Consider the following 57,671-nt stretch of genomic DNA (forward strand, 5'->3'; position numbering starts at 1 on the left):
CTCACAGGCTGCGGCAAACATCTTTGCGGAGGGTTTCAACTCGCCCACATCGCCGGAAATGATATGCGCCTCGAAACAATCCCACAGACCGTGGGCACCCAGGATGTTTTCAAAAGTCTGGCGTGGGCCATCCGCCACCAGCGCAAGCCGATAGCCGGAGGCAACGAGCCGGTGGACGGTCTCCGCCGCCCCGGGGATCAGCTCCGCCTTGGTGACGATCTCGGTGCCGGGGATCTTTTCCTCCGTCGCCTCGTCGGCGAGTGTGTCGCCACAATCGAGGAAAACGGCGGTCAGATGTGGAACGTCGCGCTGCAGATCGCGCACCAGCGAGGCCACCCTGAGCGGAATCCAGCTTTCCAGCACCGCCCAGGGAACGAGTGCAATCCCGCCCTCCCCGTCACTGTCGCGCGTGAAATCGAAGCTCGGCGCAAAGGCCATGCGCTTCATCTTCAGCCGTGCCAGCCGCTGTTCGAGGGGTGTGGCGGTGACCAGCCCACGATCGGAAAAGCGGTTGGAGAGATGAACGCCCTGGTCGCCGGCAAAGGCGCCGCACATCGCGGCAATCAGCGCACCGGCCTTCTGCTGCATTTCCGCGCCATCCGCCCAATGGGCGTGTTTTCCCGGCTCCAGGCAAAGGACAGGCCGACCGGCGCGCACCGGCAGACTGCCATCGGGGCGAAGCATCACCCGGCGCGATCCATGGCGCGAGGCTTCCACCTTCACCACGTTGCCCGCCACGTCCACATGCACCCAGACATGTTCGAGATCATAAAGATGCTGGATGTCCCAGTCGTACCAGATCGCATATTCGACAACGCTGGCGGCAACCGGGCGGATACGAAACTTCGAAGACTGCGACTGCGCCTCTTGCCGGTAGACGGCAAAGCCTGCCGCCAGAGGGCGGAAGGGTTCTGCCGCATCCAGCATCAGCAGCGGCCGATGTCGTTCCGCAAGCTGCGCATCCTCATCCTGCCCCTCGACGAGAAGCTCGCAAAGCGCACCTGTTCGAACATCCACCATCGTCATGCGGCCGCCACTCCGACGAGATCCAGCGTTTCCGCATAATGGCAGCGTACCTGCCGGCCGGACGGCAGCATACGCAACTCCGGCACCTCGCCGCGGCATTTGACATCGGCATAGGGGCAGCGCGGATGGAAGGGGCAGCCGGTTGGGATGTTCATCGCATCGGCGATTTCACCCTTCAGCGGCACGCGCTTGCGGGTGCGGTTGCCGCGCGGGTCCGGCTGTGGGACGGCGGCCAGCAGCGCCTCCGTATAGGGATGCTGCGGCTTGGCGAACATCTCGTCGGTCGGTCCGACCTCCATCAGGCGGCCGAGATACATCACGCCGATACGGTCTGAGATATGCTCCACCATGCCGAGGTCGTGGGTGATGAACAGATAGGTCAGCCCGAACTGTTCCTGCAGATCCTGCATCAGGTTGATGTTCTGCGCCGCGACCGACACGTCGAGGGCGGAGACCGCCTCATCGGCCGCAATAAAGCTCGGATTGAGCGCGAGCGCCCGGGCAATGCCGATGCGCTGACGCTGGCCGCCGGAAAAGGCGTGCGGATAGCGGTTGAGATATTCCGGGCGAAGACCGACCAGCCGCAGCAGGTCAGCCACGCGGTCGCGAATTTCCCCCTCGCTGCCGACGCCATGGATCACCATCGGCTCGCCGACCAGTTCCAGCAGGGTCATGCGCGGGTTGAGCGACGAATAAGGATCCTGGAAAATCATCTGCATTTCACGGCGGATCTCACGCAGGCTCCGGTCCGACAGTGTCGAGACGTCCACCACCTCGCCATTGGAACGACGAAACAGGATTTCGCCGCCCGTCAGGTCATAGGCCCGCAGGATCAGACGTGCAATCGAGGATTTTCCGGAACCGCTTTCTCCCACAAGCCCGAAGGTTTCACCCTTCTTGATGTCGAAGGTGATGTCATCAACGGCCTTCACATAACCTTTGATGGTGCGAAGCCAGCCTTCCTGGACGGGGAAATATTTGCGCGCACTGCGCACGGAGATGATCGTATCGTCCTGCATGGCAGCGGGTGCGTTCTTTGACGGTTGGGTCATTGCGCAGCCTCCGCAAGGGCGGTCTGACCCGCATAATGACAGCGGGCACGCTGGCCGCTCGGGAACAGGACATCGTCCGGCGTTTGCACGTCGCAGACGCCACCGACAGCCTTCATACAGCGCGGGTGGAAGGAACAGCCTGTCGGGACATTGAAGGGATCCGGCACCATGCCGGCGATCGTACGCAAACGACGCCCATGGCTTTGGCCTAAGCGCGGGATCGATTGCAACAGCGCCTGCGTATAGGGGTGCTTCGGTTCATAGAAGATTTCGTCGACGGTACCCGTCTCGACCACACGGCCGAGATACATGACCGCGACCCGGTCGGCGATATCGGCAACCACGCCGAAATTGTGCGTGATGAACACGATCGCCATGTTCATCTCGTCCTTCAACTGCTTCAGCAGTTCGAGGATCTGCGCCTCGGTCGTCACGTCGAGCGCGGTCGTCGGTTCGTCGGCGATCAGCAGAGCCGGATCGCAGGCGAGTGCCAAGGCGATCATCGCACGCTGGCGCATGCCGCCGGAGAGGTGATGCGGGTAACGGTCGACGATATCGTTCGGCCGCGGCATCTGCACCTTGCCGAGAAGTTCGATCGCCCGGGCGCGCGCCTCGGCCTTCGAGACCTTGCGATGCAGCATCACCGTGCGGGCAATCTGCGTGCCGATCGTGTGCACCGGCGAGAGCGCCGTCATCGGCTCCTGAAAGATCATGCCGATCTCATTGCCGCGCAAGTCACGCATCGTGCGGCTCAAACGGTCCTGCTCGTTGATCAGCAGTTCCTCGCCGCTTTTGCGGCGGAAGCGGATGGTGCCGCTGGCATTGATCGCATTCTTCGGCTGAAGCCGCATGATGGAACGCGCGGTCACCGATTTGCCGGAGCCGCTTTCGCCGACGATGCCCAGAACCTCGCCCTTGTTGACGTGGTAGGAGACACCGTTGACGGCTTTGACGAGCCCGTCGCGGGTGGGGAAATGCACGCCGACATCATCGAGCTGCAGCAGACGATCGGGCGGCATGGGCGGCTGGGAGGGATTAAAAGCAAGCGTCATGATGAAATTCCGTCATTGGCCATAGGGGTCTGCCGCATCACGCAGGCCATCGCCGATGAAGTTGAAGGCGAGAACCACGAGGATGACAGCGACACCCGGCGCCAGAAGCCAGGGGGCGAGCGAGATGGTGCGCAGGTTCTGCGCGTCCTGCAGAAGAACGCCCCAGCTGACGACCGGCGGGCGAAGACCGAGGCCAAGGAAGCTGAGCGCCGTTTCGCCGAGGATCATTTCCGGGATCGCCAGCGTGACCGCGGCGATGATGTAGCTCGTCATGGCCGGCAGCATATGGCGGGTGACGATGCGATATTCCGATGCACCGGCAAGACGCGCCGCGAGCACATAATCCTCGGATTTCAAGGACAGGAAGCGGCCACGCACCACACGCGCCAGATGCGTCCAACCGATCAGGGACAGGATGATCGTGATCAGCACGTAGACGAAGAGCGGATCCCAGGCGATCGGCAGTGCGGCCGCAAGCCCCATCCAGAGCGGAATGGTGGGGATCGAGCGGATGAACTCCATCAGCCGCTGGATCATCGAGTCGAGCCAGCCGCCGTAATAACCGGAGATGGCACCAAGCGCGAGGCCGAGCACGAAGGAGAAGGCAACGCCGATCAGGCCGGCCGACAGGGTGACACGGGCGCCATAAAGCAGACGGCTGAAGAGATCGCGGCCGAGCGACTCCGTGCCGAGCAGATTGATCTGCTGGCGTCGATCATCGATCCCGAAGAAATGGATGTTCGTTTCGACGAGCCCGAGCAGGTTGTAGGTCTCACCGGCGACGAAGAACCGGATGGGCAGAACCTTGCCGCGATCCTCCTGATAGATGACGCGGGCGGTTTCGATGTCGCGGGCGCGTTTCATCGGGTAGATGAACGGCCGGTGTAGCTGGCCCTCGTGGAAGATACGCACGACGTTGGGCGGCGCAAACGTGTTGAGCCGGCTGATCGTGTTTGGCGTATAGGGCGACATAAAATCCGCAAAAAGCGCCAGGAAGCCGAGAATTGCCATGAAGGCCAGCGAGACGACGGCGAGCTTATGCTTGCGGAAGCGCCACCAGATCAGTGTCCAGGGTTTGGCCGTATAGGTGGCGTCCGCATTGAACTGTTCCTTCGGCGCCAGCGGCGGGGCCTGCGGCGTGAAGGATTGCGGCGGAAGAATCTGAAGATCGGTCATGTGCGCCTCATGAGAACCGGATGCGCGGATCGGAGAGCGCAAGAAGGATGTCGGAGAGCACCGTCCCGATGACGGTGAAGACGCTGAGGATCAGGATGAAGCTGCCGGCCAGATACATGTCCTGCATCTTGAGCGCCTGCAAAAGCAGCGGACCCGTTGTCGGAAGGTTGAGGACGACGGCCGTGATGACGTCGCCGGAAAACAGCGCCGGCAGTGCCCAGCCGACCGTCGAGATGAATGGGTTGAGCGCAACGCGCACGGGATAACGCCAGACGACGGTGCGTTCGCCGAACCCTTGTGCATAGGCCGTTTCGACATAGGGCTTGCGCAACTCATCCAGCATGTTGGCGCGCATCACGCGGATGAGGCCCGCAGCGCCGCCGGTTGCCAGAACCAGGAGCGGGATCCAGATATGCGTCAGCATATTGCCGAACTTGGCGAGATCCCAGGGCTGGCCCTCGAATTGCGGAGACACCAGGCCGCCCACATCCATATTGAGCCAGACGAAGGTCATCCACATGAGGATCAGCGCCAGCAGGAAGTCCGGCACGCCCTTGCCGAGGAAACCGAAGACGGTGAAGACGTAGTCGAACACGGAATATTGCCGTGTGGCGGAATAAACGCCGACGGGAATGGCGATCAGCCAGGTGAAGACCATGCTGAGCGTCGAGATGGCGAGCGTCAGACCCAGCCTTTCCCAGATCAGGTCGCTGACCGCCGAGTTCCATTCGAGCGAGCGACCGAAATCACCATAGAAGATGATGTTGGAAATCCAGCGCCAGTACTGCACGAGAAGAGGGTCGTTGAGACCCCATTCTGCGCGCAAGGCAGCCTCCTGCGCTTCGGTGATGTAATCACCGCTGTTGCGCAGCTGTGCCGCATAGGCGGTGACGAAATCACCCGGCGGCAGCTGGATGATGACGAAGGAAATGAACGACACGAAGATCAGTGTGGGGATCGCCCACATCAGACGCCGGCCAATATAACTCAACATTTCGGACCCTCCGGCCCTGAACGAACGTCGCATCTTGTCTGGCAAGACCGATATTCGCCTGGAACCAGGAATGAATGTGCAGGAAAGAACCGGTGCCCGCCGTTCTGTTTCGCCAGGATGGCGGGCACCAGGTCATGCGACGGAGGAGCAGGCTATTTCTTCATCCACATCTGCTGCGTGGCACCGAGACCGATGCCGCGGGTGATGTCGTCTTCGATCAGATCGTCCGGGAAGTTCTTGAAGTCCGTCTTGACGATGGACAGCGCCGGAGATTCCCCGACGACGCCAATCACCCAGCCCTGGGTCACGAAGGTCTTGATGAGATCGTTTAGCGCCGTGTCCGCCTGCTCGCGGTTCGATGCCTTGGAGGCCTTGTCCCAATCGGTGAAGACGCGGCGGATGGGATGATCGGCCGGCGGCTCGATGCCGGACGTGCCCTTCGTCGAGTACCAGAGGTAATACTGGTGCGCGTAGGAATCATTGCCCATCATGATGCGAGGATCGGCCGCCACGACCGACAGACGGTCGAAGGGATACCATTGCATCTGGAAATTATTGTTGTCGCGGTTGGCATCCCACTGCGTGCGATCGATGATGCGCGGCAGGAGTTCGATGCCGATATCCTTGTAGTTGGCCGCAACGATTTCCATGGTCTTCGGGCCGTTCGCATGCTGCATTTCCACAACGATCTGCACACGCTTGCCATCGGGACGCAGACGGAAGCCTTCTCCGTCGCGCTTGTCGAGGCCGACCTTGTCCAGCAGGGCATTGGCCTTGTCCGGGTCATATTCGGCCCAATGCTTTTCCAGTTCCGGATCATAGTTCGGCGAACCGGTGACGGGCGAAGCCTGACGGGCTTCGGCAAGGCCGGAGAAGATCAGCTCGTTGATCGTCTCTCGATCGATCGCGATGCTGAGCGCCTGGCGGAAATCGCTCTTTTCGAAGAGCGCGCGCAGCCCCTCGTCCTTCATGTTCAGGTTCGGCACCAGCGACCAGGTCTGTGCCTGCGTCCAGCGATGAACCTTGTAGCCACCCTTGGATTCGTTCTCCTTGTAGAAGGTGAAGTCCTGCGGCTCGACATAACGCATCTGCATGTCGATCTGGCCCTGCACGATCATCAGGTTGAACGCTTCCTGGTCGCTGAACAGGCGGTGCGAGATGCGGTCGATATAGGGCAGCTGGTTGCCGGCCTGGTCCACTGCGTAATAATACGGGTTGCGCACCATGGTGACGACATCTGCCGGTGCCGGCTTCTCGATCTTCCAGGCGGTGATCACCGGAAGCTCAGGGTTCTGCCACCAGGCGGCCGCGGCGCCCTTCGAGCCCCAGAGATCGGTCCACTTGGCAACGCCGAACTTGGCCGCAGCTGCCTTCAACTCGTCTTCAGAGACGTATTTGTTGTTGAACTGCTTCATATAGTGCTTCGGAAAGATGAAGCTTGGGCGGTCAAGGCTCGGGTCGCCGGTCGAATCCTTCGCGAGAATTTCGAGGAAGTAGACATAGGGCTGCTCGAACTTCACTTTGAAGGTCTGTTCGTCGACGATCTCCAGCTTCATTGGCTTGCCGCCGGGCGCAAGCGTCTGGTCGATATTGGCAAGGATCGCCTTGTTGAGGAAGACATCCTCATACCAGAAGCGCACGTCCTCCGTCGTAACCGGATGGCCATCCGACCATTTCAGGCCCTTGAGCAGCGTGAAGGTGAATTCGCGGGAATCCTCGCTGACCGAATAGGAGGAGATATAACCCGGCGTCAGCTTCAGCGGACCACCCGGCTTCTGGGACCACTTGACCACGCGCTCTTCCATGAGCTTGGTCGGTCCCCAACGGTCACCGGGCCCCTTGTAGGCGCGACGCCAGTCGCCGCCATACTGGCCGACTTCCGGCACCTGGACCACTGTCGGTTTTTCAGGAAGCCGCTGTTCAACCGCCGGAAGTTTTCCTTCCTTGACCAGCGCGCTGAGCATCGGCGACTCCTGGAACGCGAAGGCCGAGGTCGCCATACAGGTTCCAAGCAGAACGCCGATTGATGTGATGAAAATATTTTCTCTTCTTTGCATGTTCATCCTCCCATTTATCGAGAACACGCGGATGTCCGCCTGAAATCTCTCCTCATCCGCCTCAAATAAGACGATTGGTCAGGTTGCTTGAAAAATCAAGATGAAAAAATATTTTCATTTTCGTGACGGAAAGTCGGATCAGGCGCCGCCGCTTTCCCGTTCGATCAACCGGCAGCCCAGTTCGATCCGGCAGGTCGGATTGTCGCTGGCGCCCACGGAGAGCCGCTTTTCCAGCGCCTGGATTGTCGCCGCCGCCAGCGCCTCGAGCGGGACCCGGACAGTGGTCAGCGAGGGAACCGTGAGATCCACCGGCGCCACGCCGTCAAAACCGACGACCGCCACGTCGTCCGGCACCTTCAACCCCTGGGCATGACATTCGGCGAGCGCACCTATGGCCAGATTGTCGGCCGCACAGAAGATGGCGGTGTAGCCATCCAGCCCCTGGTGCTCCTCGATGAATTGCCGCAGCGCGTCACGTCCGTGATTGGGCTCATAGCCGCGTGCATAGAGGACACCTGCCAGATCGCGCGACAGGTCGCGCTGCTCATAGGCATCGAAAAAGCCGTCCAGCCGTCGCTGGATGGTGCTGCGTCCACGCCAGGTGAGATGCAGGATCTTCTGGTGGCCGTGGCCGATCAGCCAGTCGGTCGCCAGCCGCGCTGCGTAGCGGTTGGCCGGCGCCACGGTGTCGATGCTCATGGTCGGATCTTCGCCATTCAGCAGAACGACGGCTATGTCCGAAGTACCGAGCGCCTTCAGTAGCTTGGGATTGTCATCGAACACGATAACGATACCCTCGGCACCCGCCGCACGCGCGCCGGCGATGATATCGGCGCCGTTGAGGTCCGGCGCGCCATTATGAGCGACGATCCGCACGCCCCGGCGCTCGCACTCGCGCGACAGCGCCGTCAAAAGCGTCCAGGAGACGAGGTTCAGATCATTATGCGGCAGGTTTGCCGGTGGCACGACGAGGTAAAGCGTCGTCAGCGAAGCGATAGCCCCCTTCTGTTGCCGTTTGGCGAGATAACCCAGACGTCTTGCTGCATCGAGCACCCGAACCCGCACCTCCTGCGAGATGGGCGCCGTGCCGTTCAGGACATGCGATACAGTGCTGAGGGCGACGCCCGCTTCCCGGGAGACATCCTTGATGCCGACCTTACGGTCCGACCGCTTGTCCACGCGCCACTCCTATTCGGCATAATACGGATTGGTGAAGAGCTTTGGACGATCACCGTACCAGACTTCGAAACGGACGAAACGTCCCTCGAACGGTCTTTCCAGAATGAGATTTGTGTCCGTTGCCCGCTCACGCGCAACCACACCGTTTTCCGTGACGGTGCGGATCTCGTCACCCGCCACAAGCCCGGAAAAACGCACCCCGATCGTCTCGCCCGCTGCCACGCTGTCGCCAAACATGGGAAGTTCGGCAGCAGCCGAAACGGCCATGGTTTCGTCGGGCTGGAACGTGATCACGTTGCGGCCCTTGCGCACCGCTTCCAGGATGCCCCGGATGGATCGTGTCTCCACATGAAGCCGGTTCGCGGGGCAGCCGTGACGCCGGCGGTTCTTCAGATGAAAATCGCTGCCGCCGGTCGCCGGGATCTTGCGCCCGGAACACAAAAGCTCCTGCCAGAAGGCAATCCCCTGCTCGTTCATCACCGACCAGTTGCCGTTCCAGATCTCGTAGGCGTCGAAATCGACCTCGAAGCCCGCCTGCCAGCGTCCACCATCGGAATTCTGGAACGGGTGATTGATGACGATCGTCGCGCCGTTTTCCCGCGCCTCCGCCATCTTGTCCGCCACGTCCTGCGGCGAGCGGCAACGCCAGTCCGCCACCGGCTTTTCCAGGCCGAAGAAATTGGTGTGGCCATAAAAGGAGGTCAGTTCCATCGCCGGGATCACCAGAATGCCAGGATCATCCGGGCGGATCGCATTTTGCGAGACGGTGTTATGGTCGGTGACCGCCACGAAATCGAGCCCCGCCGAACGTGCCCTGTAGATGGCATCCAGCACCGTCACACCGCCATCGGAATGTTCCGAATGGCTGTGCAGGTCACCCACCACCCAGCGCGGCGTGCGGGCAATCAGCCGGATGTCCAGATCGACCTTGCAGTTCGGGCCGATCTTGACGATGCCGAGCACCACATGCCACGCACCGGCAAGCGGTCCGGCATCGTAGCCCGGCGTCGCGCGATCCTCTTCGATCGTGATGTGGCCACGCTCGGAGCCGGTCCAGCCGCGCATGCGCCCGTTTTGGGCGACACCGAGATCAATCACGCTTCCGCCGCCACCGAACGGGAAGTGATAACTCACCTCGATGCGCTCGATATCCTCGCCCACCTGGAATGGAATTTCGACGAACGACTTTTCCCCCTCCGGGAACGCGTCGATGACATGGGCAAAGTGCTGGTTCCCGCCGCTCATCGGCTTCCCCTCAGTCTCAAGGTCACGATTTCAAATGGCTTGAAGGCAAGCGTCAGGTGGTTCTCCGCAAGCTCCAGCGGTTCCCCGCCCTCTTCCAGCAGATCGACAAGCTCCGCGCGCACAAAGCGTGGATGCAGCCGCAGCGAGGCCTGGCGACGGCGCCCGCAGGTCTCCCAAAGGCGAACGATGACACCGTCTGCATCTTCCGCCCGCTTGATCGCCTCCAGCGAGACACCTTCGGTCTCGATGGTGACAAGCGGAGCGTCGAAACCGGATGCCTCGCCGCGCCCATGCAACAGCCGGAGCGGCAGATTGAAGTCCTCTGCCGCCTCGTGCACGGCAAGTTTTTCGCCCCCATGCACCAACAGGGCATAACGGAACCGGTGTTCGCCCTGGTCTGCTTCAGTCCACGGATAGGTCGGCGAGCGCAACAGTGTCAGCCGCACCATGCTTCCCTTGGCGTCGTAGCCGTATTTGCAATCGTTCAGCAGCGCGACGCCAAAACCCGGTTCGCTCACATCGACCCAGCGCTGCATCGAACATTCGAAGCGGGCGCTATCCCAGGAGGTGTTGCGGTGGCTTGCCCGGCACACATGACCGAACTGGATTTCCGCATCGACTGAGGCCGCATTGACCGCCACCGGAAAGGCCGTCTTCAACAGGGTATTGTGTTCGTGCCAGTCGATGAAGCAGTCGATCTCCACCTGGGCAGCCCCGGCTGCAAGCGACACCACCTGGACGATGCGTGAGCGCTCGTAATGCCATTCGAAGCGGATGGCGGCGCGCAAGGGGCCGCGCTCGACCACCGTCGCGCTCGCCAGCCGATCGATGGCATAGGGCTGGTCCTCAAAATCCGCATCGATATCCCAAGCGTCATACTGGGCCGGCATGTCGCGGAAGGCCTGCAACTGGTTGCCGAGCCCGCCCTCCGGCAGGATTTCGCGGCTGGTCTGCCTGTCGATGATCGAGGTCATTCGGCCAAGCGCATCGAATCGGATCGACAGCCTGTCATTTTCCAAATGCGTCTCGGAGACCGACAGCTCATCCGGCTCAGAGCGGAGATGCGCGTCGAGGGGCGCAAGCGAGAGCGCCGGAACGTCGCTGACGGCAAGCAGATAGGCTGCGGAACCATCGGCCCGGACGATCGCCTGCGCATCGCCACCCGCAGGCGAAACCTCGCTCACCAGCAGACCGCTGCGGGCACGTCCCGCCGCATTCAACAGCATCGGTTCGCCACGTCCCGCAAGCGCATCCGCCAAGCGTTGCCGCAGCGTATCCGTCGCGGCAAAGAAGCGAGCATAGTCCTCGTCGCTGTCGTCAAAGACGGCGCCGATCGAAGAACCCGGCAGGATATCGTGGAACTGGTTCAGCATCACGATATCCCAGAGCTTTCGGATCTCGTCTGCCGGATAGGGCACGTTGCGGAACTGCTCGGCCATCACGGCGAGCGTCTCGATCTCGCGCAGAGCGATTTCCGCCAGGCGATTGTTGCGTTTGTTCTTGGCAACCGAGGTCAGGGTGCCGCGGTGAAATTCCGCGTAAAGCTCGCCGACCCAGGTGGGAAAACGCTCCGGCTGTGCCTGCATGCGCGACAGCAGCCGCTCGAAGAAGGGGCGCATCGGCGCGTGCTCCACCTTCGGGCAGCCCGGAATGCCGCGCTCCATGCGGCGAATGTTCTGCAGCATCTCGCGGGTCGGCCCGCCGCCGCCATCGCCATGGCCATAGACCAGAAAGAGTTCGGAATTCAGCGCCTGCTGCCCGTGCCGCCGCCAGGTGCCCATCACATGGGTCGGCTTCAGGTTCGGGCAGTAGGTGGTGCCGATGCTCTTTGAATCGTAGGGCTGGGTGGTGAGGAAATAGGCGACGACCTTCGTGCCGTCGATGCCCTGCCAGAACATCGTCTCGTTCGGCATGCGATTGGTATCGTTCCACGATAGCTTGTGCGTGACGAAGGTATCAAGGCCGGACTTTTCCATCAGTTGCGGCAGCGAGGCCGAATAACCGAAGGTGTCCGGCAACCAGATCATCCTCGGTCGGACACCGAAGGTCTGGCGGTGGTAAGCGACACCGTAGAGGATGTGGCGCACCAGAGCCTCGCCGCCGGCGATGTTGACGTCCGGCTCCAGCCAGAGCGCGCCTTCGATCTCAAAGCGTCCGCTTTTCACCTCGGTGGAAATCCGGTCGAAAAGTTCCGGATAATCCTCGGCCAGATAATCCAGCAGGACACACTGGTTGTACATGAAGCGGTAATCGGGAAAGTCCTGCATCAGAGACAGGGCGGTCGCCATGGAGCGCGCCATCTTCTGCCGGGTTTCGCGCACCCGCCACAGCCAGGCGACGTCGATATGCGTGTGGCCGGTCGCAACGACGGTTGGCTTGTCCTCGAAATCCTGCGCCGCATAAATGACGGCAGCTGCCGCCCTCGCCTTCTCCATCGAGGTACGAAAACGCGCATCATCGCCCGGCCGAAGATCGATCAGGTCGATTGCCGCCTCGATGGCATTCAGGATGAAGTGGCGGCGCGGATCGTCCTCGGCCAGAAGGCGCGCCACATCCAGCGGAACGCGGAGATCATAATAGAGGTCGTCGACCTCGAGGTCATGGATCTTCAGCTGGCAAGAGAATCCCAACTGCCGACGGTCCTCGATCGTGCCGGCCTCGATCAGGATGTCGAACTCCTGCCCCGCCTTCGCTGCGTTGGTCAGCAGGAATTCGCGGTGATTGCCATCGACTCCCTGGCGGATCGCGCCATCGACCCGCACCAGGCATTGCGGATCACTGCGGCCCATCACGTTGCCGAAGGCGGCTTCCACATGAACGACAATCCGTCGACCATCGACACCCTCCGGCAGCCGCACCCGTCCACCGAACCAGTAATAGCCGTCCGGCTCGCCCCAAATGAGGTCGCGGCTGACAGTTGCCCACCCGTTGCGGTCGGAGGCGACCATGCTGGCCCTCTCGCTTGCCGCCGCCGGCGCATAGACCAGCGGCACCTCGACGTGAAGCGGCACGAAGATGCGCTCCTGCAGGCGGGCCAGCAAGTTATCGAGTTTACGGATACGCTTCATCAGCCGGCCCCTCCTCCAGAGCCCAATTCTAGTCGTTAGGGCGCCGACCAGACCACCGGTTCGCCCTCAAGGATAACGGTTGCCTCGGCGTTCCACCCGTTCGGCAATGGCGAGGGGCGGGAAAACTGGACATCCTCGATCGACAGGTTTTCGATATTGGACGCAAAGAGCGCCGGCATTCCGTCCGGATAAGGGACGAGCCCAATCACCTTGCCGTTCTCATCCTTCACCCAGGCATTGGCACGGCCTGCGGCATCCGGAGACGGCGCCAGATCGAAATGGGTCGGACGGACATCATAGGTGTGGCCCCGGTAGGGACCGTCCACCTGCGCCAGGCCAATGCGGGTCAATCGAAGATTGGCAATGCCCGACCGGCTGTCAGCCACGAGATTGATCGCACCCTCCATGGCGCCCGAGATGTCCTCGAAGACGATATTTTCGATGCGTCCCGCCGGCCTGCCCGGCCGGCGGTCGACCACATTGACCGTGATCGCTTCGCCCGAACCCCAGAACCCGTCCGGCGTCTCATGCGTGTCGACTTCGATACGGGAGACCTCGATATTGCGGATCAGCCCGCCATCGCGCGAAAACAGACCGATGCCGCGGTTGGAGCGTGGAAGTCTGCAATCGCTGAAGCGGATATTCTCCACATCGCCATGGGTTTCGGTGCCGATCTTCAATGCGCAGCTGCGGCTTTCGATCTCGCAATGTTCCACGGTGATATTCCGGCAGGCTCCGACAGGCGAACCATCCGGCCCGGCACTCGTCTTCAGCACCACGCCATCATCGGCCGTCGCAATATCGCAGTGGCGGATGACAACCCCTTCGCAGGAATCAATGACGATCCCGTCGGTGTTCGGCATTTCCCGGTCATTGTCGATCGACAGGCGCTCTGTCATCACATCGCGGCAGGCAATCAGGTGGATCGTCCACATCGGCGAGGACTGGATCCTAAAATCCTCGAGCCTTACCCCCTGGCACCCCTTCAGAACCAGAACGCGCGGACGCAAGGCAGCCGGGACATGGGTTCCCATGTCCTCCAGCCGGCCAACGATGTAATCCGGGCCGGGGCCGAGGATCAGACCCTTGCCGCCGATCCTGATGTCTGACGCGTCCTCAGCCAGGATCATCGCCGTATCGGAGGATTCCGCGATCACGCCGACACGGTTGTCACGATAGGCATCGTAATCGGACACAAACTGGAGGACTGCCTCGTCCGACAGATGAAGATCGGTGCCAGACGGCAAGCGAAGCGCGCCAGAAAGATGAACGCCGGGGCCCAGCACAAGGCGAATGCTCTGCGCGGCGGTTTCGTTCAGAGCCTGCTGCAGCGACTGCGTATGAAGGCCATCTTGAGCAATGAATATTTTTTCACTTTTGGGCAAGGTTTATCCTCCACTCCTTGTCCGAAATGCGTTTCCGGGAAGTAGTAGCCCAATTTGTGTGCGATTCAAGACGGATACGAGCGTTTTCGGTTCTGTTGGGACCATAAAGCGAAAACAGTCACGATGAAAATTTTTCGTAAAAACGCTGCAATTGTCAGCGAGCGGTCAGCCCTTCCGCATCAGCGATCCACCGGGAAGATGCTGTGCGCGCTTGTGTTCGTACATCATCACGTCAGCGCGTTTTATTACCGCTTCGATCTTCTCCCCGTCCTCGCTCGTCGCAAGACCCATGGCAATGCTGAGCGGCGCGCTGGAATAGAACTGATTGTTGATCTTCAGCAGTTCGAGGATCGTGTCGGCCATGGCATGAGTCGCCTGGCGGTCCGCACCGGGCATCAGCACGGCGAATTCATCACCACCAATGCGGGCAGCATGGTTGGGCCGATGCACCGCGCCATTCAGCACTTCGCCCAGCCGGCGTAGAAGCGCGTCGCCGGCATCGTGGCCCAGGCTGTCATTGGTTTCCTTGAGCCCATTGAGGTCGATCATGATCGCGGAGACCGGACGCAGCGGCTTGCGCTCCAGCCGGTTCATCTCGTCGATATAGAAGGCGCGGTTGTGCAACTTGGTCAGCACGTCGTGTTTGCCGAGATATTCGAGATAGGCCTCCGCCTTCTTGCGGGCGGTGATATCGGTGAGCGCGACCTGGACAAGCGACCAGTCATGCTCATGCCCCGGCAGCACGGAAAATTGCAGCAGAACATAGCGCTCGGAACCATCGAGCGCATAATTGACCACTTCGCGCTGGTGGAAAAGATTACCGTTCCAGAGCTCGATCAGCTGTTCCTTGAAATGTTTCTCCATCTCGTCGCGGAAGATCTCGTTCTGGCGATGGAAAAGCGTCTGGCGGTCTTCGGCACAGAACAGATCAAGCGTCGCCTGATTGACGTCGATGACGCGGATCTCGCTCATACACTGGCGCACGAATTCCGGATGGACATCGGTGAAGACCCGGAAGTCGACGATGCCGCAGATCCTGAGTTCCTCCAGCATCTGCTTGATCCGGCTGAAATCCTCCACCCACAGGGAAACCGGCGAATGTTCGAAGATGCCCTCCGCGTAGCAGCGGTTTTTCGCTTCCGCACGGCATGCATCCTCGCGCTCCGTCACGTCTTCCGTGGTCAGGAGCACCCGCTCCAGAGTTGCCTCGAAACCCGGCATGACGGTTCCCCGCAGCTGGATGTCCATTCGCCGGCCCGACAGGGAATAGTTGACCGTATTGCTCTCGAACTCGGTCCGTTCGTCAAAAAGCGCCGAAAGCTCGTTGATGTGGCTCTCCAGCATCTCGCCGCGGAAAACCTGACCCAGGTTGTCGGTCAGATGCGCCAGGTCGCTCGCCTCGAAAACCTCGAGTGTCTTGCGATTGACGTCGATGACGCGGATGCGGCTCGCGCAGTCGGCAATGCGTTGCAGGTCGGCGCGCAGGAAACCGCGGATGTCAGTTACGCCTTGCGCGCGCCATTCTTCGAACTGCCGCTTCACTTCACTGAAGTCTTCGATCCACATCGGGATCGGCGCAAGATTGAATATATCGGAAGTTACATGCGTCTTCATCAATGAGCTCAATATCGCGAGTAATACCGCCACAAGGGAGGCGGACGAATCATGTATTGAGCCTACAGCACAAACAGGCAGACGACTTACATATTTATGACGATGTATTAGACTCCGACGTGTTTTGCAGCTGATCACGATCGGCGGGCGATCATCTCACCAATCAGCGTGGCAGTCCGACGAGCCCCATCGGCCGCGACGGGAATGCGCGGTCGCGCGTTCTTCTGATCAAGCCTGCGAATGGCCTGAGCCAGCTGCTCGCCGCCAAGCCCCTCTTCCGGCACCACTTCGGCAAAACCAAGCGCGGCCAGTTTTTGGGCTCTGACGGTTTGCTCGGTTTCTCCGCCGGAGGCGAAGGGAACGAGAACTGCTGCGCAATTTGCTCGCATGAGGTCGCCAACCGTATTGTAGCCGGCCTGCGAAATGGACAGCGTTGCATTCATCAGAAGATTGGGGAAATCCCGGCGGAAACGCACCAACGTCACATGCGCCGGCGTCAGGCCGGACAGGCGATCGAAATCCTCTTGCGGCAGGTTCGGGCCGGTGATCAGGCACCAGCTGCGCGGATCCTGCAGCAGCGCCTGTGCCTCAATTGCAGCGCCAATCAAAGCGGCGCCAACCGCACCACCGCCAGCCGACACGATGACATCGAAACGGTCTTGCGCCGGCTCGGGCGGCTCCGGAGCCACAAGGCCGGTGTAGTGCACTTTGTCGGCGATCCGTTGCGCCAACGGAAAGGTCTCCTCCAGCCGTACGAAATGGGGATCGCCATGCACCAGAACACCATCGAAATGGTCCTCGACAAGGCGAACCGTCTCTTCGTCCCGGCCAGGCTTTCGGTTTTCCTGCAGGATGTCGCGCACGCTGCTGAGCAGCAGCGGCCGGCGTGGCGCGGATTTGATCGCCTCGAGGAGCGGCAGAAGTTCGAACCGCATCTGGCGGCGCCCGAAGGGAAAGGCCTCGATCAGCACGACATCCGGATCACAGTCCCGGAAGGCCGACAGAAGGAGCTCAGTGCGTCTCGCCAGAAAGGCATCGTCCACCGGCACACCGTCGACATCCGCAAGCCCGGAAAAGCCGCTGTTCGAGGCGATCACCGGCGGCAGCTCGACATGGTTGAGCAAAGATCCGGGAAAGCCTTCGACCGGCTTTCCCCCGGTCACTATCGTCACTTCGAGACCGGTGGACTGCATGGCCGCGGCAATCCGGCTTGCCCGGACAATATGGCCGATCCCCAGCAGGTGCTGGACATAAAAGAAGACGCGTTTTTTCATCGGCACTCTATCCGCCATCAGCCCGCCCGCTCAGCTATCGCCCGACCAGCTTGCCTTGAACAGGCGGTCGAGGTCACGAATGCTGTTGTGATGATCGAAATCCCGGCGGACACGGTCTTCCGCGCTTGTCGCCAGCCGCCGGCGCAGATCCGGATCGCGGATCATCCGTTCCAGTGCAGCGGCAAGCGCATCGGGCTGCTCGGGCGCAACGAGAAGGCTGTTTTCCTCGGCCGCAAACAGTTCGATGATGCCGGAAACGGTGGTCGAGACGACGGGAAGCCCCTGGCTCGCCGCTTCGACCATCACGTTTGGCAGACCGTCGCGGTCGCCGTCGGCGGTGATGCGGCAGGCAAGCGCGAAAAGATCGCTGTCGCGGTAATGCTGCAGCACGTCCTTCTGGTCGAGCGCGCCCTTCCAGGTGATGCGCCCGGAGATATCCAGCGCTTCCGCCAACTGCTTCAGGCGGTGCAGCTCGTCACCGCCGCCGATATGGGTAAAGTGCCAGGCAAGCGCTTTCGGAAGCCGGGCGAGCGCCTGCAGAAGGACATCGTAGCCCTTCTTCTTCACCGCGCGTCCGACGCTCAAAATCCGGATTGGATCGGAAGCAGCGGAACCGTCGCGTGCCGGTCGCTCCCCCTCGAAATGCGGAAACCGATCAAGATCCAGGCCATGATAGCTGAGGTGAACATTGTTGCGGCCGCGCGACAGCTTGGTCAGCTGGTCAAACCCGACGCGGGTACAGGTCACCGCCCAGTCGGCGTCCTTGAGCTTCTCCCCCAGCTCCCAGTCCGGCGAGGTCCAGATATCCTTGGCATGGGCAGAGACCGTCCAGGACAGACCGCTCATCATCGCCGCATAACGTGCGACGGAGGCGGGTGTGTGGATGAAATGCACATGCAGCCAGCCGGCATCCTTCGGCCATTCGGCCACGAGGACGGCGGCCTGCCCGAACCGCCGGAAGCGGTTGCGCGAGACATCTCGCTTCAGGTCTTTCCAGAAGGCCTGAAGCGCAGCAGAAAATCCCGGCAGCTGTCGCACCTTTGCCAATGCCTTCAGCACCCGCAGCGGTTCTTCGTGCAGATATTCCGGCAGGTACCAGACGGGGGCCTGGATCTCATCATGGATGGGATGGCGCTTCTTGTCGGTCGGGCGACGCATCGCCACCAGTTCGAGGTCGAAGCCGGCACGCTCGAGACCGAGCAGTTCCTGCGCGATGAAGGTTTCCGACAGGCGCGGATAACCCTTCAGCAGAACCACGATCTTCTTCATCGAGGACATCCTCGATCAGCCCTGCGCCAGGAAGAGATGCGGACTGCCCTTTTCACGCAGCCAGCCCTCGACGATGCGGGAAATCGTCGGCAGCCCCTCCATCTGCAGACCCGGCGCGCTGACCGATGGCGGGTCACGCTGCAGCAGGTCCTTGATGGCCGCGGCAAAGCGGCTGCTGTCGGCCGAATCTTCAGCCGACAGCATGCTGATCAATCCGAGTTCCTGAGCCCGGGTCGCGCGGATCAACTGCTCCTCGCGCGGCTGCGTCCGTGGCACAATGAGCGCCGGCTTGTCGAAAGACAGGATCTCGCAATAGGTGTTGTAACCGCCCATGGCAATCACCGCCTTGGCCCCGGCGATGCGGTCCTCCAGGCGATTGTCGAATTCAAGAATTTCAAGATAAGGCTGACGCTGAGACGCCTCCCTGAAGTGGGCGCGCTGTTCTGCCGACATATAGGGGCCAAGAACGATTACCGCCTTCTGCGTCAGCGTCGGATCGGCTTCGTAGGCGGCAATTACGTCGCGCACCAGATCGGCGCCGTCACCGCCGCCACCGGTGGTGACGAGGATGTAATCCCCCTCTTCGGAACCGGGCACAACCGCCTCGGCATAGGATTTCCGCTGCAGGAAACCGACGAAATTCATCTTGTTGCGCACGCTCGCCGGCACATCGATGCCTGTCAGAGGGTCGTAGAAATCCGGCGGGCCGTAGATCCAGACATCGTCGTAGAGGTTGCCGATCTTCGGTAGCACATCATGACGTTTCCACTCCGCTTCGAGAAGGTGCGGTGCATCCATCACGTCACGTAGACCGAGCACCAGCGTCGTGCCGCGAGTCTTCAGATAGGCAAGCGTATCCTCCACCTCGCCACGCAGGCCAAGCGGTTCCTTGTCGATGATGAAAATGTCCGGCTCGAAGGTCTCGGCCGTGTGGCGGATGATCGACTGGCGCATCTTCAGGGTCTCCTGAAGATCGATGTGCTGATCCATGGAGGTATATTCGCCGTTACGTAGCTTGATGACGCTCGGGATCTTCACGAAATCGACGCGCGCGCGGTAATCGAAGGCGCCGGCAATCGTCGCGCCGGAGATGATCAGTACGTTCAACCCGCGAAAATCCTCGACCAACGAATGCGCAATCGTGCGACAGCGGCGAAGATGGCCGAGCCCGAATGTGTCGTGGCTGTACATCAGGATGCGGGCGTTTCGTCTCGGCATACTCTGTCTTCTCCTTCGAATTCCAAGTGCCGGACACGCCTCCCCGCGCAATCCGAGTATCTCATTTGTACGGGTCGGCCGCATCTCTAAGACCATCGCCAAGGAAATTGAAGGCGAGGATCACGAAAATGACCGGTATAACCGGGAACAGAAGCCACGGATAAAGTGCAAGCACACTCACCGACCGCGCCTCTGTCAGAAGCACGCCCCAGCTGGTGATCGGCGGCCTCAGGCCCAAACCTAGGAAGCTGAGGGTGGTTTCGCCAAGGATCATTCCCGGAATTGTGAGCGTGGCGCTCGCAATCAGATGCGACATGAAGCCGGGCACCAGATGCCGCCCGATGATCCGCGCACTGCCGGCCCCCATCAGCTGCGCGGCGAGCACATAATCCTCTTCGCGCAGCGCCAGAAGCTTGGAGCGGACGGCGCGTGCAAGCCCCGTCCAGTCGAGCAGACCCAGAATGAAGGTAATGCCGAGATAAACGAGCAGCGGGCTCCAGTCGACCGGCATGATGGCGGCGAGTGCCAGCCACAACGGGATCGTTGGAATGGATTGCAGCACTTCGATGACGCGCTGGACCACGAGGTCGAACCAGCCGCCCCAATAACCGGCAAGTCCGCCGATCACAATGCCGAGAACGAAGCTGGTCATGACGCCAAGCAGGCCGATGGTGAGCGAAATCCGCGCGCCATACAAAACGCGGGAAAAAATATCCCGTCCCAGGCGGTCGGTTCCCAACAGGAAGAAGTGGCCGTTTTCCGCCGGACAGACAAAATGCAGGTCCGCTTCGAACAGCCCCCAGAACCGGTAGGGCTCGCCCGAACAGAAGAAGCGCAGCTTCTGGATGTCGGTCTTGTCGTCGGTGTAGACGCGCCTGAGCGTCTGCATGTCGAGCGTCATCGCCTGGCCGTAGACGAAGGGACCGACGAACTCGCCATCATGGAAGAGATGCACCGATTGCGGCGGCGCAAAGATGAAGTCCATGTTGCGGGTATGGACCTTGTAGGGCGCCAGGAACTCGGCAATGGCGATCATCAGATAGGCGATGAGCAGTGCAATGCCTGATATCAGCGCCAGCCGGTGTCGCTTGAAGCGCCACCACATCAACTTCAATTGCGAGGCCTGATCGGCCACCGAGCCTGAGCTTGAGATATCGTCGGCATAGGGGTCGAAAGCGTCCTGCCGCACGAAATGCGGCAGGGTATCCGATGTCTCCGGCGCACGTGTCGTCACTTGGTGCTTCCTCCCTGCAGACGGATGCGCGGGTCAAGCAGCGCAAGGGCGATATCGGAGATCAGCACGCCGATCACGGTGAGGAAGGCCAGGAACATCAGGAAGGAACCCGCAAGATACATGTCCTGGCTTTGCAGGGCGCGGATCAGCATCGGGCCGGTGGTTTCGAGCGACAGCACGACCGCAGTAATTTCCGCACCGGAAATAACCGCCGGCAGGATGGAGCCGATGTCGGAGATGAAGAAGTTCAAGGACATGCGCAGCGGATATTTGACGAGGCGGCGGAACGGATGCAGGCCCTTCGCCTTGGCGGTCATCACATACTGTTTGTGCAGTTCGTCGAGCAGGTTGGCCCGCACACGGCGCACCATGGACGCTGTCCCTGCGGTACCGATGATGATCACCGGGATCCACAGGTGTTCAAGGATCGACTTGAACTTGTCCCAGCTCATCGGCTCGTTGAGATATTTCTGGTCCATCAAATGGCCGATGGAGGTGCCGAACCAGATGTTGGCGAGATACATCAGCACCAGCGCCAGCACGAAATTGGGCACGGCAAGGCCAATCAGCCCGAGAAGCGTCAAGCCATAGTCGCCCCAGCTGTATTGGTGGGTCGCGGAATAGATGCCGATCGGAAAGGCGATCAGCCAGGTGAGGATGATCGTCACGGTCGATACGAGGATCGTCAGCCATAACCGGTCGCCCACCACGTCGGAGACCGGCAGCCGGTATTCGAAGGAGTAACCGAAGTCGCCGACGAACATGCCGCCGACCCAGTTCAGGTAACGGATGGGAAGCGGCTGATCGAAACCGTATTGCGCCCGCAACTGCTCGATCTGCTCCATGTCGGCCTTTTCGCCGATGGCTTTCAGCTCTTCCACATAACTTTCGAAGTAATCACCCGGCGGCAATTCGATGATCGTGAAGATCAGCATCGAGATCAGCAACAGCGTCGGGATCATCACCAGCATGCGCCAGAGAATGTAACGGATAAACTCACGCATTGCTGTCGTACCAGAATGTGTCGGGCATATAGACCCCGAGATAGGAGAGCGGATCGTAACCGTAGAGCCCGTCCTTCGGCACGTTGCGTAGATGCTCGGCATGAACGATGGGCTGCAGCGTGGCGTTGACCGTGCCGATGGTAAAGACCTGATCGGTATAAAGCGCCAGCATCTGGTGCCAGATCCCGGCCCGTTCAGTAGCGTTCGGCGCCTTCTGCCACGCGGTCAGAAGCTCGAGCAGGCGTGCGGCTTCAGGCATGTCTGGCGCGCGCCCGTCGCTTCCGCCGGACATGCTGTGCAGGCCCCAGAGCGGCCAATGCTGATGATCATCGCTGGTCGGTGCCAGATCCTTCGGTGACATGTCGGCGGTCGGAATGCCGTTGTCGATGCCCTGGCCGACGGTCATGATGGTGTCGCCGCCCTTCAGGCGCCGGCGCAACAGTTCGCGTTGGGAGACGCGTACGAAAATCTTGATGCCGATCTCGGCCCAGTAGTCGCGGATCAGTTCGAGAACATCGGCCTCGACGCTGTTTTCGCCGGCAGATTCCACCGTCACTTTGGCCGGACGCCCATCGGACAGAATGCGCGTGCCATAACTGTCCCGTTCGGTGAGCCCCACCTCGTCCAGCAGACGACTGGCTTCGACCGGATTGAACGCGGCCCAGGCATCCCGATAGTCCGGCCGGAAGAGCGGGCTCGCCGGCAGGATCGTATTGGCGCTTTCCTTGGCAAGACCGAAGAACACCGCCTTGTTGATTTCCTTGCGGTTGATCGCGAGCGAAAGAGCCCGCCTCACCCGCACATCCCGCCACAGATTGCGCCAGACCTCGTCCTTGCAGTTGAGATTGGGAAACATGCAGACGCGCGACCCCTGGATGCGCTTCCACAGGTCCACCGTCAGCGGATACCGCTGCTCCGCATTCTTCAGAAAGGTGTAATCGGCGAAATCCAGGTTGGAAAACTGCAGATCGCTTTCGCCTGTGCCGGTCTTTGCCGCAATCAGATCCGGCGAGCCGACGTCCATCAGGATGCGATCGACATAGGGCAGTTGCTGCCCCTTTTCGTCGACACGGTGATAATAGGGGTTACGTTCGAAGATGAAACGGCCAGAGGGTGGCGTCGTCCTGTTGCACCAGGCATCGAGCGTCGGCAGATCCGGATTTTCGGGACGCACCGTGCGCGACATGCGCTGGAAGAGCGCCACCCAATCCTTGACCCGTTCACGAGCCACGAATTCGTCCAGCTTTTCCTTCGTCTGGTACCTCTTGTGGAACTGCCGCAGATAGGCCGCCGGCATCATCAGCCTCAACGGCGAGGCCGAGGCGACATCGGTCAGGAAATCCGGATTGGGTTCGTCCCAGGAATAGCGTACCGTCAGAGGATCGAGCACCTCGAAACGGGGACCTTTGCCGTGAACCTTCAGATTGGCGGGTATTCCCCCCTTGTAGAGGTCCTTGAAGTTGAACATGTCCTCCCAGACGAAACGGAAATCCTCCGCGGTGAAGGGAGAACCGTCCGACCAGCGATGGCCTTCGCGCAGTCTGAAGGTGAAGACACGTTCGTCCTGAACCTCGAAACTTTCAGCGAGATCCGGCTCGAATTCCAGCCGTTCGTTGAAGCCGACCAGGCGGGCATAGGAGATGACCGGCATATAGCGGATGTCGCGCTGGCCGCCGATCAGCATGCGGATCGATCCGCCATGGCGACCGGTCAGTTTGCCGCGTGCGGCAAGATCCACGACCCGCGGTGTCTTCGGCAGTCGTTCGGCGATGGGCGGCAAGGCCCCCGCCGCCTCCATCGTCTCGATGTAGTCGGATTCCAGATAGGCCGAAAACGCTTGTTTCGGAATGAACGTGCCAGCCAGAAGGGCAAGCGCCTGGCGTCGTGTTATCATGGCTGCAACTCCCGCGCATCGACATTGCGGCGTGCCAGCACAAGATGTCCGCCGCCCAGATCGGCATGGGTAAGATCACTTGCGTCTTCCGCGAGGAACTGGCGGGCCCATTCCTTTTTGGCAACCGAACTCGGCGTGCCGACCGCGGCGAAATCCAGCGGACGATCAAGGTTTGGCACGGGCACGGCCGCCAGCAGCTTTTTCGTGTAGGGATGCACCGGTTGGCGCATGATCACGTCGCAGGGGGCAATCTCGACGATCCGGCCGGCATACATCACAGCAACGCGGTCGGCCATGTAGTTCACCACGGCGAGGTTGTGGGAAATGAAGAGATAGGTCAGCCCGAGATCCCGCTTCAGATCCTTCATCAGGTTGAGGATCTGCGCCTGGATTGACACATCGAGCGCCGAGACGGGTTCGTCGCAGATCAGCAGGTTGGGGCTGAGCGCCAGCGCTCTGGCAATGCCGATCCTCTGGCGCTGGCCGCCGGAAAAGCTATGCGGGTAACGGGAAAGCGCGCTTTCCGGCAGACCGATCGCCCGCACCAGCCGGTTGACTGCATCCTGACGGGCCTTGTTATCGCCGCGCCGGTGGATCTCCAGGGGCTCGGCGACGATGTTGCGAATCGTCATGCGCGGGGACAGCGAAGAGACCGGGTCCTGGAACACCATCTGGATGCGCTTGCGCAGCGTCTCGAGTTCCTCACCCTCCGCTTTCAGCACGTCGATCGGCCGATCTTCGCCAAGATAAGCGATTTCGCCCGCGTCGGCCGTCACGCCGCGCATCAGGATCTTGCTGAGGGTCGTCTTGCCGCAGCCGCTTTCGCCAACAAGACCCAGCGTCTCGCCGCGCATGATGTCGAAGCTGACATCGTTGACCGCCAGCATCGGCGGGGGCGGCGCGAGACCGAAACCGCCGCCACGCTTGGAGTGGAAGGATTTCACCACGTTGCGAACGCTCAGAAGAACCGGGGACGCACCCGCGGTGACCTGGCATTTTTCCAGAAGCCCGGCGGTTTCGACACGGATTTCGCGAAGCGGCTTCAGCCGCTCGTCGCGTGCCATGCCGAAATCCGGGACGGCATTCATCAGGCCCTGCGTATAGGGATGGCTGGGATTGCGGAAAATCGCTTCGACCGGCCCGGCCTCCATCACCTCGCCGCGATAAACGACGACCACCTCGTCGGCCATGCTCGCCACCACGCCGAGATCATGGGTGATCAGCAGCATGGCCATGCCGAGTTTGGACTGCAGTTCGCGCAGAAGCTTCAGGATCTGCGCCTGGATGGTGACGTCGAGCGCGGTCGTCGGCTCGTCGGCGATCAGGAGCGACGGCTTGCAGATCAGCGCCATCGCGATCATCGCCCGCTGCCGCATGCCGCCGGAGAGTTCGAACGGATACATGTCGAAGGCGCGTGCCGGATCCGAAAAGCCGACGAGGCCAAGCATTTCCTCGCAGCGTTCTCTCCGTTCCTTCGGTGACAGCACCGAATGGATCTTCAGGCTTTCCTCGATCTGGTTGCCCACGGTGTGCATGGGCGAAAACGAGGTCATCGGCTCCTGGAAGATCATGCCGATACGGTTGCCGCGAATGGCGCGGATCTTGCGGCTGTCCTTCGGCAGTTTCAGAAGATCGATCTGCTCGCCCGTCTCCGGATCGGTAAAGACCGCGCTGCCCGCCACGCGGGCCACCTCGGATTCGATACCAATGACGGTGCGGCCAAGCACGGATTTTCCCGAACCGGATTCCCCCACCAGAGCCGTCACCTTGCCGGGGCGCAAACGCATGCTGATGCCCCGGACGGCCCTGATCTCTCCACCCATCACCGGAAAGGAGACCGCAAGATCATCAACACGGAGCAGATCCGAGCGTTCAGTCATCAAATTATGTTCCCGAAGCCGCCCGGCATCCCGCCCAGGCAAGCCTGTCCCCAGTGTTTCTTAAGACCGTATCGCAGCGTCTTGCTCATGTCTATGATCAACGACTACATCACCGACCGGTCCACCAACGCATTGATCTGATTCAAGAACCCTATCCGGAAGATGACAATTCCTCAAAAATACAGGCAAAGCTTGTCAATTCATGCGCAATTGCAACATCAATCGGTCCAACAACCTCAAGGACGATCAATGAGACGGGAAGGACGACGTCGATGAACCGCCGGCAGAGCCTGTTGGAGATCCGTGCGGCGATCGCGGTCGGTGACCATGCGCTGGCGCGAGCAAAACTCGATGCCCTTTCGGCCGAAAAGGATCCTGATGACGAGCTCGGGCACACAACGCTGCTCGGTCTTCCGCGCAAGCTGCATTCTGCCTACCTGAAACTCGCCAAGGCCGAGAAGCGGACGCTGGAGCGCATGGGTCTGCAGCAGACCCTGGTACCGCCGCCCGATCTTCTGGCGCCCTTCGTTGCCTTTTCAAGTGACGAACGCCGCGCCATGAACGCGGCGAATCGTACGCCGGTGCCGCCGGTCCTGCACCAGATCTGGATCGGTAGCCTGCCGCTGCCACCCGGCATCGAAGCCTGGCGGGATCATGCAGGGCGGCACGGGCTGGAATACCGGCTGTGGCGCGAGGACGATCTGGCGGCGATCGGCGTCAACGACCATCCGACCTTTGCCCATATGCTGGCGGCCGGCGACTATCCGGGTGCCGTCGATATCGCCCGATATGTGGTGCTGGCAAGTGTGGGCGGCATCTACCTCGATTGCGACTGGTACCCCGCCCGCGACGACCTGAGTTTTGCCGACCTCCTGCCCCTCACAGGGCTCTCGGCGCTTGCCGAGGACATCCCGCGCGAGACGGGAATGGGCAGCCTGCTGCTGACGAACTCCTTCATCGCGACGCCTGCGAACCATCCGGTTTTCGACAGGCTGCTAACAATCCTGCCTGACGTGACGCGGCTGCTGCCGGATGGACCGGCCTGGTGGTCAACCGGACCGCTGATCATGACGCTGCTTTTCCGCGGCACGACATTCCACGTTCCGGACGCCCGGTTTGTTGCCGCCAACCTTGGCCGCCGCGCGCCCTTCACCGAGGTCGAACAGTCCCGAAAGAACGCTCGCGATCAGGATCGCGGGCTGCTGATCGGCTGGAAGTCCTGGTAGCCGGCCTCAGGCGCCGAGCAGATCCGGTGCGCTTGCCCAGCGACAGGCGGGGTGAGCGGCCGTCAATGCAAAAAGCCGATCCAGAAAGGCCCAGGCCTGGTCGTCATGCACCAGATGGTGTGTCAACACGCCAATCGCGCGCACCGGCCGATCACTTTCGAGGTAGGACAAGATCTCGGCAAACAGATCCTCGGCGGGTCGCCCGCCGCGGGTCCCATGCCAGTCCATGATGTCGACATGGGTGTTGAGAACGCGAACCGCCGCCGGTTTCTCGCGCCCGAAGACGGACAGGCTGGTGAAACCAAGCGCCGGCAGCGCCTCAACGATCTCCGGCGCGATGCGGTTCCAGGGGGGCACCAGCATGGCAATGAACTGCGGCCCATACAGGGCTTGCAGCTTTGCAAAGCCTTGTCGCAACTCGCCGAGAACCTCCGCCATCGGTCGGTGAAGGCCGAGTTCCTGGTTCTTGGCGGGCGGTTCGGAATAGCTTCGATGCGACCAGCCATGCACGGCAATCGACACATGCGGCTCCGGTTGCAGATATTGCTTCAGAGGCTCGTCGGTGTTTTCCGGAATGACTGCGAGCGTCAGTGGCACGCCTGCATCCCGCGTCAGCGCCAGGAGGCGATCAAGCGCCGGCGTTGGGACAACGGCATCGTCGTCCCGCAACCAGAAGGTCGCCATCCTGCCCCCGTCCGCCCAGTGGTCAAGCAGAGCCATCAGCCGTGTTTCGCTCATCGTCATTCCTTCACAACCGAGCGCAATATCCGGTCGAGCGTTTCGCTCGCGCCATCCAGCGACCGCTCGAGCGTCACGAATTGCCGCGCCGCATTGGCATAGATCTGTCGCCGCGCCGGATCACGCAGCAGCTGGCGGATCGCGTCCGCATAGATCATCGGATCGCCGGGCGCCGTCAGAAGACCGGTCCGCTCATGCAGCACCACTTCCGGCACGCCGGCAACCGCCTCAGCGACGACGGGAAGCCGCGCCGCCTGGGCCTCAAGATAGGCAAGCCCATAGGCCTCGCCGTGGCCCGGCCAGACGTAGAGGCAGGCGGAGGATAGAACGGCGCCGATCTCCGCGGACTTCAATTCTCCGTGCCAACGCAGGCGTTCCGCGGGAATTGTTGCAAAGAGGCGTTCGACAGCGGTCCGCTCCGGCCCATCGCCGACAAGGCTCAAGGTCCAGTCTTCGTCAAGAAGATACGACAGTGCCGCCGCCAGCGCCGTGTAACTGCTGAACTTGTCTCCGGGCCGCATCATTGCGACCGTGACGAGATGTCCAGCTTCCGGCTGCGGTTTGGTGGCGAGGAACGGCGCTGCGTCGATGAATGGCGAAAGCCGCTCCAGGCGCGCCTCCGGCACGGCCTGTTGTAATCCGCGCCGATCCCGCTCGGTCAGGCAGAGATTGACCGCCGCCTGTTTTACGCCATCCCGCACCAGCGCCTGTGACTGGGCCCAGCCGCCGATGTTGCGCCGGTCGGAATAGGAGCATTCGGCCGTGACATAGGGAATGGCGAATGCGTTGCAGAGCAGCGGCCCCAGGCGATCCGGTGCCTTGTAATAGGGATGGTAACAGAACCAGAGATCCGGTGCGCCATTCCCCCGCCACTCCGCCGCAATCCGCTCCCGTTCCGCTGCCGCCTCCGTTTCCTGGTCGGCCGGCACGTCTGATGACGCGCTGTAGGCCCGCAACTGCGAGACGACCTCCACCACATGACCGGCCTGCCGCAAGGCGCGCAGCAGCTGCCGTGCCATCAACCGATCCCCGGAGGGAACCGGGTGGTCGGGCGATTTCAGAGGGGCGTAAAAGGCGATCTTCATGTCGCAGAGATAGGGCGAAGCGACGCACAGATTGCAAGAGCCACCCCTCGTTTTTCTTGCGGAGCAGGGTCGTCCTTCGCCCCGTTGGACTGCATCCGTCACGCCCTATCGAACAGCCGTGAAGCGGCGTGATCTTGACAGTCGGGCCTCGGCCACTCAACTGAGCAACCGGAACAGATCGATCAAAGGTGATGTGCGCGTGGACCAGGAACACAACAAGCAGACGGAACTTCTGGCCGCCATTCAGACCAAAACCGCAAAAGCGGGCGTGATCGGGCTGGGTTATGTCGGCCTGCCCCTGGCGATGAGCATGTCGCGCGCCGGTTTTTCCGTGCTCGGCTTCGATATCGACCCGGACAAGATCACCGAGATCGACCGCCACAAGAGCTATATCGACGCGGTGTCGGATGCCGTGCTCGCCAAGGAACATGGCGAAGGACGCTTTGCCGCGACCTGCGATTTCGACCGGCTTGCCGAATGTGACGTGATTGCCATCTGCGTGCCCACCCCGTTGACGCGCTACCGCGATCCGGACCTCACCTATGTGGAAAACACCTGCCGGGACATCGCGCGTCGCTTGAGACCCGGCCAGTTGATCGTGCTCGAATCAACCACCTATCCCGGCACGACCGAAGAGGTGATGAAGCCGATCCTCGAAAAGACCGGACTGAAGGCGGGCAGGGATTTTTATCTCGGTTATTCGCCCGAACGCGAAGATCCGGGCAATCGCGATTTCGAAACCTCGACCATTCCCAAGGTGGTTGCTGGCGATGGCGAATTTGCTGCAGAACTGATGCGGGCCTTTTACGGCGCCGTCGTCAAAACCATTGTTCCGGTGTCCTGCACCCGCACGGCGGAAGCCGTGAAGCTGACGGAGAACATTTTCCGGGCGGTCAACATCGCTCTCGTCAACGAGTTGAAGCTCGTCTACGACGCGATGGGCATCGACGTCTGGGAGGTGATCGACGCGGCCAAGACAAAACCCTTCGGCTACATGCCCTTTTATCCGGGGCCGGGCCTTGGCGGACACTGCATTCCGATCGATCCCTTTTACCTCACCTGGAAATCGCGCGAATTCGAGCAGCCGACCCGGTTCATCGAGCTTGCGGGCGAGATCAACACGGGCATGCCGCGCCATGTGGTGGAAAAGCTCGCCGAAGCGCTCGATCGGCGTCTTGGCCGGGCGCTCAGTCGATCGAAGGTGCTGATCATCGGGCTCGCCTACAAGAAAAACGTGCCGGACATCCGCGAAAGCCCGTCGCTCCGGCTGATGGAACTGCTTCTGGAGCGCGGCGCCGATGTCTCCTATCATGATCCCTTCATTGCCGAGGTTCCGCGCACCCGCGAATACGGCCACCTCAAGGGACGCCGCTCCGTTGAGCTTTCGCCGGAAGCGCTGGCCGGCTTTGATGCTGTGGTAATTGCCACCGACCATGACCGGATCGACTACGCGGCACTCGCCGAGGCATCGTCGCTGATCGTCGATACCCGCAACATATTTGCCCGTCGCGCCATCGTGTCGGACAAGGTCGTCAAGGCCTGAGAAAAAACGGCCACGGCCAGGAGACGGATGTGAGCAGACTGGACAGTTTTATCAACCGCATGAGCGCGCAGCGCGACATGCTGAACCACGTGCGCGACAATTGCGCCCTGCCCGATGGTGGCATGATCTTCGAGATCGGCCTCGGCAATGGCCGCACCTTCAGCCATCTGCGGGAGAACTTCCCGGACCGGCGCATCGTCGCCTTCGACCGCAAGCTTGCATCACATGCCGCCGGCACGCCGGATCCGCAGGATTTTGTGGAGGGCGAGATCCGCGAGACCGGTCAGGCCTTTGTCGGCTCCAATGCAGCGCTCGTCCATGCCGATATCGGCACGGGTTATGACGACAAGGATGCGATGACGCTGACCTGGCTGCCACAGATGGTGGCCGGCATGCTGGCCTCCGGCGGTTACGCCGTCAGCGGCCTGCCCCTCAGCCATCCGGATCTGGAAGAACTCCCGCGCCTGCCGACAGTGCAGGAAGGCCGCTATTTCCACTACCGTCGCCGGTAGTGGAACGACAGCAGACATTTGCGGTCACAAAACTGTGGATAACCGATCAGTGGGCCGGTTCGAGCAGGCCGACCGGCCGTTTTTCGACGCGGGCGGCCTGATCCCGCAGGGTTTCCGCCAGCGCACGGCTGACCTCGATTCCCATGCGCGGATTGTCGGCCATCACCTTCAGGAAACAGTCCTTGCCGATCCGCAGCGCTTCGACGTCGGTCACGGCTCGTGCATGGGCAAGCCGTGGCGCATCGCCCAGCAGGCACATCTCACCGATGATTGAATTGGAGGTCGCGGTTCCAACCACATTTTCGCCCGAAGGCGAGGTTACCGAGAGTTCCACGGTACCCTGGATGATCACATAGGCGCTGTCAGAGGCATCGCCACAGCGGAAGATGGTCTCGCCCGGATGATAACAGACCCTCGCGGAGGTAAACGCGAGGAGCTTCAGCTTGCACGGGTCGATCCTGCTGAAATAGGGGACCTGGCGAAGAAGCTGTACCTCGTCGTTCAGCAGCATGGCGTCTACCATTCTTGTTGCGCTGGACGTTATTCAATCACGCGACCAGCGATTTGAAAATACCACTTTCTTTGTCCAGCGCTTCGAACGTGCCGTCCTCGGCGATCTGGCCGCGGTCGAATACGATGACACGATGAAACAATCGTGACAGCGATGTGTTCGACAGAACCCACACGACTGACGCATTTGTGTTCTGCTCATGCAGGAACCGCAGGGTCGATGCGACGATCTCTTCCTGGGCACGACGATCAAGACCCGGCAGTGGCCGGTTCAAGATGTAGAAGTCCGAACGGCGCACAAGCGCACGCGCCAGAGCAAGCTTGTGGCGCTGCGCAAGGGTGAGCCGGCGTCCGCCCGAACCGACGTCAAAACTCATGCCAAGCGCGATGAAGCTCTCGTACAGGCCTTGCTGGTCCATGATGCGGGCTGCGACCGGCCGGATCTTTGCCGGTGCATCGGCCACACGGTAGGAGAGTTTACCGAACAGCACGTTTTCGCGCAGCGTCGCCGCGGCCATGTAACGGTGCGGATCGTAACGCTCCACCCGACCGCGGATGGCGGCGGGCAGGTTCTCGTAGAACCGGTCACGGGCCGAAACGATCGTCTCCATCACGTCCGGGGTCAGCACGCCGAGACGATAGCGGGGTTCGATATAGTGCAGGCTGAGACGGATGATCGCCCGTTTCTCCTCCTCGGAAACACCCTTCTCCGTCCGCGCCTGGAGGCGCTGCAGGAACTGCTGATAGAAGATGATGTCCTCGGCCGTGATGCGCTCCAGCTGCTGATAGAACGGATGGTCCGGCGGCAGTCCGGCAAAGATTTCAACCAGGTTGTCGGCAATGGTCAGTCCCATGCCGTACAGCATGTCGGACAGCTGGGTGCTGTCCAGCACATCAAAGACCTCCGGGCTTTCGGTGATGTCGGCATCGCCGTTTCCAGCACTTCGGGTTGCAGCAAAGAACAGGTTTTCGCCAACCGTCGCCTCGCTATTGTAGGCTGACGGATCGAAATGCGCGACGATATGCGCGAGCCCCTCCTCCTCCAGCGTCCGGCGCAAGGCGTGGCGCATGGCAACGACACGTTCGGCAAGCAGCGGGTTCTCTTCCGGATCGAGAAAGGAATGCAGCGCCAGTTCCATGACGTCTTCGGTCAATTGCACCGCGTCGAGCGCCCGCATGATCGACTGTTTCAGATCATCGTCGAAGCCGCGCAGGACGGAGGTCGAACGGCGGTCGATCCAGTCGGCATGCAGGTCGAGATCCGTATTGCCGGCAAGTTTTGCCTCGTTGATCTCCCAGCGCCGCGTCACCGCCTCGCGACCATTATAGCTCACCGTCGACGTGGGGGCGTGTTTCAACCCGTAGAGCAGATTGTCCTTCAATGTACCGTGGAAGAAATAACTGTCAGGCGACACGTAGGAAATCCGTCGGCCGGACACCGATTCCGGCAGCTCCAGAATGTCGGCATCGCCGAGCGTGATGCGGCCTGAAACCGGCCAGACCAGCCGCCCGAAAGCCTTCGCAATGCCCTCGGCGCCGCTGCCGGCATTGTCGATAATCGCAACTGTCTCCCCGCCATCGATCCGCAGCGTCGCATTTTCAACGATCTTGACGCCACTGCCATCGATGATCGTCACATTGTGGGCGCTGAGAGGGCCATCCGGATGCGCGGGCATGATGGCATCCGGCTCGTGCAGGGTGGCATCGATCAACTGACCGGGATCGAACTGTTCGAGGAGCTGCTCGTACTTGACCTGCACATCCTGACGCGCCTGGTCCCAGTCGATCAACTCCTTCAGCGGCCCGGGAAGATCCTTGTAGGCATTGATGACGGCAACCAGCTGGCCGACGTCGAGCGAACCGCGCAGCGCGAAATAACCGCCGATCGAATAGAACAGAAAGGGCGTCAGCTGCGACAGGAAGTTGTTGACGAACTTGACGAGGAACTTCCACTGGTAGAGATCGAAACGGATCTTGTAGATCTGCCCGAGGCGATGGGCGATGTCGGCCCGCTCGTAATTCGACGTATCGAAGGCATGGATCGTCTCGATCCCGTCGACGATCTCGCCAACCTTGCCTGCCAGGTGGCGTGCGGTGATCTGACGCTGACGTCCGAGATCGATCAGGCGTCGGCGCATCTTCGGAATGATGCCAACCTGGATCGCCACCATCACGGCCGCGATCATGCCCAGCCAGAAATTCTGCAGGAAGATGAAGAAGAGGGCCGCCGCCGCCTGTCCACCGAGCAAGGCGGGCTGGACGAAGGCATCCCCGGTGAAGCCGCCGAACGGCTCCACCTCGTCCTTCACCATCGTTGAAACCTCGGCGCCATGCGTTTGCTTGAGCGCACTTGGCGGAAAGCGCAGGACCCGGTCGACGAGTTCGTAACGGATGCGCCGCAGCAACCGCTCGCCCAGACGCCCCTTGTAGGTGTTGATGTAGAACTTGAAGAGACCATTGATGACGACGAGAAGCAGGAAAACCCCGCTCAGCGCCATCAGCATCGACAAACGGTCCAGTTCGATCCCCTCAAAGGAAATCGTCCAGCCGAGCAGCGGAAGGCGGAAATCGAAGGCCATAAACAACGCCGTGGCATCGGGCGTCTCAAACCCCTCCCCCTGAATCGGGCCGTTGATGATCTGCTTCGGCAGATCAAACGCCGCAAAATAGGGAATCATCGACAAGAGCACGATCGTGAGAATCCAGATCTGCTGCTTGCGGGTATGATTCCAGATGTATCGGAGAAGGTTAGGTTCCATCAGCAATCAGTCATCAGCGTTCCGCGAGGCCGCGGCAGACCCGCTGGGGAGGGCCGAGGTTCAGCGTGGAACGATATACGAAATCGGTGGTGCGTCGCAAACAAACCCAGGGATGCTGTGCGGCACCCGACATCAAAGTTTCAGGTGGTGTGTCACAAGTGCTTCATATTCAAGATGTCACCGGCGGATCGGCACCATCCCAGCGAAGGGGGATCGGCGAGATAGCGATTTCATCCCCACTTGCCAAGACCTGTTCGGACTGACGAGCGGATGGCGGATCGACGCGCAATGCATGATCAAAAAATGCGCATGCAATAAAAGTAAACATTTCCCGTTGACAGGCGACGCGTGGCTGGCTCTATTTGTATAGTCATAAGCGACCAGGAAATGGTCGATCACGGGAACAGCTGCGGGCAGATCGAAGGAACGGGAGTCCACAATGATGCACAAAAGACATTTCCTCAAGGCAGCGCTTGGCGCCGCCATGCTGTTGGGTGCCACGCTTTCCGCCCATGCGGAAGACGTTTTTGCCAAGGCCAAGGCGGCAGGCGTTCTGAAGGTCGGCACGGAAACCGCCTTCGCGCCTTTCGACTTCATCGACGCCGGCACGCATTCCGGCCTCAATGTCGATCTCTTCGCCGAAGTCGGCAAGGAGCTTGGCGTTAAGATCGAATGGGTCACGCTGCCGTGGGAAGGTGTGCTTCCGGGTCTCGAAGCCGGCAAGTTCGACGTGGTCGCCGGCCCGGCCACCATCACCAAGGCGCGCATGGAACGTTATCGTTTCTCCGCCCCGATCGCCGAAGCCACCGTTGCGATCCTCAAGAAGGCCGGCGCTCCGATCAGCAAACCGGAAGACATTGCCGGCAAGGCGGTCGGCGTCGGCAAGGCAACCGCCCAGCTGGCGCAGCTGACGGAATATTCGGCAACGCTTCCGACCAAGGTCGATATCCGTGAATATCCGGCCTTCAACGACGCCTATGCCGACATGGCCGCCGGCCGCATCGTCGCCGTCGCCAATTCACTGCCGAACATCGCCTTTGTCGCCAAGCAGCGCGCCGGCATGTTCGAAGTGGTCCAGCCGCCCTTCGGCAAAAAGACCTATTTCGGTTATGTCGGCCGCAAGGACGCCGATTACGCCTCGCTGATGGATGCGATCGATGCCGCGCTCATCAAGATGAAGGGCGACGGTCGCATGGCCAAGCTGCAGGAAAAGTGGTTCGGCACGAAGTTCGACACGCCGGACGCCGTCAAGGAACCGGCGATCTGACCCCGCATGTCAGGCCGGCCCTCTTGGCCGGCCTGATCCCGCCGCCCGGCCGAACTTCGATGTCCGGTCACCTTCGCTGCGACGGATCACTCCATGTCGTTCAAGCTTTTCTCCCTGCTGGTTCAGGCATCGGTCTGGACGATCGGCATCAGCGCCATCTCGATCGCGCTGGGTTTCCTGATCGCCATCGGCCTGTCGGCCGCGCTTTTGTCCCGCAAGCCTCTCTACCGGAAGCCGGCGGAATTTTTCATCAGCTTCTTCCGCGGCGTGCCGCTGCTGGTGCAACTGCTGCTCATCTATAATCTTCTGCCGTTCATCGGCCTCAACGTGCCAAGCATCGTCGCGGCCATCGTCGGTATGTCGCTCTGCACCGCCGCCTATCAGGCTGAAAACCTGCGCGGCGGTTTCGAAAGCGTGCCGAAGGGGCTGACTGAGGCCGCCGACATGGTGGGCTTCTCCCCGCGGCAGGTCTTCCTGCGGATCAAGGTGCCGATCGCGCTGCGCCTGACTTTCCCGGCGCTGGTTAATGAGGCGATCATGATCCTGAAATCCTCTTCGCTTGTCTCGGTGGTGGGCATCGTCGAGATCACCCGCATGGCGCAGGACCTCGCCTCCTCCACCTATATGCCGATCGAAATCTTCTCCTCGGCGGCGCTCATCTATCTCGTCATCTGCTGGGCCGTCGCCCTCGCCGGACGGTATGGCGAACGTTCCCTGCCGGGGGTTGCCAAATGATCTTCGATCCGAACGTCATCCTCAAACACCTGCCGGAGATCATCAGCGGGACCGGCGTGACGCTGGCGCTCTGGCTCGCCGGCATGGCGCTCGGCATCCTCATCGGTTTCCTCGTGGCCACCCTGCGCCGTTATGGCGGCCGGTTGATCGACCTGCCGCTTGGCCTTGCCGTGGAAGTGCTGCGCGGCACGCCGTTCCTGATCCAGATTTTTCTCGTCTATTACGGCGGCCCCTTCATCGGCATCTCGCTCGATCCGATCCCCTGCGGCCTGCTCGGGCTCAGCATCTATGCGGCGGCCTATTATTCGGAAATCTTCCGCGCCGGTTATGCCTCCGTGCCACACGGCCATGTGGAGGCGGGCGAGTGCCTCGGCCTCACGCAATTCCAGATCATCCGCCGCATCCTTTTGCCGGAAATGGCGCTGATCGTGTTGCCGCCCTCCGTCAACCTCGCGGTGATCCTCCTAAAGGAATCGGCCGTGCTGTCGATCATCACCGTGCCGGAACTGACAACCACGGTCAGCGCCATCGGGTCGCAGGAATATGCCTTCCTGGAAGCGATCTTCCTGCTCGCCATCATCTACTGGGTGATCGTCGAGTGCGCCGCCCGTCTCGGACGCCTCGCCGAAACCCGTCTCTCCACCTTCAGGTTTGCCGCATCATGACGCTTCCCGCCATTTCCGTTCGCAGCCTCGTCAAACGTTTCGGCACATCCACCGTCCTGCAGGAGATCGATCTCGATGTGCCGGAAGGCAAGGTCTCCTGCCTCATCGGCCCCTCCGGCTCCGGCAAGAGCACGCTTTTGCGCTGCCTCGCTTTCCTGGAAGAGGCCAGCGAGGGCATGATCACCGTCAATGGCGAAGCACTGGGCTTCTTCGAAAACTCCAAAGGCGAGCGCGAAAGGCTGCCAGCCGCGCAGATCCGCGCGGTTCGTTCGCAGATCGGCATGGTGTTTCAGCAGTTCAATCTCTGGCCGCACATGACGGCACTCGGCAATGTCTCCGAAGCGCTGAAAACCGTGCACAAGGTGCCGAAGGCGGAAGCCGAAGAGCGGGCCATGGTGCAACTGACCAAGGTCGGCCTTGCCAACCGCGCCGGGCATTACCCCTCGCAATTGTCCGGCGGCCAGCAGCAGCGGGTTGCCATTGCCCGGGCGCTGGCACTTTCGCCAAAAATCATGCTGTTCGACGAGCCGACCTCGGCGCTCGACCCGGAACTCACCGGTGAAGTGCTGAACGTCATGCGCGAACTTGCCGCCGAGGGCATGACCATGGTCGTCGTCAGTCACGAGATCGGTTTCGCCGCGACCGTCGGCCACCAGATCAGCTTCCTCGACCAGGGCCGCTTGCTCTTCACCGGTCCGCCGTCGGAAATCTTTGCCAAGCCGCGCCATCCGCGTCTCGAACAGTTCCTCGATACCTATCTGGATCGAGGCGCCTCCATGCTGGCCTGAAAGCATGGACAGCACGCCGCAGATCCCGGTCCCCCGTCATTCCGCCAGCGGTTCGGCCGCGCCGGTGTCGCTGCATCGGCGTATCCTGCAGGATATCGAGGGCAATATTCTCTCCGGGCGCTGGCCGGCGGGTCATCGCATTCCCTCCGAACAGGCGCTGACCGAAACCTATGGCTGCTCGCGCATGACGGTCAACAAGGTGCTGACGGAGCTTGCGCGCGCTGGCCTGCTGCTGCGCCGGCGCAAGACCGGCAGCGTGGTGATGCCGCAGGAATCCCACAGCGCGATCCTCGAAATCTACGATATCGGCGACGAGGTGCGCGCCCAGAACCTTTCTTATCGCCACCGGGTGATCGAACGAAGGCTGCGTGCGCCGACCAAGGCCGAGCGGCAGCTGGTCAGCCTTGCACCGCGCAGCACGGTTCTGGCGCTTACCGTGCTGCATCTCGGCGATGAGGCTCCCTTCTGCCTGGAAGAGCGGATCATCAATCTCTCCGTCGCGCCACAGGCGAAAGAGCAGAGCTTCGAGGAGCTTGCGCCCGGCCGCTGGCTGGTGATCCATGTGCCATGGAATGCGGCGGAACATCATATTTCCGCGGATGCGGCCTCCGAAAGGCAGGCGGAACTTCTGGGAATGGCGCCCGGCGCGCCGATCCTGGTGGTAGAGCGCCAGACCTGGCGACTGGAGGAGACGGTGACCCGTGTCCATCTGAGCTATCCGGGCCGAAGCCACGCTCTCACGGCCCGCTTCAAGCCGCTCCATCCCCTGAATTCAAGACCATCGCCCTGAAAGGAAGCCGCCATGGCGCGCCCCGACAAGCTCAAGCTTGGCACCTTCGTTTATACCTTCGGCTTTAACCCGGCCGCCTGGCGCCATCCGGATGTGGACGTTCACGGCGCCAACAGGATCGACCACCTGCTGAACGTGGCGAAGATCTCCGAGGCGGCGAAATTCGACTTCATGTTCCTGGCCGATTCACCGGCGGCCGCTATCGGCGACCCGGAAGCCCTGTCGCGTTCGCCGACCAAGATGAACCGCTTCGAGCCGCTATCGCTGATATCGGCACTGTCCGTGCTGACCGAAAAGATCGGTTTTGTCGCCACCGCCTCGACCAGTTTCTACGAACCGTTCAACATCGCCCGCATCTTTGCCTCCATCGATCACCTGAGCGGCGGCCGCGCCTGCTGGAACGTCGTGACCTCGGATCATGACGAAACGGGCTACAACTACAATTTTGATGGGCTGCCGCCGCACAGTTGGCGTTACGAACGCGGCGCGGAATTTGTCGATGTCGTCTTCGGCCTTTGGGACAGTTTCGAACCGGATGCGCTGGTGCTCGATAAGGCCTCCGGTCTCTATTACGACAAGGACAAGCTGCACACGCTGAACCACAAGGGCAAACATTTTCAGGTGCGCGGGCCGCTGAATATCGCGGCCTCGCCCCAAGGGCGCCCGGTGATCGCCCAGGCCGGGGGATCGGAACCCGGCATGGAACTTGCCGCCCGCACGGCAGAAATCGTCTTCAGCCTTGCCTCAAACCTGGAGCGCAACAAGGCGTTTGCCGAAAACGTCAAGGGCCGCATGGCCAAATATGGTCGGCAGACAAGCGACCTGAAGATGATGCCCGGCGTCGTCATCAATGTCGGGCAAACGAAAGCGGAAGCCCAGGCGAAGGTGGATTTCCTGATCGATAATCTCCACCCGGATGTCGGCCGCTGGATGCTCGGCGAATTCCTGGAGACCGATCTCTCGGGTGCCGCACTCGATGAACCCTTCCCGATGGAACGGCTTCCCGCCGAACCGAAGGGCTCGAAGGCGCTCTTCGTGGAACTGACCGATTACATCCGGAAAGGCCACACGCTCGGTCACCTGATCCGCCATTACGCGGAAAAGAGCACCGGCAACGGCATCACCGGCACCCCGACGGAAATCGCCGATTTCATGGAGGAATGGTTCGAGGCGGGCGCTGCCGATGGCTTTATCCTGATGTGCCCGACGCTGCCGGCGAGCCTCACCGATTTCGTCGAGCTTGTCCTGCCGGAACTGCGCCGCCGCGGCCTCTTCCGCGACGACTACGAAGGCTCCACCTTGCGCGAGAACCTCGGCCTGTCGCTGCCGGTCAACCGTTACGTGGCAGCGCGCAAGGGGTGAGTAATCCGGTCCCTGCCCACTGAGCAAAAAAGGCAGTGATGATGGGGCGGGACCGCGCGTCATGCTCCGTCTCCCCGCCTGCGGGGAGAAGATGGCGGCAGCCGGTTGAGGGGCCAATCGCCAACCTCTTCGGAGACTTAGCCCCTCACCCAACCCTCTCCCCGCAAGCGGGGCGAGGGAGAGAGCGACTGCCTGAGGATCAGTCCTCGCTCTGCGAGCCGCCGCCCTTGCCGGAAATGATCTCGCGCTTGCCGACATGGTTGGCGGGGCCGACGAGTCCCTCCTGTTCCATCCGTTCCACCAGCGAGGCGGCGCGGTTGTAACCGATCGACAGCCGCCGCTGGATGTAGGAGGTCGAGCACTTACGATCCTTCATCACCACCTTGACGGCCTTTTCGTAGAGATCGTCGCCATCTTCCGCGCCCATGCCGGTCTTGTCGAAGACGGCGGCATCGCCCTCGTCCTCGTCAGCGACCTCGTTTTCGTCTTCCGTGACGGTGCCGAGATAATCCGGGCGACCTTGCGCCTTCAGGTGGGTCACGACATGTTCGACCTCGGCATCCGAGACGAAGGGGCCATGCACGCGGCTGATGCGTCCGCCACCGGCCATGTGCAGCATGTCACCCTGGCCGAGCAGGTGTTCGGCGCCCTGTTCGCCAAGAATCGTGCGGCTGTCGATCTTCGACGTCACCTGGAAGGAGATGCGCGTCGGGAAATTCGCCTTGATCGTGCCGGTGATGACATCGACGGACGGACGCTGCGTCGCCATGATCAGGTGGATGCCGGCGGCACGCGCCATCTGGGCGAGACGCTGGATCGCGCCTTCGATCTCCTTGCCGGCGACCATCATCAGGTCGGCCATCTCATCGACGACGACGACGATATAGGGCATCGGCGAGAGATCGAGTTCCTGATCCTCGTAGACGATCTCGCCGGTGTTGCGATCGAAACCGGTCTGGACGCTGACAGTGATCGTCTCGCCCTTTTCGCGCGCCTGGGCGGCCCGCGCATTGTAGCCGTCGATATTGCGTACGCCGAGCCGCGACATCTTGCGATAACGGTCCTCCATCTCGCGCACGGCCCATTTCAGCGCCAGAACCGCCTTTTTCGGGTCCGTCACGACGGGGGTCAGGAGATGCGGGATGCCGTCATAAACGGAGAGTTCCAGCATCTTCGGATCGATCATGATCAGGCGGCATTCTTCCGGGCGCAGCCGGTAGAGCAACGACAGGATCATCGTGTTGATGGCGACCGACTTGCCGGACCCGGTGGTACCGGCAACGAGCAGGTGCGGCATCTTCGCGAGTTCGGCGATGACCGGTTCTCCGCCGATCGTCTTGCCGAGGCAGAGCGGCAGGCGATGTTTCGTCTCCCAGTAATCCTCGCATTCGATGAGTTCGCGGAAGAACACCATTTCACGGACCGCATTCGGCAGTTCAATGCCGATGACGTTGCGGCCGGGCACGACGGCCACGCGGGCCGACAGCGCCGACATCGAGCGGGCAATGTCGTCGGCGAGACCGATGACACGCGAGGATTTGACGCCTGGGGCCGGCTCGAATTCGTAGAGCGTGACGACCGGGCCTGGGCGGACATCGATGATCTCGCCCTTGACGCCAAAGTCTTCCAGAATGCTTTCGAGCAGGCCCGCGCTCTGCTGCAGCGTGTCCGGCTGCATGGCTTCCGTCTGCTGGCCATAGGGCTCCTGCAGCAGCGAAATTGGCGGAAATTCGTAAGCGTCGTCGCTCTGACGGACGGTCATGGCGCCACCGAGACCAAGCAGGCCTTCCGCCTTGCGGCGCGAGACCGGAACCGTGCCGCGGACAGCCGGCTGGGCAGGCGCAGCAGTTTGGGCTGCAACGGTGACAGGCGCCGCTTCGGCAACAATAGCCGCCTGCGGCGCAACCGGTTCGGCAGCCGCAACCACCGGGGCGGCGGCGTGCGTAACCTGCCGTGCCAGCGCCGCCTTCGGTGCCGGGGCTGCAGGCGCGACAGGCGCGCGCATGGCATTGGCAACAATTGCCTCGATCGTTTCCATCTCACCAGGCGCAAAGCAGAGCGGCGCCGTGGCCGGCGCGGGCGCTTGCGGTTGCGCGACCGGTTGCGGCGGTGCTACGGCGACAGCCGGACGCGTGATCGTGCGGACTTCCCGGTAAAGAGACGTGACCGAGGAGGCGTTTTGCGGCACCTGCTGGCGGACGATCTCCGCCGGGCGACCAGCCATCAGTTGCGGAGCCGGACGAGACGCAGACGCGACTGTCTGCGTGGGTGCCGCCATGGGCGGGACCTGCGCCGGCAGATCGAGCGCAATGCCCCCTTCAAAAAAGGCGAAGTCGGACAGCCACACGGGCATGGCCGACGGACCGGTAGCGGGTGCCGCAGCGGGCGCCTGCATGGTCGCGCCGTGAAGTGGCGCGGGTGCCGGCTGAACCGGTGCAGCCATCGGGGCAATCGGCGCAGTCATCGCGACCACGGAAACAGCGGCTTCGACCGGGACCAGGGCCGTGTCCGGCTTGGTTTCTTCCTGCGGGCGGGCGCGCTTGAAGATCAGCGCCCGCGGTGACGGCTGCGGTTTCACCTTCGGCTGGGCGACAAGCGGCGCGGGCTGTGGCGCGTTCATGGCGGATGCAGCACCCTGCAGCGCCTGCACGAGGATTTCCGGTGCGAGCGCCGGGTTGGCATCCGCTGGGGTTACCATATCCACCGGCTCGACCAGTCGACCGGCCGCAGCAGGCACCCGCTCTGCCGGCGCGACGGGGGCAACCTGATCGCGCGGGCGGGGACGGGCAATCACTGCTTCCGGTGTACGTGTGAACCGGACATTCGGCGCGAGCTTGAAGGCCGCCTGCCAGGGCGCCTGTTCGATGGTTGCGGCATTCGGATCGACCGTTGGTCGCGGTGAGGCCGGACCTGTGTTTCCCGTGGCCTCCGGCGCATCCTCGGACGGGTTTTGGGAGGCTTGATGAAAGTTCGTTCTGGGAAACTGCATGATACCGACCACATACTCATTTGGCAGGTCTATGAAATAGAAAATAAAGGTTAATGGCTCCTTTCGGCCGACCCTCCGGCCCTTCATATTTTAGGGGACACGCCTCTTCACTCACATAGCTTGTCTTTGGCTAAATATATGATATCGCGCGTTTTCCTCGCATTATTCAATGGTTCGAGGCATGCACGCGACCGTCAATCGACGTCGTTGCGCCGGCGCCACTGTCAGAACTGCAGCCGGGCGCGAAACCGCTTCAATTTCTCGTACTGACTTGCCCCGAGCGAGGCCTTGAGCGCCTGTTTCACCTGCCGTGCGAGCGGTGGGCGATAGGGGGCGGCCTGCAGGTTACGCGCCACCTGCAGCCCTTCGTCAAACGCGTTCGACCGGTCGAACAGCGTATGCGTCTCAAGGCACAGGACCGGCTTTTTCGACATCTGGGCGATCTTGCGCGCCTGCGGTAACTCGCTTTCGATGAAGAGGATGGCATCAGAGCGGCGGTAATACTCCGCCTTGAAGCTGCCATGCGCGCCCTGCCGGCGGCGTTCCTCCGCACTCGGCAGGTCCAGCATCACCAGTTTTTCATAGGCGATGCCCTGATCTGCCAGCCATCGTTCGGTTTGCGGCCGGTATTTTTCCAAACGGCTGGTCACCAGCGTGCCGAGCGGTTTTGTCGGACGGTGCAGCGGCGCGGCATTCAGCAGGAATTCCACGTAACGCTCGCCGTCATCGTTTTCCGCTTCGGTCGGGTCCTGGCAAAGCACACCGTCGATATCGATGCAGGCGCGGGCAAGAAAATTGTGGTGCATCAGGTTCCATTGGAAGATCCGCGGCTGCGGCAGCACCTCGAAAATGAAGTCGCAACCCTCATGCTCCGGGCGCTGGCCGTAAACGGCGGCATAGATACACTCGTGACCAAAGCCGGCAGCGGCAATGCGCGCGCGCGCTTCCTGCATGGCACTCCCCACATTGATGCTGTCATCGAGGATCAGGACCCGCCTGATGCTGTCCATCGTCACGTTCAGCTTTGCCTGGCTTTTCGTCTTGCCCGACGAGGTCAGCCGCCCGGCGAGATAACCGTCGAGATCGGCCAGCGGCAGATTGGTGAGCAGGCTGAGGAGATTGGCCGCCAGAAGGCCGCTGCGCGGAATGCCGACCACGAGATCGATATCCGCCGGCAGACGTGAGGCGTGCCGGGCAATCGTGGCGTTCAGGTCGTAGATGGAACGGTAGTGCATGGTGTCCTCGACGAGCGGTGGGATCAACTGCTTTTGCGCTGAAGGCGGCGCGGAATCATCCCCAGCAGATTGCGCGCGGCCTCGCGACCGGAGGGGAAGATCAGTGCAATGAGGATGGTGACGGAATAGGTCAGTGACGCGGCAATCGCCGCCTGTGCGATCGGGTTGCCGGGCAGAACCGGGTGAAACCAGAAGAAGCCGCCAAGCGCCAGATGCGCCCCGACGAGGGTCGGGCCCGCCGCGCCCAGCATGTGGCGCGCCGTCACCGGCCCCTTTCGGCCGATGAACCACCACAGGAAAGGCGTGCGCAGATATTCGCTGACCGTATAACAGACCGCGACACCGAAGACGCCGTACGGAAGGCCGATGACGAAGGCGGCAACCGAGGTGGTGGCCGTCACGACACCCCAGATCATGAAGTCGCGCGAGCGCCCTTGCGAGATGAACAGCCAGCCTGCCGGATTGTTGAGCGGCTGCAGCAGACCGGCGAAACCGAGCGCGCTGAAGATCAGCGCACTTTCCTGCCATTCAGGCCCGAGCAAGAAGGGAATGAAGGTGGGCGCCACGATGATCAGCGCAGCAACTCCCGGCACCAGCGCGATCAGAAGCAGCGGCACGACGGTGAGATAGGCCTGCCGGTAACGCGCCGGGTCGTCGGAAAGCCTCGCCAGCGTCGGGACCATCACCCGCGCCAGCGGATTGGTCGCCTGGCGCAACGGCATCAGCATGAGCTTGTAGGCGCGGTCGTAAAGGCCCAGCGGCGCGCCGCCGAGAAAACGACCGATCAGCACATTGTCGGCATTGCGGGCGACAAAATTCGACAGGTTGAAGCCGGTGAGGCCTGCACCGAAATTGACGAGCGCCCGGCCTCCCTCGGCACGACGCGGAAGCCCGGGCCGCCAGCCGCTCAGCGACCAGGCGACGATGACCGGCAGAAGCACGGTCACCAGCGAGCCGCCGAACAACGCCCAATAGGATGGCGAAAGCAGCGCCCAGATGACGGAGGTCGCAAGACCGCCAAGCGCGCCGGCCACTTCCATGGCCGAAAGTGCCGGAAAACGCATGCGCCGGTTGAGCAGTGCCGTATGCTGCGCACCAAGCCCCTGGATCAGCACAAGGCAGCTCATCGCCATCAGAAGCGCGGCAATCTTCGGTTCGCTATAGAAGGCGGCCGCCAGCGGCGCCGTTGCGAAGATTGCCAGCGCCACCAGCCCGCTGATGCCGACATTCAACCAGAAGAGGAAATTGACGTCCTGCCGGGTAATGCCCGGCCGCTGCACGGTCGCCTGGGTCAGGCCAAAATCCTGGAAGATCGACAGAAGGCCGATCACCGGCCAGCTCATCGCGACGATACCGAAGTCGGACGGCGTCAGGAGACGCGACAAAACGATGACGGAGACGATCTGGCAAAGCGCCACCACCGCCTGCGAGGACCCGGTGACGATGGCACCGGCCTGCACCGAACGACGATAACTCGTGTGATCGGGGTCGAACTCGCTGCGGATGGGTGTTTCCGCGCTCATGAAGCAGATCCGGACATCGAGAGGTCACCGGAGGGGCCGGTTGGTCTGCGGGCGGGCGAGAAGCTCTCCGAGCCGCCCGGGATGAGCCGCTCCACGCCGAACAGGCGATGTTCGGTGCGCCGTGCGTCGAGATAGACCGGAAGGGCGGCAGGTTGCCCGAGGCAGACCAGTTGATAGGCAATCTGGCGCGCCTCTTCCGCCTTGTTGATACGGCTCGGCAGAAGTTTAATGCGGTTGGTCACAGGCAGCAGCAGGTTGCCGATGATCTGAACACGAAGCTCCGGCGCAAAACCGGAAAGCGCCCGGCGAAAACCCCTGGCTTCGGCAAAGCTCGGAAAGGCCGAGCGCGCGCCGTGTTCAAACACAGCCCTCAGCGCCGACATTTCCTGCGCCTGAAGTGTCACGGTGACGCCGGTCGTTCCAAGGTTCGCGGCACGGGCGGCGGCCGCCACCAAATCAGCGATCGCGCGCGGCCAGATGCCCTTGCGCGCCATGATCGCCGCTCGCTGCAGAAGCGCCGTCAACTGGGCACGCGGGTCGAGATCCCGGCCCGTCGCGCCGATGCAGAACTCGTCGAGCCCGTGGCTTTCATAGATTTCGTCGAACATCAGCCGGTTGAAGCGAGCCCAGACGGCCTCGGCATCCTTCGACTTGAACCGGGCATGCTGCGGACCGCGTTCGCCCTCGTGGTGGCGCTGGTGGAACATCACCTCCGCAACACCGACGCCGGCAAAACGCCGGGCAAGCCTGAGCAGCATTTGGTAATCCTGCGAGCGGGAAAAGCGGGTATCGAAAGGGCCTACACTCTCATAGCAGTCCTTGCGCACCAGCATGGCGCCCTGCCAGATGAAGAAGTCCTGCATCAGCTTCAGATAAAGCGCCCGCTGGTCCGACGACCGATAGCAGATCAGCGGCTCTGTCACCTCACCCGGCCAGCCGCCATAGAACTTGTCGAGCAGGCCGTAGGAGAAGCCGGCCTCCGGATTTTCCTCAAGCGCCAGGACGAGACGGCGCAACGCATCGGGCGTGGCAATGTCGTCGTCGTCAAAGATCCAGACATAGGGCTGGCTTGCCATCGTGAGCCCGAGGTTCAAGGCGCTCGATTTGCCGCCGTTTTCCTTGACCACGACCTGCACGCGATCGGCATAGGGCTCGAGCCGCGCCACCGTGTCATCGGTGGAGCCGTCCACCACCACGATGATCTCGTGCGGACGCCAGGTCTGGTCGAGAACGCTGTCGATCGACTGGCCGATCAGATCGGCGCGGTTATAGGTAGGAATGATGACCGTGACCGGCGCCGTGCTGCTGTTGACCATGCAAAACCTCGGATGTCAGGGAGACGGATGAGCCGCCTGCGAAAGGTTGAGCACTGCCGCCCGCAGTCAAGGGCGGCAGTGACGATCGAACGTTCAGAGGCGGTGAAGCGCCGCCTCGGCAACCGGAACCTGTTTGGCTGACGGAAGCGCATCACCGGAAAGACGAACCGGCGCCCGACCGATCGAGAAATAGTCCAGCCCGTGCTGGGCGACGGTTGCCGGCGAATACATGTTGCGGCCGTCGAAGATGACCGGGTGGTTCAGCGCCTGACGGATGAGGTCGAAGGAGGGCGAGCGGAAATTCTTCCATTCGGTGGCGACGATCAGGCCATCGGCATGGCGAAGTGCTGCTTCCTTGGTACCGCACAGCACGAGGTCATCACGCTGGCCGTAGATTTCCTGGCACTGCACCATGGCTTCCGGATCGAACGCCTGCACCGTGACACCCGCCGCCCAAAGCTGTTCCAGCAGCACGCGCGCCGGGGATTCGCGCATGTCATCGGTATTCGCCTTGAAAGCGAGGCCCCAGAGCGCAAGACGCCGGCCCTTCAGGTCGCCCTCGAAATAATCCTGAATCTTGTCGAAGAGCACACCCTTCTGGGCGCGGTTGCGGCTCTCCACGGCCTTCAGGATCATCGGTTCATAGGACACGCTTTCGGCTGTGCGGATGAGCGCCGACACATCCTTCGGGAAGCAGGAGCCGCCATAACCGATGCCGGCATAGATGAAGTCATACCCGATGCGGGGATCGCTGCCGATCCCGACACGCACGCGCTCGATATCGGCGCCGACGAGTTCGGCAAGGTTCGCCATCTCGTTCATGAAACTGATGCGGCTCGCCAGCATGCAGTTGGCGGCATATTTGGTGAATTCCGCACTGCGCAGATCCATGACGATCATGCGGTCGCGGTTGCGGTTAAAGGGCGCATAAAGTTCGCGCATCACCTCGATCGTCTCGGCATCGTCGCAGCCGACGATGATGCGGTCCGGCTTGGAGCAATCGGCAACCGCCGATCCTTCCTTGAGAAATTCCGGATTGGAGACGATGCTGACCGACAGGCTGTCGGAGAGACCGCGCTTGGCGAGTTCGGCGGCAATTGCCTCGCCCACCTTCTGGCCGGTCCCGACGGGCACCGTGCTCTTCGTGACGACGATCTTGTCCTCGTTCATCGCCTGACCGATGGAACCTGCCACCTTCAGCACATGGCGGAGATCAGCCGAACCATCCTCTCCGGGCGGCGTGCCGACCGCGATCATCTGGATCGCGCCGAAATCGACGCCCGCGGCGATATCAGTGGTGAAAAGCAGCCGGCCTTCGCTGAAATTCGTCTTGACCAGCGGTTCGAGCCCCGGCTCGTAGATCGGGATGATCCCCTTCTTGAGGTTCTCGATCTTGCCGGGATCAATATCGACGCACAGGACGTCGTGACCGGTCTCGGCCAGAACGGCCGCCTGCACGAGCCCCACATACCCTATCCCGAAGATGGTGATCCGCATTGCTAGTCCTTCCAAATGGGCGCAGGCGTTCATGCCCGGCGGTTGAAAAAATCTTGGAAGCGCTCACTGGATATCTGAGCGGCTATGCATATGTGCAATGCAGCATGGTTTGCGACGACGCGCAAGCGAAAAATGATAATCTATCACATTTTCGTGTTTCTTCAGGGGATTAGCCGGATCGGAATGGCGGTTCGGCAGGCTTGCCAGCAGTCATTTTGCCGCGAAAATGACATGATGCAGCATGGTTATGCTGCAGCGCCGGCAAAGTCGCCCAGGGTCTACCCGCACGAGACGACGGAGAGGACGGTGCCGAGGAATTGCGGCGTTTTTCCGGACATGCCGTTCAGGCGTGCAGTGCCTTACCCAGACCCATCAGGGCCGCCTCCTGCACGGTCTCGCCGAGCGTCGGATGGGCATGGATCGTGGCGGCAATATCCGTCAGCGTCGCGCACATTTCGAGCGCCAGCCCAAACTCCCCCGCCAGTTCCGAGCAACCGGCACCGACCGCCTGAAGCCCCAGAACAAGGCCAGATCCCTGCTCGAAGACGACACGCACGAAACCGTCCGTCCGCTCCAGCGTCAGCGCCCGGCCGTTGGCGCGCAGCGGATAGGTGGCAACACCGACATCCCGCCCCGTTTCACGCGCCTGGTCCGGCAGGAGCCCGGCGACGACCAGTTCCGGATCGGTAAAGCAGACGGCGGGGATCACCCGTTTGTCCCAACCGCTCGAATGTCCGGCCATCGTCTCCGCGACGTGTTCTCCTTGCGCCATCGCCCGATGCGCCAGCATGGGCTCGCCGGTCACGTCTCCGATCGCGTAAACACCGCGCATGGAGGTCTGTCCCCGCTCATCTGTGCGGATGAAACGGCCGTCCCGGTCGAGGCCCAGCTGCTCGACGCCCAGCCCCTCCAGCGCCGGCTGCCGCCCGACGGTGACCAGCACTTTTTCCGCGGCGCTTTCGGTCACGGTCGAGCCATGGCGTACCCGGAGAACGCCCCGTACGGCGTCGTATCCCTCCACCACCGCTTCGACATGCACCGTCACACCAAGCGCCTTCAGCCGTGCCGCGACCGGTCTCGACAGTTCCTCGTCGTATTGCGGCAGGATGTGCGGCTTCGCCTCGAAGATCGATACTTTGGCACCGAGTTTCGCATAGGCCGTGCCGATTTCGAGCCCGATGTAACCGCCGCCAACAATGGCGAGCGTCTCGGGCACAGAGGTGAGCGAGAGGGCTTCGGTCGATGACAGGATATTGCCGCCGAAGGGCAGTGACGGAACCTCGACCGGGCGGGAGCCGGTCGCGATCACCATATTGCGGCAGGAAATGCGCAGAAGCCTTTCCGCCGTCTCCACCTCTGCGGTCTTGCCATCCAGAATGCGCGCACGGCCCTGTACAGACCGGACACCCGCCTTGCGCAGCAGACCGGATACACCGCCGGTCAGCTGCCGGACGACGCCATCCTTCCAGGCAACTGTCTTTGCCAGGTCGATGCCGACGTCCGAGGTGCGGATGCCGAGTTTCGAATGCCCCTCTGCCGCTTCCCGGACCGCGAAAAACTCTTCCGCGGCGTGGATCAGCGCCTTGGAGGGAATGCAGCCGATGTTGAGGCAGGTTCCGCCATGGGCGGATTGCTCCACGATGACCGTCTCCAGCCCAAGCTGGCCGGCACGAATGGCTGCCACATAACCGCCGGGTCCGGCCCCGATGACAAGGACATTGCAGGACAGATCCGTCATCGCTCAATCCTTCATGAAGATCATGGCCGGCGTTTCCAGAAGCGCCTTCATCGTCTGAACGAAGACGGCGGCATCCCATCCATCGATGACGCGGTGATCGAAACTCGCCGAAATGTTCATCATCGTGCGCGGCACGAAGGCCGTGCCGTTCCAACTCGGCCGCACCGCCATGCGGTTGATCCCGAGGATCGCCACCTCCGGTTTGTTGATGATCGGAGTCGTGGCAATCGCCCCGAGCGGGCCGAGCGAGGTGATGGTGATCGTCGAGCCGGACAGGTCCTCGCGTTTTGCCTTGTTCGTCCGGCAAGCCTCCGACAGTCGACCGATTTCCGCCGCGACCTCGAAGAGATCGAGCAGTTGCACGTTGCGAAGCACCGGCACCATCAAACCACCCTCGGTCATCGTGGCGATGCCGATATGCAGGGCGCTCGAATAATGAACTTCGTCCGCCTCGTCGTCATACCGCGCAAAGATCTTCGGATGGCTCCGTTTTGCCTTCACCAAGGTCGCCGCGATGAGCGGCAGAAGCGTCAGCTTCGGCCTGTCGCCGCGCGTCTCGTTCAGCTTCACCCGCAGTGCCTCGATTTCGGTGACATCGACCTCCTCGACCACGGTAATATGCGGAATGCTGGCATTCGCCTCGCTCATCCGCCGGGCGATCATCCGACGCAGACCGGCAAGCTTGACCGTCTCCACGCTTTCCGGCTGCGATCGGAGAGAGGACGTCGCCGCACCTCCCCCCTGCCCTGCCTGCTGGAACAGCGCATCGAGATCGGCATGGGTGATCCGCCCCGCCGGCCCGCTTCCGGAGACCTGGCGCAGATCGATACCACCGTCGCGCGCCCGCTGCCGCACGGCAGGCGATGCCAGAACCGAAGCGCCTTCCGCGCGTGGCGGGATCGCAGAGTTATGCTGCATCGGCTGCGGAGCAGACGCGGCTTTCCGTGTGCTGGTATCGACGTCAGGAATGGGCGAAGGCGTCGTCTCCATGGCCGATTCGACAGGCGTGACGCTTTGCGCTGCTGCCGCCGGCTCTGCAGCCGGCGCGACTTGCGGCTCCTTTTCGAGGCCTGCAGCAGTATCGTCCTCAATGCGGATCAGATCCGAGCCGATCGCCAGTGTCTTGCCCACCTCACCGCCAATCCAGATAACCTTGCCGCTGTAGGCAGATGTGATCTCGACGGTCGCCTTGTCGGTCATCACCGCGGCAATCGGGTCGTCCTCGCGCACCAGATCGCCGGGTTTCACCAGGATCTCGGCGACTTCCGCCTCGGTGACACCTTCGCCGACATCCGGCAGTCTGATTGTTCGGATTGCCATCGTCAGACCTCCATCACCGCTTCAAGCGCCCGGCAGACACGGTCCTGGCCGGGGAAATAATCCCATTCCAGCGCATGTGGATAAGGTGCGTCCCAGCCCGTCACGCGCTGGATCGGAGCCTCCAGATGGTAAAAACAGGCCTCCTGCACACAGGCGATGATCTCGCCCGCAAGGCCTGAGGTCTTGGTCGCCTCATGCAACACGATGCAGCGGCCGGTCTTGCGCACCGACGCCTCGATCGCCTCCAGATCGAGCGGCAGAAGCGACCGCAGATCGATGATCTCTGCATCGATGCCCGCCTTTTCCACCGCCGCTTCTGCAACGAACACCATGGTGCCGTAGGTGAGGATGGTCACCGCCTCGCCCTCGCGATGAACGCGCGCCTTGCCGATGGGGATCGCGTAGTGTCCCTCCGGCACTTCCCCCAGCGCATGCGTCTTCCAGCTTTGCGCCGGTGCCTTGTGATCGCCGTTGAAGGGACCGTTGTAGAGCCGCTTCGGTTCCAGGAAGATCACCGGGTCCGGACATTCAATCGAAGCAATCAGCAGGCCCTTGGCGTCATAAGGTGTTGCCGGCTGCACCACCTTGAGGCCCGCCACATGGGTAAACAGCGCCTCCGGGCTCTGGCTGTGCGTCTGGCCGCCAAAGATGCCGCCGCCGGTCGGCATGCGGATGACGAGCGGGCAGGAAAACTGCTCGTTCGACCGATGACGGATGCGGGCGGCCTCCTGGGTGATCTGGTCATAGGCGGGAAAGACATAGTCGGCGAACTGGATCTCGACACAGGGTTTCATCCCCTGCGCCGCCATGCCGATGCCAAGCCCGACGATGGCGCTTTCGTTGATCGGCGTGTCGAATACCCGTTCTTCGCCATATTTCTTCTGCAGCCCGGAGGTGCAGCGGAAGACGCCGCCGAAATAACCGACATCCTCGCCGAAGACGATCACCTGCGGGTCGCGCGCCAGCATGACGTCCATTGCGTCCCGCAGTGCCTCGATCATGGTCAGATGCGGCATGTCAGACCCCCATTTCCTGGCGCTGGCGACGGATATGCTCCGGCATGTCGGCATACACGCCCTTGAAGATGCTGGCGCCCGGAATGGGTTTTGGATCGATCATGGTGCCAGCCGCTTCGACACGCTTCTGCACCTCGATCACCTCGGCCAGAATTTCCGCTTCCGCCTGCACATGCCGCGCCTCGCTCCATTCGTCGCGCAAAATCAGGTGCTGCTTCAACCGTTCGATGGGGTCGCCGAGCGGCCAGGCTTTTGCCTCGTCCTTCGGCCGATAGGCGCTTGGATCGTCCGAGGAGGAGTGGGCGCCGACACGATAGGTGTACCATTCGATCAGGATCGCGCCGAGGCCCGCCCTCACCCGCTCGGTCGCCCAGCGGGTGACCGCCAGCACGGCCAGATAATCATTTCCGTCGACGCGCAGTGCCGGGATGCCATAACCCAGCGCGCGGGCCGCATAGGTGCGGCCATGACCCCGCGCCACGCCGGTATAGGTGGATATCGCCCATTGATTGTTGACGACGTTCAGAATGACCGGCGGCCAGTAGGAGGAGGCAGACAGAAGTGCGGTGTGAAAATCGTTCGATGCCGTCGAGCCGTCACCGATCCAGCCGACAGCAAGATTGTCCTTGCCCGTCAGCGCATTCGCCATCGCCCAGCCGACCGCATGCACATATTGAGTGCCGAGATTGCCGGAGACGGTGAAATAACCGTAATCGCGCGCCGAATGCAGGGTGGGCAACTGCCGGCCCTGGAGGGGATCATAGGCGTTGGAATAAAACTGTCCGATCAGTTTTTCGAGCGGATAACCGCCGGCAATCAGCAGGCCCTGCTGGCGGTAGGTCGGAAAATTCATGTCGCCCGGCTTCAGGCGTCGCTGGAAGCCGCAGGCGATCGCTTCTTCGCCGATGCCCTGGATATAAAAGGACATCTTGCCCTGACGCTGCGCGTTCATCATCCGCATATCGATGATCCGCGAGGTCATCATGTGCCGCAGGCCCTCCCGCAAGGCCTCGGGCTCCATGTCCGACAGATAGTCGGCCCAGGGGCCAACCGCCGCGCCATGATCATCCATCACCCGGATCAGGGAATTGGCGTGTTCGATGCAGTCCTGCGCGACAATGTCGAGCGGCGGCACGGGCAATGCCCCGGCAGCGGGAATCTCGAGCGCCGAGAAATCCGGTTGATCGCCCGGTCTGGCCGGCGGATGGGCGAAACAGAGTTTTGTATGCGAACTCACGGTCTTCTCCTCCAAAGACGTGTAGTCGGGCAACTGCGACTAGGCAGTCGGCGGGGGCAAAAATGGATTAGGGGTTCGGCGACGACCTTCCTCCTTCGGGTGGGGCAGGCAGATGTGTAAAAGGGCGGCGCGCCGCAGTTGACACATGCGCGGTCAGGTCGGGCACCCGATGGCAACCCCACCAGCACTTGCAGGCGGGTGACAGGCCGCGACATCTCCTCCATGCGCCGTCTGGTCTCGACATATCGACCCCCTCCCAAGGGCACTTCATGTCTCAATGACTGACGACGATTGTAGCGGCGCGTCGGTGAAATTTCCGAACTTTGTTTTCGCTGGTTTTGATCTAATCCGCACGTGCGCGATGCGCTGAACGAAACTCTCGGTCGTGGCGGTCAAGGCGAAGCCGCGACCAATCCGACGAGTTGATGGCATCAATCCTAACCGGCGGTTAAGCATGTCCCATTTTGGTTTATGTGACATATTATTGCAATAAGACGCAATCCAGCCGGCAATATTTTCACAAATGTCTGTTTTTATTAGGCAATTTCATTTCCGTCATCCACGAACCGTTTCCGGCAGCAGAACACCCCCGAAACGGTCATTAGGGATTTGCTAACGCGTCCTTCCTAGCTTCCGGCTGTCTCCTGGCGGGGGCCCTCGGCAATGATCGCCCTGGTAATGAAAAATGGGGTCTGACGACATGATGTGCGTCTCGATGCCCGCAATCATTGCGGGCGTAATTGGTCTATTTCTTCTGTGGCTCCCAATGAGCCTGCAGGCACAGCTTGTGCTGAGCCTGACGATTCTGGGTCTGATGCTGCTGTTCATGACACGGCCGAACAGCACGACCCTTCGGCAACTCACCTTCGTTTTCGCCGGCATCATCGCATTGCGTTACGCCTACTGGCGCACGACGGAAACGCTGCCTGAGTTTTCCGAACCCATCAATTTCATTCCCGGCCTCATTCTTTACGTGGCCGAGATGTACTGCCTGATCATGCTGGCGGTGAACTTCTTCATCGTTGCCGATCCCCTGAAGCGGGAGCGGCCGGACATGCCGGATGAAGCGAATCTTCCGACGGTCGATGTCTTCGTTCCGTCCTACAACGAGGCGCCGGATCTTCTGGCGCTGACGCTGGCGGCAGCCAAAGCGCTCGACTATCCCAAGGACAAGCTCGCGATCTATCTGCTGGATGATGGCGGAACCGATGCCAAATGCGGCCACAGCGATCCGCGCGTGGCGCATGCCGCACGCCGCCGCCGACTGGAACTGCAATCGCTCTGCCAGGCGCTCGGCGTGCGTTACCATGCCAGAGCGAAGAACGATCACGCCAAGGCCGGAAACCTGAACGCCGGGCTCAAGGTCTCGAGCGGCGAACTGGTCGTTGTCTTCGATGCCGACCACGCCCCGGTGCGGGAATTCCTGAAAGAAACCGTCGGCTTCTTCGCGCAGGACGAGCGCCTCTTCCTTGTGCAGACGCCGCATTTCTTCCTGAACCCGGACCCGCTGGAAAAGAACCTCAACACCTTCGGCAGCATGCCGTCGGAAAACGAGATGTTCTATTCCATCGTCCAGCGCGGCCTCGACAAATGGAATGCCTCCTTTTTCTGCGGCTCGGCTGCCGTGCTACGCCGCAAGGCGCTCGAGGAAACCGATGGTTTCTCCGGCCAGTCGATCACCGAGGATTGCGAAAGTGCGCTGGCATTGCATTGCCGCGGTTGGCACAGCGTTTATGTCGACAAGCCGCTGATCGCGGGTCTGCAGCCGGAAACGCTGGTCTCCTTCATCGGCCAACGGGTGCGTTGGGCACAGGGCATGTTGCAGATCCTGACGCTCAACCGTCCATTCCTGCAGCGCGGCCTCACCATGGCGCAGCGGATTTGTTATGCCGGTACGAACCTGTTCTGGCTGTTTCCGATGACGCGACTGACCTTCATGTTCGCGCCGTTGCTTTACATCTTCTTTTCGCTGCAGATCTTCCAGGCCAATATCGTCGAGTTCGTCTGCTACACGCTGACCTACCTCGTCTCCTCCTTTGCCATGCAGTCCTATCTGTTCGGCCGGGTTCGTTGGCCGTGGATTTCCGAGCTCTACGAATATGTGCAGTCGGTCATGCTGTTCGGCGCCATTATCAGTGTGGTGCGCAATCCCCGTAAACCGACCTTCAACGTGACGGCGAAAGGCCAGACGCTGGACACCAGCAAACTGTCCCCGCTGGCCGGCTCCTATTTCGCCATTTTCCTGCTTCTGCTTGGCGCGACCGGTTATGCCGTCTGGCGTTACCTCACGGAACCGATGCCGTCCGAACTGCTGCTTATCGTCATCGGCTGGAACCTGATCAATACGGGTCTGGCCGGGGCCGCGCTTGGTGTCGTCGCGGAGCGGCGTGAACGCCGCCGCAACCAGCGGCTCTCCGTCCAGCGTCATGCCCTTGTGCATATCGACCAGAAGCAGCATGCGGTCATCGTCCGGGACGTCTCCAGCGGCGGCGTCGGCATCGAGTTCTTCGAAGGCGTGCCACAGGGCATAAAACCCTACGATACCGCGACACTTGAAGTGCGCCGCCAGGGCAAGGCGATGAAGACAAAGATTGTCTGCAGGGTCATCCGCGACGATCAGACACATCCGATCTTCGGTTTTGCTTTCAGCGAACGCACGCCGGAGACCTTCGTGATGATTGCCGAGATGATGTATGCGGAACAGGCGCGCCTGCAGGAGCGGATCACCCGTCGCCAGAAGCCGATCGGCTTCTTTGTCGGGACGATCCAGTTTGCATTCTGGACACTGCGCCAGACGCTGCGAGCCTTCGGATATGCACTCGGCGCCGTTCGGGAAACCACGGCCCCTTCCCATCCGGATGCCGAACTGGACCTGAGACCCTTCGGACCAACAGGCCCCGGGCACACGGGCGACGAACCGCCACCGGCCTCGGTGAAGGAGGTGAACTATGCGTAACCGTGCCCTCCTCGGCGCAGCCCTCGTCTGCGCCTCTCTCCAGGCATCGATGGCAAGCGCCGACACCTCGCTTCTGCCAGCGGACATGGTAACCGAAAGCGCCCGTGAAGCCATGGGTACCGCCGCCTCCGCGGCTACGCTGCAGGGGCCGGGTCAGATGATCCCCTTCATCGAGGCGGCATCCGAGATGCGCCTGACGGGCGAAGACGACATGCGACGGCTGCGCTTCTATCTGGCCCCTGATCAGGTGGCGAAGGCAGGTGCCATCCGGATCGCCTATACCAATGCCGTCTCGGTGTTGCCGGATGGCGCAAGCCTTTCGGTCAGCCTCAACGACCATGCCGTCACGAGCCTGCCGATCCGCTCGCCGCAGGGGATCACCACCCACGACCTCAAGGTGGAGGCGGCACTCCTCCAACCGGGCTGGAACACGGTGACACTGCGCGCGCGCCAGCACCACCGGGTCGATTGTTCGATGGATGCCGTCTACGAGTTGTGGACGCAAATCGATGCGGTCCAAAGCGGTTTCCTTGCCACTGCCAAGGCAGCGACTAGCGATCCGGCAGGGCTGATGGCCGCTGGCCGCACCGAGGCCGGCGTCACCGAACTGCGGGTGATCGGGTCCTCGGCCGCCATCGAGGCGATGGCACGGCAGGCAATGCCGGTCATCCAATCCCTGGCACTGCTGCTCGGCCGCGACGACCTGAAGGTGGTGTTCGCAGAAAGCCCGAACGGCAATCCGGGCATTGACCTCTATCTCGGCGATCCGTCCAGCAAGATGCAGACTGCGGAAACTCGGTCTGTCCTCGGCTCGGCCCCTTCGGGCCTTTCGATGCAGGACATGGGCCATGGCCGCCTCCGCGTCATCTTACGCGGTGCCTCCGAACAGGCTGTGGCCGCAGCGCTTGTCCAAGCTATCAACGGCCCCTTCCAGCCGATCCTCAACGGGGCGCAGGCACTGCGCCAGACATCCTTCATCACGGCCGATGAACCCGGTCGCACGCGTCTCTCCGATCTCGGTTATACGTCGGAATCCTTCGCGGGCCGGCTGTTCCGCACCAGTGTCGACGTTGTGATGCCGGAGGATTTTTATCCGGGCGACTACGCCTCGATCGCGCTCAGGCTCAGCGCTGCAACAGCACCCAAGCTGGCACCCGGCGCGCAGCTTTTGGTGCGCGTCAACGACAGGGCCGTCACCAGCCATGCGCTGTATGCGCCGGACGGCGCAACCCTACGCGACAAA

The 57,671-nt window shown here is 61.7% G+C and carries 42 protein-coding genes (2 of these 42 only partly in view); 11 read left to right on the top strand and 31 right to left on the bottom strand.

The features are described 5' to 3' along the window. The 18 genes from OU993_RS15860 to OU993_RS15945 all read right to left on the bottom strand — a co-directional run. A protein-coding gene (locus OU993_RS15860; RefSeq protein WP_268158997.1) for an HAD family hydrolase crosses the window boundary here: on the bottom strand, nucleotides 1–1,026 show its 5' portion. Its footprint begins 276 nt before the window's first position; only the first 1,026 of its 1,302 coding nucleotides appear in the window; the start codon lies at nucleotides 1,024–1,026; its stop codon lies off the left edge, out of view. Beyond that, nucleotides 1,023–2,078, bottom strand: a complete 1,056-nt coding sequence (locus OU993_RS15865; RefSeq protein WP_442792972.1) for an ABC transporter ATP-binding protein — start codon at nucleotides 2,076–2,078, stop codon at nucleotides 1,023–1,025. Before OU993_RS15865 ends, OU993_RS15860 begins: the two co-directional genes overlap by 4 nt. Continuing rightward, a complete protein-coding gene (locus OU993_RS15870; protein ID WP_268158999.1) occupies nucleotides 2,075–3,130 on the bottom strand; it encodes an ABC transporter ATP-binding protein in 1,056 nt (351 codons plus the stop codon). Before OU993_RS15870 ends, OU993_RS15865 begins: the two co-directional genes overlap by 4 nt. A gap of 12 nt (nucleotides 3,131–3,142) precedes the next feature. Continuing rightward, a complete protein-coding gene (locus tag OU993_RS15875) occupies nucleotides 3,143–4,306 on the bottom strand; it encodes an ABC transporter permease (RefSeq protein WP_268159001.1) in 1,164 nt (387 codons plus the stop codon). A gap of 7 nt (nucleotides 4,307–4,313) precedes the next feature. After that, a complete protein-coding gene (locus OU993_RS15880; RefSeq protein ID WP_268159003.1) occupies nucleotides 4,314–5,300 on the bottom strand; it encodes an ABC transporter permease in 987 nt (328 codons plus the stop codon). 152 nt (nucleotides 5,301–5,452) lie between these two features. Further along, the gene (locus tag OU993_RS15885; protein WP_268159004.1) at nucleotides 5,453–7,264 is read right to left on the bottom strand and encodes an ABC transporter substrate-binding protein; all 1,812 of its coding nucleotides are present in this window, start codon (nucleotides 7,262–7,264) and stop codon (nucleotides 5,453–5,455) included. 231 nt (nucleotides 7,265–7,495) lie between these two features. Further along, nucleotides 7,496–8,536 (bottom strand): LacI family DNA-binding transcriptional regulator, encoded by a 1,041-nt coding sequence (locus OU993_RS15890; RefSeq protein WP_268159006.1) that lies wholly within the window; start codon nucleotides 8,534–8,536, stop codon nucleotides 7,496–7,498. 9 nt (nucleotides 8,537–8,545) lie between these two features. Continuing rightward, on the bottom strand, nucleotides 8,546–9,781 hold the full coding sequence (locus tag OU993_RS15895) for a CehA/McbA family metallohydrolase (RefSeq protein ID WP_268159008.1): 1,236 nt from the start codon (nucleotides 9,779–9,781) through the stop codon (nucleotides 8,546–8,548). Continuing rightward, nucleotides 9,778–12,849 carry an alpha-mannosidase gene (locus OU993_RS15900; protein ID WP_268159009.1) on the bottom strand — a complete coding sequence of 1,024 codons (3,072 nt, stop codon included), beginning with the start codon at nucleotides 12,847–12,849 and terminating at the stop codon, nucleotides 9,778–9,780. The genes OU993_RS15895 and OU993_RS15900 overlap by 4 nt, the downstream gene beginning before the upstream one ends. Before the next feature lie 35 nt (nucleotides 12,850–12,884). Further along, nucleotides 12,885–14,234: a polygalacturonase PglB gene (pglB, locus tag OU993_RS15905; RefSeq protein WP_268159011.1), complete on the bottom strand. Its 1,350-nt coding sequence runs from the start codon at nucleotides 14,232–14,234 to the stop codon at nucleotides 12,885–12,887. Between the two features lie 165 nt (nucleotides 14,235–14,399). After that, nucleotides 14,400–15,848 carry a sensor domain-containing diguanylate cyclase gene (locus OU993_RS15910; RefSeq protein WP_268159013.1) on the bottom strand — a complete coding sequence of 483 codons (1,449 nt, stop codon included), beginning with the start codon at nucleotides 15,846–15,848 and terminating at the stop codon, nucleotides 14,400–14,402. A 134-nt stretch (nucleotides 15,849–15,982) separates the two neighbouring features. Next, complete coding sequence (locus tag OU993_RS15915; RefSeq protein WP_268159014.1) at nucleotides 15,983–17,140, bottom strand: glycosyltransferase family protein; 1,158 nt, start codon at nucleotides 17,138–17,140, stop codon at nucleotides 15,983–15,985. 12 nt (nucleotides 17,141–17,152) lie between these two features. After that, nucleotides 17,153–18,400 carry a glycosyltransferase family 4 protein gene (locus OU993_RS15920; RefSeq protein WP_268159015.1) on the bottom strand — a complete coding sequence of 416 codons (1,248 nt, stop codon included), beginning with the start codon at nucleotides 18,398–18,400 and terminating at the stop codon, nucleotides 17,153–17,155. Between the two features lie 6 nt (nucleotides 18,401–18,406). Then, a complete protein-coding gene (locus OU993_RS15925) occupies nucleotides 18,407–19,609 on the bottom strand; it encodes a glycosyltransferase family protein (RefSeq protein ID WP_268159017.1) in 1,203 nt (400 codons plus the stop codon). Nucleotides 19,610–19,670: 61 nt separating this feature from the next. Further along, nucleotides 19,671–20,843, bottom strand: a complete 1,173-nt coding sequence (locus tag OU993_RS15930; RefSeq protein ID WP_268159019.1) for an ABC transporter permease — start codon at nucleotides 20,841–20,843, stop codon at nucleotides 19,671–19,673. Continuing rightward, nucleotides 20,840–21,847 (bottom strand): ABC transporter permease, encoded by a 1,008-nt coding sequence (locus OU993_RS15935; protein ID WP_268159021.1) that lies wholly within the window; start codon nucleotides 21,845–21,847, stop codon nucleotides 20,840–20,842. Before OU993_RS15935 ends, OU993_RS15930 begins: the two co-directional genes overlap by 4 nt. Next, entirely contained in the window at nucleotides 21,840–23,741 is a 1,902-nt protein-coding gene (locus tag OU993_RS15940; RefSeq protein WP_268159023.1) for an ABC transporter substrate-binding protein, read from the bottom strand. The genes OU993_RS15935 and OU993_RS15940 overlap by 8 nt, the downstream gene beginning before the upstream one ends. Continuing rightward, on the bottom strand, nucleotides 23,738–25,621 hold the full coding sequence (locus OU993_RS15945; protein WP_268159025.1) for an ABC transporter ATP-binding protein: 1,884 nt from the start codon (nucleotides 25,619–25,621) through the stop codon (nucleotides 23,738–23,740). Before OU993_RS15945 ends, OU993_RS15940 begins: the two co-directional genes overlap by 4 nt. Nucleotides 25,622–25,893: 272 nt before the next feature. Between OU993_RS15945 and OU993_RS15950 the strand changes: the two genes are divergently transcribed. Beyond that, nucleotides 25,894–26,847 carry a glycosyltransferase family 32 protein gene (locus tag OU993_RS15950; protein ID WP_268159026.1) on the top strand — a complete coding sequence of 318 codons (954 nt, stop codon included), beginning with the start codon at nucleotides 25,894–25,896 and terminating at the stop codon, nucleotides 26,845–26,847. 6 nt (nucleotides 26,848–26,853) lie between these two features. On the opposite strand, the gene OU993_RS15955 is transcribed toward OU993_RS15950, so the two are convergent. Both OU993_RS15955 and OU993_RS15960 read right to left on the bottom strand, forming a co-directional pair. Continuing rightward, complete coding sequence (locus OU993_RS15955) at nucleotides 26,854–27,585, bottom strand: polysaccharide deacetylase family protein (protein WP_268159028.1); 732 nt, start codon at nucleotides 27,583–27,585, stop codon at nucleotides 26,854–26,856. Nucleotides 27,586–27,587: 2 nt separating this feature from the next. Beyond that, nucleotides 27,588–28,670: a glycosyltransferase family 4 protein gene (locus tag OU993_RS15960; protein WP_268159030.1), complete on the bottom strand. Its 1,083-nt coding sequence runs from the start codon at nucleotides 28,668–28,670 to the stop codon at nucleotides 27,588–27,590. A gap of 199 nt (nucleotides 28,671–28,869) precedes the next feature. Here OU993_RS15960 and OU993_RS15965 point away from each other — a divergent pair, with 199 nt between their 5' ends. Beyond that, nucleotides 28,870–30,213, top strand: a complete 1,344-nt coding sequence (locus tag OU993_RS15965) for a nucleotide sugar dehydrogenase (protein ID WP_268159032.1) — start codon at nucleotides 28,870–28,872, stop codon at nucleotides 30,211–30,213. A gap of 29 nt (nucleotides 30,214–30,242) precedes the next feature. After that, complete coding sequence (locus OU993_RS15970) at nucleotides 30,243–30,725, top strand: class I SAM-dependent methyltransferase (protein WP_268159034.1); 483 nt, start codon at nucleotides 30,243–30,245, stop codon at nucleotides 30,723–30,725. A gap of 46 nt (nucleotides 30,726–30,771) precedes the next feature. Here the strand turns inward: OU993_RS15970 and OU993_RS15975 are convergent, their stop codons facing one another. Together OU993_RS15975 and OU993_RS15980 are read right to left on the bottom strand one after the other, a co-directional pair. Beyond that, entirely contained in the window at nucleotides 30,772–31,236 is a 465-nt protein-coding gene (locus OU993_RS15975) for a cyclic nucleotide-binding domain-containing protein (RefSeq protein ID WP_268159036.1), read from the bottom strand. A gap of 37 nt (nucleotides 31,237–31,273) precedes the next feature. Next, nucleotides 31,274–33,994 carry an ABC transporter transmembrane domain-containing protein gene (locus tag OU993_RS15980; protein ID WP_268159038.1) on the bottom strand — a complete coding sequence of 907 codons (2,721 nt, stop codon included), beginning with the start codon at nucleotides 33,992–33,994 and terminating at the stop codon, nucleotides 31,274–31,276. A gap of 442 nt (nucleotides 33,995–34,436) precedes the next feature. On the opposite strand from OU993_RS15980, the gene OU993_RS15985 reads away from it, so the two are divergent. From OU993_RS15985 to OU993_RS16010, 6 genes are all read left to right on the top strand, one after another. Next, nucleotides 34,437–35,261, top strand: a complete 825-nt coding sequence (locus OU993_RS15985; protein ID WP_442792988.1) for a transporter substrate-binding domain-containing protein — start codon at nucleotides 34,437–34,439, stop codon at nucleotides 35,259–35,261. 93 nt (nucleotides 35,262–35,354) lie between these two features. After that, a complete protein-coding gene (locus OU993_RS15990) occupies nucleotides 35,355–35,996 on the top strand; it encodes an amino acid ABC transporter permease (protein ID WP_268159042.1) in 642 nt (213 codons plus the stop codon). Then, the gene (locus OU993_RS15995) at nucleotides 35,993–36,661 is read left to right on the top strand and encodes an amino acid ABC transporter permease (RefSeq protein WP_268159044.1); all 669 of its coding nucleotides are present in this window, start codon (nucleotides 35,993–35,995) and stop codon (nucleotides 36,659–36,661) included. The genes OU993_RS15990 and OU993_RS15995 overlap by 4 nt, the downstream gene beginning before the upstream one ends. Beyond that, complete coding sequence (locus OU993_RS16000; protein WP_268159046.1) at nucleotides 36,658–37,449, top strand: amino acid ABC transporter ATP-binding protein; 792 nt, start codon at nucleotides 36,658–36,660, stop codon at nucleotides 37,447–37,449. The genes OU993_RS15995 and OU993_RS16000 overlap by 4 nt, the downstream gene beginning before the upstream one ends. Nucleotides 37,450–37,453: 4 nt before the next feature. Beyond that, nucleotides 37,454–38,239, top strand: a complete 786-nt coding sequence (gene hutC / locus OU993_RS16005; protein WP_268159048.1) for a histidine utilization repressor — start codon at nucleotides 37,454–37,456, stop codon at nucleotides 38,237–38,239. A gap of 12 nt (nucleotides 38,240–38,251) precedes the next feature. Further along, nucleotides 38,252–39,601 (top strand): LLM class flavin-dependent oxidoreductase, encoded by a 1,350-nt coding sequence (locus tag OU993_RS16010; protein WP_268159050.1) that lies wholly within the window; start codon nucleotides 38,252–38,254, stop codon nucleotides 39,599–39,601. Nucleotides 39,602–39,800: 199 nt separating this feature from the next. Here OU993_RS16010 and OU993_RS16015 read toward each other — a convergent pair whose 3' ends face one another. From OU993_RS16015 to OU993_RS16055, 9 genes are all read right to left on the bottom strand, one after another. After that, nucleotides 39,801–42,590 carry a DNA translocase FtsK gene (locus OU993_RS16015; RefSeq protein WP_268159052.1) on the bottom strand — a complete coding sequence of 930 codons (2,790 nt, stop codon included), beginning with the start codon at nucleotides 42,588–42,590 and terminating at the stop codon, nucleotides 39,801–39,803. A gap of 224 nt (nucleotides 42,591–42,814) precedes the next feature. Beyond that, on the bottom strand, nucleotides 42,815–43,852 hold the full coding sequence (locus OU993_RS16020) for a phosphoribosyltransferase family protein (RefSeq protein WP_268159054.1): 1,038 nt from the start codon (nucleotides 43,850–43,852) through the stop codon (nucleotides 42,815–42,817). Further along, the gene (locus tag OU993_RS16025) at nucleotides 43,849–45,348 is read right to left on the bottom strand and encodes a lipopolysaccharide biosynthesis protein (RefSeq protein WP_268159056.1); all 1,500 of its coding nucleotides are present in this window, start codon (nucleotides 45,346–45,348) and stop codon (nucleotides 43,849–43,851) included. Before OU993_RS16025 ends, OU993_RS16020 begins: the two co-directional genes overlap by 4 nt. Further along, the gene (locus tag OU993_RS16030; RefSeq protein WP_268159058.1) at nucleotides 45,345–46,664 is read right to left on the bottom strand and encodes a glycosyltransferase family 2 protein; all 1,320 of its coding nucleotides are present in this window, start codon (nucleotides 46,662–46,664) and stop codon (nucleotides 45,345–45,347) included. Before OU993_RS16030 ends, OU993_RS16025 begins: the two co-directional genes overlap by 4 nt. Before the next feature lie 93 nt (nucleotides 46,665–46,757). Further along, nucleotides 46,758–48,161, bottom strand: a complete 1,404-nt coding sequence (locus tag OU993_RS16035; protein WP_268159060.1) for a UDP-glucose dehydrogenase family protein — start codon at nucleotides 48,159–48,161, stop codon at nucleotides 46,758–46,760. A 343-nt stretch (nucleotides 48,162–48,504) separates the two neighbouring features. Then, nucleotides 48,505–49,899 (bottom strand): dihydrolipoyl dehydrogenase, encoded by a 1,395-nt coding sequence (gene lpdA / locus OU993_RS16040; RefSeq protein ID WP_268159062.1) that lies wholly within the window; start codon nucleotides 49,897–49,899, stop codon nucleotides 48,505–48,507. A gap of 3 nt (nucleotides 49,900–49,902) precedes the next feature. After that, the gene (locus tag OU993_RS16045) at nucleotides 49,903–51,219 is read right to left on the bottom strand and encodes a dihydrolipoamide acetyltransferase family protein (protein WP_268159064.1); all 1,317 of its coding nucleotides are present in this window, start codon (nucleotides 51,217–51,219) and stop codon (nucleotides 49,903–49,905) included. A 2-nt stretch (nucleotides 51,220–51,221) separates the two neighbouring features. Continuing rightward, nucleotides 51,222–52,235: an alpha-ketoacid dehydrogenase subunit beta gene (locus OU993_RS16050; RefSeq protein WP_268159066.1), complete on the bottom strand. Its 1,014-nt coding sequence runs from the start codon at nucleotides 52,233–52,235 to the stop codon at nucleotides 51,222–51,224. Between the two features lies 1 nt (nucleotide 52,236). Beyond that, the gene (locus OU993_RS16055; protein WP_268159068.1) at nucleotides 52,237–53,472 is read right to left on the bottom strand and encodes a thiamine pyrophosphate-dependent enzyme; all 1,236 of its coding nucleotides are present in this window, start codon (nucleotides 53,470–53,472) and stop codon (nucleotides 52,237–52,239) included. A 715-nt stretch (nucleotides 53,473–54,187) separates the two neighbouring features. Here OU993_RS16055 and bcsA point away from each other — a divergent pair. Then, entirely contained in the window at nucleotides 54,188–56,428 is a 2,241-nt protein-coding gene (bcsA, locus tag OU993_RS16060; RefSeq protein WP_268159690.1) for a UDP-forming cellulose synthase catalytic subunit, read from the top strand. After that, nucleotides 56,421–57,671 carry the 5' portion of a cellulose biosynthesis cyclic di-GMP-binding regulatory protein BcsB gene (locus OU993_RS16065; RefSeq protein ID WP_268159070.1) on the top strand. Its footprint extends 1,068 nt past the window's final position, so the window shows 1,251 of its 2,319 coding nt (coding positions 1–1,251); its start codon is at nucleotides 56,421–56,423; its stop codon lies off the right edge, out of view. The genes bcsA and OU993_RS16065 overlap by 8 nt, the downstream gene beginning before the upstream one ends.

The sequence above is a fragment of the Rhizobium sp. SL86 genome, assembly GCF_026672545.1.
Classification (GTDB): Bacteria; Pseudomonadota; Alphaproteobacteria; order Rhizobiales; family Rhizobiaceae; genus Neorhizobium.

Coding starts and splice junctions, on each gene's coding strand:
- OU993_RS15885 (WP_268159004.1), bottom strand. CDS start 7,264: ATGCTCAGCGCGCTGGTCAAGGAAGGAAAACTTCCGGCGGTTGAACAG.
- OU993_RS16030 (WP_268159058.1), bottom strand. CDS start 46,664: ATGGTCAACAGCAGCACGGCGCCGGTCACGGTCATCATTCCTACCTAT.
- lpdA (WP_268159062.1), bottom strand. CDS start 49,899: ATGACGGATCTGTCCTGCAATGTCCTTGTCATCGGGGCCGGACCCGGC.
- OU993_RS15880 (WP_268159003.1), bottom strand. CDS start 5,300: ATGTTGAGTTATATTGGCCGGCGTCTGATGTGGGCGATCCCCACACTG.
- OU993_RS16015 (WP_268159052.1), bottom strand. CDS start 42,590: ATGCAGTTTCCCAGAACGAACTTTCATCAAGCCTCCCAAAACCCGTCC.
- OU993_RS15955 (WP_268159028.1), bottom strand. CDS start 27,585: ATGAGCGAAACACGGCTGATGGCTCTGCTTGACCACTGGGCGGACGGG.
- OU993_RS15875 (WP_268159001.1), bottom strand. CDS start 4,306: ATGACCGATCTTCAGATTCTTCCGCCGCAATCCTTCACGCCGCAGGCC.
- OU993_RS15925 (WP_268159017.1), bottom strand. CDS start 19,609: ATGCCGAGACGAAACGCCCGCATCCTGATGTACAGCCACGACACATTC.
- bcsA (WP_268159690.1), top strand. CDS start 54,188: ATGCCCGCAATCATTGCGGGCGTAATTGGTCTATTTCTTCTGTGGCTC.
- OU993_RS16010 (WP_268159050.1), top strand. CDS start 38,252: ATGGCGCGCCCCGACAAGCTCAAGCTTGGCACCTTCGTTTATACCTTC.
- OU993_RS15915 (WP_268159014.1), bottom strand. CDS start 17,140: ATGGCGGATAGAGTGCCGATGAAAAAACGCGTCTTCTTTTATGTCCAG.
- OU993_RS15895 (WP_268159008.1), bottom strand. CDS start 9,781: ATGAGCGGCGGGAACCAGCACTTTGCCCATGTCATCGACGCGTTCCCG.
- OU993_RS15990 (WP_268159042.1), top strand. CDS start 35,355: ATGTCGTTCAAGCTTTTCTCCCTGCTGGTTCAGGCATCGGTCTGGACG.
- OU993_RS15940 (WP_268159023.1), bottom strand. CDS start 23,741: ATGATAACACGACGCCAGGCGCTTGCCCTTCTGGCTGGCACGTTCATT.
- OU993_RS15870 (WP_268158999.1), bottom strand. CDS start 3,130: ATGACGCTTGCTTTTAATCCCTCCCAGCCGCCCATGCCGCCCGATCGT.
- OU993_RS15975 (WP_268159036.1), bottom strand. CDS start 31,236: ATGCTGCTGAACGACGAGGTACAGCTTCTTCGCCAGGTCCCCTATTTC.
- OU993_RS15985 (WP_442792988.1), top strand. CDS start 34,437: ATGCACAAAAGACATTTCCTCAAGGCAGCGCTTGGCGCCGCCATGCTG.
- hutC (WP_268159048.1), top strand. CDS start 37,454: ATGGACAGCACGCCGCAGATCCCGGTCCCCCGTCATTCCGCCAGCGGT.
- OU993_RS16035 (WP_268159060.1), bottom strand. CDS start 48,161: ATGCGGATCACCATCTTCGGGATAGGGTATGTGGGGCTCGTGCAGGCG.
- OU993_RS16025 (WP_268159056.1), bottom strand. CDS start 45,348: ATGAGCGCGGAAACACCCATCCGCAGCGAGTTCGACCCCGATCACACG.
- OU993_RS15980 (WP_268159038.1), bottom strand. CDS start 33,994: ATGGAACCTAACCTTCTCCGATACATCTGGAATCATACCCGCAAGCAG.
- OU993_RS15995 (WP_268159044.1), top strand. CDS start 35,993: ATGATCTTCGATCCGAACGTCATCCTCAAACACCTGCCGGAGATCATC.
- OU993_RS15900 (WP_268159009.1), bottom strand. CDS start 12,849: ATGAAGCGTATCCGTAAACTCGATAACTTGCTGGCCCGCCTGCAGGAG.
- OU993_RS16045 (WP_268159064.1), bottom strand. CDS start 51,219: ATGGCAATCCGAACAATCAGACTGCCGGATGTCGGCGAAGGTGTCACC.
- OU993_RS15865 (WP_442792972.1), bottom strand. CDS start 2,078: ATGACCCAACCGTCAAAGAACGCACCCGCTGCCATGCAGGACGATACG.
- OU993_RS16000 (WP_268159046.1), top strand. CDS start 36,658: ATGACGCTTCCCGCCATTTCCGTTCGCAGCCTCGTCAAACGTTTCGGC.
- OU993_RS15935 (WP_268159021.1), bottom strand. CDS start 21,847: ATGCGTGAGTTTATCCGTTACATTCTCTGGCGCATGCTGGTGATGATC.
- OU993_RS15910 (WP_268159013.1), bottom strand. CDS start 15,848: ATGAAGACGCATGTAACTTCCGATATATTCAATCTTGCGCCGATCCCG.
- OU993_RS15950 (WP_268159026.1), top strand. CDS start 25,894: ATGAACCGCCGGCAGAGCCTGTTGGAGATCCGTGCGGCGATCGCGGTC.
- OU993_RS15960 (WP_268159030.1), bottom strand. CDS start 28,670: ATGAAGATCGCCTTTTACGCCCCTCTGAAATCGCCCGACCACCCGGTT.
- OU993_RS15920 (WP_268159015.1), bottom strand. CDS start 18,400: ATGTCCTCGATGAAGAAGATCGTGGTTCTGCTGAAGGGTTATCCGCGC.
- OU993_RS16050 (WP_268159066.1), bottom strand. CDS start 52,235: ATGCCGCATCTGACCATGATCGAGGCACTGCGGGACGCAATGGACGTC.
- OU993_RS15945 (WP_268159025.1), bottom strand. CDS start 25,621: ATGACTGAACGCTCGGATCTGCTCCGTGTTGATGATCTTGCGGTCTCC.